Source organism: Sphingobacterium sp. JB170, from assembly GCF_900163865.1.
Taxonomy (GTDB): Bacteria; Bacteroidota; Bacteroidia; order Sphingobacteriales; family Sphingobacteriaceae; genus Sphingobacterium.
Genome location: NZ_FUKU01000043.1, coordinates 57,672 through 113,582 on the forward strand (window position 1 = coordinate 57,672; position 55,911 = coordinate 113,582).

The 55,911-nt window shown below is 40.3% G+C and carries 44 protein-coding genes and 1 pseudogene (1 of these 45 cut by a window edge); 26 read left to right on the plus strand and 19 right to left on the minus strand.

All coding sequences use genetic code 11. From position 1 onward, the window contains the following. The 4 genes from aroC to FM107_RS12840 all read right to left on the minus strand — a co-directional run. A protein-coding gene (gene aroC / locus FM107_RS12825; RefSeq protein ID WP_086948906.1) for a chorismate synthase crosses the window boundary here: on the minus strand, nt 1-355 show its start. The gene continues 740 nt to the left of window position 1, outside the view; only the first 355 of its 1,095 coding nucleotides appear in the window; it begins with the start codon at nt 353-355; its stop codon lies beyond the left edge, outside the window. Between the two features lie 77 nt (nt 356-432). Then, complete coding sequence (gene aroA, locus FM107_RS12830) at nt 433-1,680, minus strand: 3-phosphoshikimate 1-carboxyvinyltransferase (protein ID WP_086948907.1); 1,248 nt, start codon at nt 1,678-1,680, stop codon at nt 433-435. After that, nucleotides 1,680-2,786 carry a chorismate mutase gene (locus FM107_RS12835; protein WP_086948908.1) on the minus strand — a complete coding sequence of 369 codons (1,107 nt, stop codon included), beginning with the start codon at nt 2,784-2,786 and terminating at the stop codon, nt 1,680-1,682. The genes aroA and FM107_RS12835 overlap by 1 nt, the downstream gene beginning before the upstream one ends. 33 nt (nt 2,787-2,819) lie before the next feature. Continuing rightward, nucleotides 2,820-3,644, minus strand: coding sequence for a prephenate dehydratase (locus FM107_RS12840; protein ID WP_086948909.1), 825 nt, complete (start codon nt 3,642-3,644; stop codon nt 2,820-2,822). A gap of 653 nt (nt 3,645-4,297) precedes the next feature. Between FM107_RS12840 and FM107_RS12845 the strand changes: the two genes are divergently transcribed. The 3 genes from FM107_RS12845 to FM107_RS12855 are packed head-to-tail and all read left to right on the plus strand — an operon-like array spanning nt 4,298 to nt 6,620. After that, nucleotides 4,298-5,155, plus strand: a complete 858-nt coding sequence (locus FM107_RS12845) for a DMT family transporter (protein ID WP_086948952.1) — start codon at nt 4,298-4,300, stop codon at nt 5,153-5,155. Beyond that, nucleotides 5,152-5,769 carry a YigZ family protein gene (locus tag FM107_RS12850; protein WP_086948910.1) on the plus strand — a complete coding sequence of 206 codons (618 nt, stop codon included), beginning with the start codon at nt 5,152-5,154 and terminating at the stop codon, nt 5,767-5,769. The genes FM107_RS12845 and FM107_RS12850 overlap by 4 nt, the downstream gene beginning before the upstream one ends. Beyond that, nucleotides 5,766-6,620, plus strand: coding sequence for a nucleoside phosphorylase (locus FM107_RS12855; RefSeq protein ID WP_086948911.1), 855 nt, complete (start codon nt 5,766-5,768; stop codon nt 6,618-6,620). Before FM107_RS12850 ends, FM107_RS12855 begins: the two co-directional genes overlap by 4 nt. A 488-nt stretch (nt 6,621-7,108) precedes the next feature. Here FM107_RS12855 and rodA read toward each other — a convergent pair whose 3' ends face one another. The 6 genes from rodA to FM107_RS12885 form a co-directional block, all read right to left on the minus strand. Next, nucleotides 7,109-8,380, minus strand: a complete 1,272-nt coding sequence (rodA, locus tag FM107_RS12860) for a rod shape-determining protein RodA (RefSeq protein ID WP_086948912.1) — start codon at nt 8,378-8,380, stop codon at nt 7,109-7,111. Next, on the minus strand, nt 8,373-10,340 hold the full coding sequence (mrdA, locus tag FM107_RS12865) for a penicillin-binding protein 2 (RefSeq protein WP_086948913.1): 1,968 nt from the start codon (nt 10,338-10,340) through the stop codon (nt 8,373-8,375). The genes rodA and mrdA overlap by 8 nt, the downstream gene beginning before the upstream one ends. 18 nt (nt 10,341-10,358) lie before the next feature. Continuing rightward, on the minus strand, nt 10,359-10,886 hold the full coding sequence (locus FM107_RS12870; protein WP_086948914.1) for a rod shape-determining protein MreD: 528 nt from the start codon (nt 10,884-10,886) through the stop codon (nt 10,359-10,361). Then, the gene (gene mreC / locus FM107_RS12875) at nt 10,879-11,715 is read right to left on the minus strand and encodes a rod shape-determining protein MreC (protein WP_086948915.1); all 837 of its coding nucleotides are present in this window, start codon (nt 11,713-11,715) and stop codon (nt 10,879-10,881) included. Before mreC ends, FM107_RS12870 begins: the two co-directional genes overlap by 8 nt. A gap of 90 nt (nt 11,716-11,805) precedes the next feature. Then, nucleotides 11,806-12,828, minus strand: a complete 1,023-nt coding sequence (locus tag FM107_RS12880; RefSeq protein ID WP_086948916.1) for a rod shape-determining protein — start codon at nt 12,826-12,828, stop codon at nt 11,806-11,808. 150 nt (nt 12,829-12,978) lie between these two features. Then, entirely contained in the window at nt 12,979-14,637 is a 1,659-nt protein-coding gene (locus FM107_RS12885; protein WP_086948917.1) for a M1 family metallopeptidase, read from the minus strand. Nucleotides 14,638-14,992: 355 nt separating this feature from the next. On the opposite strand from FM107_RS12885, the gene FM107_RS12890 reads away from it, so the two are divergent. Together FM107_RS12890 and FM107_RS12895 are read left to right on the plus strand one after the other, a co-directional pair. After that, on the plus strand, nt 14,993-15,235 hold the full coding sequence (locus FM107_RS12890; RefSeq protein ID WP_086948918.1) for a hypothetical protein: 243 nt from the start codon (nt 14,993-14,995) through the stop codon (nt 15,233-15,235). A gap of 157 nt (nt 15,236-15,392) precedes the next feature. Further along, nucleotides 15,393-15,572, plus strand: coding sequence for a hypothetical protein (locus FM107_RS12895; protein WP_086948919.1), 180 nt, complete (start codon nt 15,393-15,395; stop codon nt 15,570-15,572). A 131-nt stretch (nt 15,573-15,703) separates the two neighbouring features. Here the strand turns inward: FM107_RS12895 and FM107_RS12900 are convergent, their stop codons facing one another. From FM107_RS12900 to FM107_RS12915, 4 genes are all read right to left on the minus strand, one after another. Next, nucleotides 15,704-17,515: a glycoside hydrolase family 15 protein gene (locus FM107_RS12900; protein WP_086948920.1), complete on the minus strand. Its 1,812-nt coding sequence runs from the start codon at nt 17,513-17,515 to the stop codon at nt 15,704-15,706. A 47-nt stretch (nt 17,516-17,562) separates the two neighbouring features. After that, a complete protein-coding gene (locus FM107_RS12905; protein WP_086948921.1) occupies nt 17,563-19,758 on the minus strand; it encodes a bifunctional alpha,alpha-trehalose-phosphate synthase (UDP-forming)/trehalose-phosphatase in 2,196 nt (731 codons plus the stop codon). Between the two features lie 409 nt (nt 19,759-20,167). Continuing rightward, nucleotides 20,168-20,359 (minus strand): cold-shock protein, encoded by a 192-nt coding sequence (locus FM107_RS12910; protein ID WP_086948922.1) that lies wholly within the window; start codon nt 20,357-20,359, stop codon nt 20,168-20,170. Nucleotides 20,360-20,413: 54 nt separating this feature from the next. Further along, nucleotides 20,414-21,550, minus strand: coding sequence for a DEAD/DEAH box helicase (locus FM107_RS12915; protein WP_086948923.1), 1,137 nt, complete (start codon nt 21,548-21,550; stop codon nt 20,414-20,416). Nucleotides 21,551-22,081: 531 nt separating this feature from the next. Here FM107_RS12915 and FM107_RS12920 point away from each other — a divergent pair. Beyond that, nucleotides 22,082-22,879, plus strand: a complete 798-nt coding sequence (locus tag FM107_RS12920; protein WP_086948924.1) for an undecaprenyl-diphosphate phosphatase — start codon at nt 22,082-22,084, stop codon at nt 22,877-22,879. Nucleotides 22,880-23,322: 443 nt separating this feature from the next. Here FM107_RS12920 and FM107_RS12925 read toward each other — a convergent pair whose 3' ends face one another. The 3 genes from FM107_RS12925 to nirB form a co-directional block, all read right to left on the minus strand. Further along, a complete protein-coding gene (locus tag FM107_RS12925) occupies nt 23,323-24,387 on the minus strand; it encodes an acyl-CoA desaturase (protein ID WP_086948925.1) in 1,065 nt (354 codons plus the stop codon). 292 nt (nt 24,388-24,679) lie between these two features. Then, complete coding sequence (gene nirD, locus FM107_RS12930; protein ID WP_086948926.1) at nt 24,680-25,051, minus strand: nitrite reductase small subunit NirD; 372 nt, start codon at nt 25,049-25,051, stop codon at nt 24,680-24,682. A 36-nt stretch (nt 25,052-25,087) separates the two neighbouring features. Continuing rightward, the gene (gene nirB / locus FM107_RS12935) at nt 25,088-27,601 is read right to left on the minus strand and encodes a nitrite reductase large subunit NirB (protein WP_086948927.1); all 2,514 of its coding nucleotides are present in this window, start codon (nt 27,599-27,601) and stop codon (nt 25,088-25,090) included. 208 nt (nt 27,602-27,809) lie between these two features. Here nirB and cobA point away from each other — a divergent pair, with 208 nt between their 5' ends. The 9 genes from cobA to FM107_RS12980 all read left to right on the plus strand — a co-directional run bounded on the left by cobA (nt 27,810) and on the right by FM107_RS12980 (nt 40,762). After that, the gene (cobA, locus tag FM107_RS12940) at nt 27,810-28,559 is read left to right on the plus strand and encodes a uroporphyrinogen-III C-methyltransferase (protein WP_086948928.1); all 750 of its coding nucleotides are present in this window, start codon (nt 27,810-27,812) and stop codon (nt 28,557-28,559) included. A gap of 17 nt (nt 28,560-28,576) precedes the next feature. Next, nucleotides 28,577-29,524, plus strand: a complete 948-nt coding sequence (locus FM107_RS12945; protein ID WP_086948929.1) for a molybdopterin-binding protein — start codon at nt 28,577-28,579, stop codon at nt 29,522-29,524. Between the two features lies 1 nt (nt 29,525). Further along, complete coding sequence (locus FM107_RS12950) at nt 29,526-30,710, plus strand: molybdopterin molybdotransferase MoeA (protein ID WP_179204479.1); 1,185 nt, start codon at nt 29,526-29,528, stop codon at nt 30,708-30,710. Nucleotides 30,711-30,739: 29 nt separating this feature from the next. Next, on the plus strand, nt 30,740-32,065 hold the full coding sequence (locus FM107_RS12955) for a NarK family nitrate/nitrite MFS transporter (RefSeq protein WP_086948931.1): 1,326 nt from the start codon (nt 30,740-30,742) through the stop codon (nt 32,063-32,065). Then, nucleotides 32,062-35,598, plus strand: coding sequence for a nitrate reductase (locus FM107_RS12960; RefSeq protein ID WP_256959523.1), 3,537 nt, complete (start codon nt 32,062-32,064; stop codon nt 35,596-35,598). Before FM107_RS12955 ends, FM107_RS12960 begins: the two co-directional genes overlap by 4 nt. Next, on the plus strand, nt 35,588-37,045 hold the full coding sequence (locus FM107_RS12965; RefSeq protein ID WP_086948932.1) for a rubredoxin: 1,458 nt from the start codon (nt 35,588-35,590) through the stop codon (nt 37,043-37,045). The genes FM107_RS12960 and FM107_RS12965 overlap by 11 nt, the downstream gene beginning before the upstream one ends. Further along, nucleotides 37,046-37,633, plus strand: coding sequence for a molybdenum cofactor guanylyltransferase (locus tag FM107_RS12970; protein ID WP_086948933.1), 588 nt, complete (start codon nt 37,046-37,048; stop codon nt 37,631-37,633). Between the two features lie 241 nt (nt 37,634-37,874). Next, nucleotides 37,875-38,792, plus strand: a complete 918-nt coding sequence (locus FM107_RS12975) for a DUF808 domain-containing protein (protein ID WP_306298659.1) — start codon at nt 37,875-37,877, stop codon at nt 38,790-38,792. Between the two features lie 116 nt (nt 38,793-38,908). Continuing rightward, entirely contained in the window at nt 38,909-40,762 is a 1,854-nt protein-coding gene (locus FM107_RS12980) for a hypothetical protein (RefSeq protein WP_143559485.1), read from the plus strand. A 70-nt stretch (nt 40,763-40,832) separates the two neighbouring features. On the opposite strand, the gene FM107_RS12985 is transcribed toward FM107_RS12980, so the two are convergent. Continuing rightward, nucleotides 40,833-41,291 carry a MaoC family dehydratase gene (locus tag FM107_RS12985; protein WP_086948936.1) on the minus strand — a complete coding sequence of 153 codons (459 nt, stop codon included), beginning with the start codon at nt 41,289-41,291 and terminating at the stop codon, nt 40,833-40,835. 301 nt (nt 41,292-41,592) lie between these two features. Here FM107_RS12985 and FM107_RS12990 point away from each other — a divergent pair, with 301 nt between their 5' ends. The 9 genes from FM107_RS12990 (at nt 41,593) to FM107_RS13035 (ending at nt 54,301) form a co-directional block, all read left to right on the plus strand. Continuing rightward, the gene (locus FM107_RS12990) at nt 41,593-42,717 is read left to right on the plus strand and encodes a peptidoglycan bridge formation glycyltransferase FemA/FemB family protein (protein WP_086948937.1); all 1,125 of its coding nucleotides are present in this window, start codon (nt 41,593-41,595) and stop codon (nt 42,715-42,717) included. Between the two features lie 1,087 nt (nt 42,718-43,804). Continuing rightward, a complete protein-coding gene (locus FM107_RS13000; RefSeq protein WP_086948939.1) occupies nt 43,805-46,447 on the plus strand; it encodes an alpha-L-rhamnosidase in 2,643 nt (880 codons plus the stop codon). 142 nt (nt 46,448-46,589) lie between these two features. Continuing rightward, nucleotides 46,590-47,123, plus strand: a complete 534-nt coding sequence (locus tag FM107_RS13005; RefSeq protein WP_086948940.1) for a gluconate 2-dehydrogenase subunit 3 family protein — start codon at nt 46,590-46,592, stop codon at nt 47,121-47,123. Nucleotides 47,124-47,166: 43 nt separating this feature from the next. Beyond that, entirely contained in the window at nt 47,167-48,885 is a 1,719-nt protein-coding gene (locus FM107_RS13010; RefSeq protein ID WP_086948941.1) for a GMC oxidoreductase, read from the plus strand. 223 nt (nt 48,886-49,108) lie between these two features. Next, nucleotides 49,109-49,981, plus strand: a complete 873-nt coding sequence (locus FM107_RS13015) for an AraC family transcriptional regulator (protein ID WP_086948942.1) — start codon at nt 49,109-49,111, stop codon at nt 49,979-49,981. 186 nt (nt 49,982-50,167) lie between these two features. Beyond that, nucleotides 50,168-51,667 (plus strand): acyl-CoA dehydrogenase family protein, encoded by a 1,500-nt coding sequence (locus FM107_RS13020; protein WP_086948943.1) that lies wholly within the window; start codon nt 50,168-50,170, stop codon nt 51,665-51,667. A 1,176-nt stretch (nt 51,668-52,843) separates the two neighbouring features. Further along, on the plus strand, nt 52,844-53,047 hold the full coding sequence (locus FM107_RS13025) for a helix-turn-helix transcriptional regulator (RefSeq protein ID WP_086948944.1): 204 nt from the start codon (nt 52,844-52,846) through the stop codon (nt 53,045-53,047). Further along, nucleotides 53,047-53,382 (plus strand): HipA N-terminal domain-containing protein, encoded by a 336-nt coding sequence (locus FM107_RS13030; RefSeq protein ID WP_086948945.1) that lies wholly within the window; start codon nt 53,047-53,049, stop codon nt 53,380-53,382. Before FM107_RS13025 ends, FM107_RS13030 begins: the two co-directional genes overlap by 1 nt. Continuing rightward, nucleotides 53,375-54,301 (plus strand): HipA domain-containing protein, encoded by a 927-nt coding sequence (locus FM107_RS13035; RefSeq protein ID WP_086948946.1) that lies wholly within the window; start codon nt 53,375-53,377, stop codon nt 54,299-54,301. The genes FM107_RS13030 and FM107_RS13035 overlap by 8 nt, the downstream gene beginning before the upstream one ends. A 150-nt stretch (nt 54,302-54,451) precedes the next feature. Here FM107_RS13035 and FM107_RS13040 read toward each other — a convergent pair. Then, nucleotides 54,452-54,792 (minus strand): annotated as a pseudogene (locus tag FM107_RS13040) (transposase); the annotation flags it as partial. A gap of 125 nt (nt 54,793-54,917) precedes the next feature. On the opposite strand from FM107_RS13040, the gene FM107_RS20025 reads away from it, so the two are divergent. Then, nucleotides 54,918-55,166, plus strand: a complete 249-nt coding sequence (locus FM107_RS20025) for a helix-turn-helix domain-containing protein (protein WP_256959526.1) — start codon at nt 54,918-54,920, stop codon at nt 55,164-55,166. A gap of 461 nt (nt 55,167-55,627) precedes the next feature. Then, the gene (locus tag FM107_RS20255; protein WP_373408001.1) at nt 55,628-55,717 is read left to right on the plus strand and encodes a type IIL restriction-modification enzyme MmeI; all 90 of its coding nucleotides are present in this window, start codon (nt 55,628-55,630) and stop codon (nt 55,715-55,717) included. Nucleotides 55,718-55,911 lie beyond the last annotated feature (194 nt).

Below are 55,911 nucleotides of genomic sequence, written 5' to 3' on the forward strand. Positions count from 1 at the left end.
CACGTATTCCATATTTTTGCTGGTAGGTATAATCAGCGTGGGAAGGGCGATATTTGTCTGCGATATGCGAGTAGTCTTTTGAACGCTGATCTTCATTTGGAATTAGAATAGCTATTGGAGTACCTGTGGTTTTACCTTCAAAAACCCCTGAAAGTATCTGTGCTTGATCACTCTCTTTGCGTTGCGTTGTGATTTTTGATTGCCCAGGTTTACGCTTATCCAATTCGGATTGGATAAAAGCTTCGTTGATCTTTATTTGCGCAGGGCAGCCGTCGATAATTACACCGATAGCTTTTCCATGAGATTCACCAAACGTACTTATTCGAAATAGGTTGCCAAACGAGTTTCCGGCCATAATTATTTTTAATATTCCGTAAATATATATGAAATCAGCAATAACAAAGAACGAATGACACTGATTTCTTGAAATTATTATTTAGTTTGAAACCCGTGGTCTTGCAAATGCTGCCAAAATTCAGGGTACGATTTCTCTACAACAAGCGGTTCGTTAATTATAACCTTGTCGAAAACGAGCGCTAAAGGGGCGAAAGCCATGGCCATCCGATGGTCTTCATAAGTGTCAATTGAAATTTGGGCTGGGTAATAAACGTCCTGTGTTTTTACGTGATACGTTTCCCCATCGGCAATAATTGTTGCGCCGAATTTTTCAATTTCATGTTTCAGGGCAGCGATACGATCTGTTTCTTTTATTTTTAACGTTTCCACACCTGTAATGGAGATATCTCGTTTGATTGCCGCGGCCAATGCAACAATTGTTTGAGCAAGATCAGGACATTCTTTGAAATCAAAAAGCTTTTGATCGCTTCCCCCGCTGACCTTGGAGATACGAAGTCCGTCTTCGTGGAAAGAACTTGCAACGCCAAAGTGTTTCATGATATTGACTATCGCAATATCACCTTGTAAGCTATGTGCCTTTAACCCCGGAAGGAGTATTGTCCCTTCCTTTGATAAGGCGACTATGGCATACCAGTATGATGCCGCGCTCCAGTCTGGTTCGACAAATATCGTTGCCGGTAGGAATTTTTGGGCTGGAATCTCAATAACGTTATCTGTCCAAGAATGCTTAATTCCGGCCTCGAGAAGCATGTTCAGCGTCATAGTCACATAAGGACGGGATGTGAGCTCTCCTTCGATGCGGAGTTGCAAGCCTTTTTTCAATGACGGGGCAATTAGTAATAGCGACGAAATATATTGGCTACTGATATTCCCTGGAATAGAAACTTTGTCGGCTGTTTGGACGAACCCGCCGTCGATTTTTATCGGCGGATAGTTTGTTTTTTTCTCATACTGGATGTTCGCTCCTAGTTCGCTCAACGCATCGACTAAAATACCAATTGGTCGTTCCTGCATTCGGTTTGTTCCTGTCAGTGTGAATTGTGCACTTCCCAACGTTAGGTATGACGTTAAAAAACGCATAGCAGTTCCCGCGGGGCCGATATTGATTGTTATCCGGTCATCGGAGTCGCTCGCGGCTTGCACCAGGGAATTTTGCATGATCACCGTATCGGCTGCATTAGAGAGGTTTTCGATCCGGACCACACCGCGGCTTAATGCTTGAATAATAAGGGCACGGTTGCTCTCCGATTTAGAACCAGTGAGTTGAACCGTTCCCTTAATTTGTGTGGTAGGATGAGAGAGAAGTCGTGTTTCTACGCTCATTATGCCTCCGCTACTGGCTTTACGTTCATTACTTCGTTTTGTTTACGAATTGATTCGTTATGTAATAGCTCAAGGTATTTTGTCGCGAACTCTTCACCAAGCGCGAGTGCTTTAGCTAGTTGAAGACGTTTTTCAACGATTTCATCCCAACGGTTTACTTGAAGAATTGTAACATTATTATCACGCTTGTATTCACCAATTTTTTCAGCGATTTTCATACGATCACCTATTTGCTTTAATATAGCATCGTCTAGTTTGTCTATTTGCTGGCGGAATTCCGATAGTCTGTCTTCAAAAGCAGGGTTATCAGATTCTGGACGACGTACTGATAGATTGTCTAATAACTCAGCTAGTGCAGCAGGAGTTACTTGTTGTTTAGCGTCGGTCCAAGCCACAGACGGATCGATATGTGATTCGATGATCAGGCCTTGCAGATCCATATCCATCGCTTTTTGTGCAATGTACGGAATCAGTTCACGGTTACCACAAATATGGCTAGGATCGTTGATGATCGGAAGTTCCGGGCAGGCTGATTTTAACTGGATCGCTAAATCCCACATTGGTTCGTTACGGAATGCTGTTTTTTCGAAAGAAGAGAACCCACGATGTATCGCGCCTAATTTTTTAATTCCCGCACCGTTAATACGTTCTAATGCCCCAATCCACAACGATAAGTCTGGGTTTACTGGGTTTTTAACTAATACAGGGACGTCAGCTCCGACAAGTGCATCCGCAATTTCTTGGACTGTAAACGGGTTAGCTGTTGAACGGGCGCCTATCCAAAGAATATCAACTCCAGCTGCCAATGCTTCCTTGACGTGTTTTGCTGTGGCAACCTCAATTGCGGTTAACAAGCCCGTTTCTTCTTTAGCGCGTTTCAACCAAGTTAGGCCAACGCTACCGATTCCTTCGAATTCACCTGGACGTGTACGTGGCTTCCAAATGCCAGCACGTAGAACATTTACCTTTCCAGTGTTTGCTAGAAGGTGAGCGGTAGATACAAGTTGTTCTTCCGTTTCGGCACTACACGGGCCTGAAATAATTAATGGCTTGTCACCTGTATCTATCCAAGATTTTAAAGGTGCGATGTCTAATGTATGTTTCATTTTTTTGTTTTTTTAGTGTTTGGGATATGATGGTTATGCTTTTTCGTTTTTAATATATTCCCCCATGATGCTAAAGTTCACCGTGTGTTTTAATACTTTGCGTATTGCTGCATCATAGTCGGACTGTTTTTTCCATTCCACGTCGACATAAAAGTCATATTCGTTGCGTCTTCCTACTACTGGCATGGATTGAATTTTACTAAGATTTACGTTTTGTTCAGCGAAACATTGTAATACGGTAGCGAGGGACCCTACCGAATTCCCGGTTTGGAATGAAAGAGATGCTTTATTGGCATTTTTTTGCTCGACCACGTCATTCTTAAGAATTAGAAAACGTGTAGCATTCTTTTTATTCGTCTCAATGCGGCTTTCTAAAACATTTAAGCCGTAGAGTTTTGCCGCAACAGAGCTAGCTATAGCCGCTGTATTGGTTAGTTTGTTGTCCGCGATGGTTTTCGCACAAGCAGCGGTATCCATTCCTTCTTTAATTGTCCAATCCGGATATTCACCTAGGAATTCATCACATTGACGAATCGCAATAGGGTGGGATTCCACAAATTTGATATCGGAAATTTTCACGCCGGGTAGCGCGATTAAATTTTGATGAATATTTAAATGTACTTCCCCAACAATATGGAAACGGAAATCACGTAACAAATTGTAGTTTGGAAGAATGCTTCCGGCAATCGAATTTTCAATAGCCATTACGACATAATCTGCTTTGCCCTGTTTTAACATGTCACACGTTTTTTTGAATGATTCACATTCAATCGTTTCAATTTCATCTCCGAAATATTTGAAAGCCGCTTCCTCATGAAAAGACGCTTTGACACCTTGTATTGCTATTCTTGTTTTCATCTTAAAATATCCTCCTAATTAAAAAGGTCCCGATTATACTTCGGGACCTTTTTACCTATTTCGTAAATACACACCGGCCCCGTTATTTATTCTTAAAATAAAAATAACTAAAGTAGAAGTATGTATCGCGTTTTGCCATGTCTCAAATTCTATGATCCAAAAGTACTCTTTATTATTAAATAACCAAAATATATTTTAATTTATTTTATAGAGTTTATTGCTGTTATATGGAGGTATTTTATCCTCTTTTTTAGGGTGTTTTTATGTGTTTTTTGTGTTGTATAAAATGAGATTGTTATTTTGGAGTAATGATGCTTTATTTGCATATTAATGGCTATTTATTGATTTTTACACTCTTTTTTTAATCATATATTGCTAATTTATATTGATTTTTTACATCATTTATTTGATTAAAATTGGTTGTAATTTTGCTTATTTATAGTGCTTTTTTTGTGTGTAAAATTGATGTATATATTATTGATTTTACTCGATGTTTTATGGCAAGTAATGTGGTTTTTTATATTAATTTACATGCATTCATCTGTTTATCAGTTAGTTGTAAAATACCGAGCATTTTTAGGTAATTATTATAAAGATTCGTAACATTGGGGCTGAAAAATAAAGTTCTACTAGATATTTATTGGTCATTGATTATGTTATATGTTCTTTTAAGCGTTATTTGTAGCGTTACTGTTTCCGTTATTATCAAGATAGCAAAAAAGAACGGGGCAAATTATTTGCATCTTATTGTTTGGAACTATCCGGTAGCTGCGCTAGCGACGGTTCTTTTTTTAAACCCCGGATCTACAAACGTGTCGCTCGCACTACTACCCTGGGGACTGTACATTGCTCTTGCAATACTTCTACCTGTAATTTTTCTTTGTATTGCTTATTCCATTCAGTATAGTGGGATTGTGAAAACAGAAATCGCACAAAGGTTGTCTTTGTTTTTACCGTTGATGGCTGCCTTTTTTATATTTCATGAAGAGATAAGCCTAGCAAAAATTATTGGAATCGGGGTGGGGGTGCTCGCAATCCTTTTAACGATCGGTTGGGGAAAAGGAAAAACGTCACTTGCGAACGGGAAGTGGGGCTATGCAATTGCTGTTTTTATTGGTATGGGGGTTATCGATATCTTATTCAAGAAAATAGCGACCTATACGAACGTGCCTTATGTCTTTTCTATGCTGGTGGTATTTATACTAGCAATGCTGGTTGCTTTTAGTTTGTTATTTTACAATATGTCAATCCGGAAGCAACATATTGATTATAAAGTAATACTATGGGGTATTCTTTTAGGAGGGTTTAATTTTGGGAATATTTTATTCTATATGAAAGCTCATGGCGCTTTATCTACGAGTCCGTCTGCGGTCTTTACCGGGATGAACATCGGCGTGATTTTGGTAGGCGCTATAGTTGGCGTATATATATTTAAGGAGCAGCTGTCTAAATACAACAAAATTGGGTTGTTGTTAGCCGTGTTATCTGTATTAATCATAGCGTTTTCGTGAGTTTGTTTGAAGACACATATGTCACCATTGAACAGCCTAGTGAAGGGCTGTTTAAAGACAAAGGAAGTAAGTTTATTGCTTATGCTTACCCTTTCAAAGGGGAGGAGTCGCTTAAAGAGATTCTTGGCAAGCTAAAGGCGCTTCATCCAAAAGCCAGACATCATTGCTGGGCTTACCGGGTTTCGCAAGATCGGAATGTGTTTCGAATAAATGACGATGGCGAACCCTCGGGTACTGCAGGGCGACCAATATTGAATGCATTATTGTCAAAGGATGTGACCGATATCATAGTGATTGTCGTTCGTTATTTTGGAGGGACATTACTGGGCGTTCCTGGATTGATTAATGCCTATAAGTCAGCGACTGTTGATGCCATCGATAATAGCTTTCTGGTGGAAAGAACTGTGAATGAAACAATTGTGATCCGATTCGATTATTTACAAATGAACAGTGTGATGCGCTTGGTTAAAGAGGAAAATTTAACTACCTTAAAGCAAGAATTTGACAATACCTGCTCGATAGAAATTGAGGTTCGAAAAATGCAAGTAAACTTCGTTATCGACAGGCTTGAAAAAATGGAAGGACTAACCTATTCTTTTGGAACGACATTATGATTGCAGACTCAGAATTAATATTAAATGCCGACGGAAGTATATATCATTTAAATTTATTGCCGGAGGATTTGGCACCGACGATAATCTTTGTAGGAGATCCCGATCGCGTGGAAATCGTATCTAAGCATTTCGATACAATTGAGATTCGAAAAGGGAAAAGAGAATTTATCACGCACACCGGGATGTTACGTAAAAAACGTATCTCGGTTATTTCAACCGGAATTGGTACGGACAATATTGATATCGTGTTTAATGAGATTGACGCATTAGCGAATATAGATTTTGCTACTCGTTCGTTGAAAAGAGACTTAACAAGTCTGGATATTATTCGAATAGGAACATCAGGTTCTATTCAGGGCGATATTAAAATGGGCACCATACTGGCGAGTGAATATGCAATCGGATTTGATGCGCTTATGCAATTTTATATTAAAAGCTACTCCCCACAGGAGCGGGAAATACAAGCAGCAATCCAACAAGAGTTTTCAAGCCTGTCGTTTAAGCCCTATGTGGGAAGCGCAAGCGAAAAATTACTTAATCAAATTGCTGGAGACCTTCCTAAAGGCATAACGATGACTGCTCCGGGTTTTTACGCACCCCAAGGGAGGTCCGTCCGTTCAGCGAATGTTTATCCTGATCTTATTCAACGTGTTAATGCATTTACGATTAATGGACGCTTAATTACCAATCTGGAAATGGAGACAGCTGGAATTTATGCACTGGCCAATATGTTTGGGCATCATGCACTTTCAATTAATGCGATTTTGGCAAGCAGAGTGAACGAAGACTTCTCGAGTAACCCCAAAAAAATCATTGATCAAACGATTCGTTACGTCCTGGATAGATTATAGAATGACCGTATCTTGAAATGCCTCTTTACCACCGCATAGTTCTGCCGGTGAATTTGTAAAATCTTTTCGGACAGGCATTAAGAAATTAAGAAAAGGCAGAATGAAATTGGCTTCCTATTTTTAGATGATTGTTGGAAATGAAAATTTGGACAACGCGTTATGGAAGTAACACGGCTCTAATTTGGAAGAGAAAATTTTCAGTATACGATGTCGCTAAAATATTTGATATAGACAAGATGTTAGAATTCGTTAAAACCGCTTCTACGTTGCACATTTAATACGGAACTAGGGAAAATGAGATGCGGAATAACGATGACTGCTGAAAGGCGGAAGAAAATCCCCTTTATATTGTAGATGGGGTCTGGAAACGTCAGTTTGAGTGACGCGTTAATGACGCAAATAAGCGTTTTCAAGCACCTTATTTCAATCCCATCGGGAAATATTATTGACCAAAATTTCACTATATATTGGACCGAGATCGATCGAGATTACCCGTTTAAACCTTTTCTACTAGAATCGAAGCGTAGTAGTATAAATAGAAGTATCGTAAAACTCCATAATGAGGATCCCCCGTAACTTATAAAAGGCAGCGGGATCCCAATTACAGGTACAATTCCAATAGTCATACCTATGTTTATAAAAAAGTGAAAGAAAAGTATTGACGCCACGCCGTAGGCGTAAATACGTGCGAATGCCGTTCGTTGCCGTTCGGCGATATTTATCAGCCGTATCAAAAGTGTCACGTATATGCTGATCAACACTAGACAGCCGACAAACCCCCATTCTTCACCGACGGTACAAAATATAAAATCCGTGCTTTGCTCAGGTACGAAGTTGTATTTTGTTTGTGTCCCCTGGAGGTAACCCTTTCCAAAAAGTTGACCTGAACCTATGGCAATTTTAGATTGGTTTAGGTTGTATCCCTGACCGCGTGGATCACTCATCTTGCCCAAGATAATATCGATTCGGTTACGTTGATGGGGTTGTAATATTTTTTCGTAAGCGAAATCTACCGATAATACATAAAGAGAACATGCGGCAAATAGGATACCTAGATTTATCAAATACTTCCGTTTTTTGCGTAAGTTATATGCGAACAGACCACAAATTAGTAATAAGATACAGATCAAAAGCCACTGATTAACCAATAGTGCCATGACAAATAGGAAGATTGCTAACCCTCCAAGCATTAATAGCCCATTTCCCACGTAGCCTTCACGATAAAACACGAATATAAGCGCGAAGAAAGCTAAAGCAGAACCCGTATCAGGTTGTAACATGACCAATGTAACTGGGAAAAGCACGATCAGCGTACTTATGAATAGTGTTTTTTTGTTGGGGTGTTTTTGCGTCTGATTACTCAGGTAAGATGCTAAAAGCAAGCAGGTTGCTAGCTTTCCAAATTCGGATGGTTGTAAGCGGAAGCTCCCAATAGCGATCCAAGCCTGATTTCCACCGACATTTCTACCGATTAGGAGTACTGCTATCAGCAGAAGTATGACGATAATATAAATTATTGGTGACGCCGAAATAAAGAATTTTGAGTCTATGATCAGGATACTGAAGCCAATGATGAGCGCCGTAAGTATATAAATAGATTGTTTTCCGTAGTTGGTCCCTAGGTTAAATAAACCAGGCTGCTCCGGATCGAATACAGCGGCGTGTATATTAAACCAACCTATTAAACATAATGAAAACCAAAGGATAACGGTGAACCAATCTATGCTGCCGAAGAAACTTTTTTCACCAATCTTATTCATATCTATTTCTTACCTGGCTATGGTGTACATAATATTCCTTTTTAGAACCCGGCATTTGTGCGCTCTTAGGCGGTGTTTTTAATGCGTCTTTTTTCTTTTCTACGCTATCTTTTTTTACGTCTTCTTTTTCCGGTTCGGGAAGGAAATGAGCATTGTAGATTCGATCTTGTACATACTTAGGCATTGTGATGGTGTCATTGATGTATTTTTCGACCATCATACTCGCTATCGGGCCAGCCCATACACCGCCGTATCCAGCATTTTCAACGAAAACGGCGATTGCGATTTTGGGATTCTCCCTTGGAGCGAAAGCGAAAAAAACCGCGTGGTGTTTACCGTGTGGATTTTGCGCGGTACCGGTTTTTCCACACATTTCAATACCGTTAATTCTTAGGCTATAGCCCGTACCACCGGGCATATTTACGACGCGACTCATCCCTTCGATCACGGGTTCGTAATATTTCGCATCCACTCCAGCGCTCATTTTTTCCGTGAACTCCTCTTTAATGATTTTTTTCTCGCCAATACCTTTCACCAGATGAGGGCGATAATAAAATCCACGGTTGGCAACAATCGCCATAACATTGGCCATTTGTAATGGTGTGATACCTAATTCTCCTTGACCAATTGACAGGGAAATATTATAGCTTGAACTCCATTTATCGCTACCAAAACGTTTCGTGTAAAAATCGGATGTTGGAACAAGTCCGGCACGTTCACCGGGTAAATCAATACCTAGCTTTACACCCAGACCGAATTTATGTAATCCTTCGCGCCATAGATCATACGCCTTTGGTCCAGACATTCCGCGGGAATCAATCATTTTAGCATATGTATGCCCATAATAGGTGTTACAGGAACGCTGGATCGACCGCACTAAATCAGTTGGTCCACATACGTGTGTGCAGCGCATGATCGCTCGTCCGCCTCTTCCGTAACGATAGCCACCAGGGCAGTTGAAAATGGTGTGTTCGTCAATGAGACCAGCCTGTTGCGCTGTCAGGGCGGATACCACTTTAAATACCGACCCCGGAGGGTATGATGCTTGAATAGGGCGAATAAACAAAGGACGGTTCTCGTCGTTTAAAAGTTTCATGTAATTATTCCCGCGCTCGCGGCCGACCATTAAATTTGGGTCATACGATGGTGCGCTTACAAAAGAAAGTATTTCTCCTGTAGAGGGTTCTATGGCTACGACCGATCCTGCTTTCCCGTTCATAAGTTTTTCGGCCAACACCTGCAAATCTTGATCAATGGTCGAAATTAACCCTTCACCCGAGACCGCTAAGGTGTCGTATTTACCTTCCATAAATATACCCTTAGGTCTATTTAACGCATCCACCATTTGGTTTTTCACCCCGCGCTGCCCACGTAGTAAGTCTTCGTATGAACGTTCTATTCCAGCGCCACCGATATAATCGCCGGGTCGATAAAATCCGCCAGAGCGCTCGATGTCTTTGTCATTAACCTCTTGTATGAAGCCTGAAAGTTGTGGCGCAATGCTATCGGGATAGCTACGAACCGTACGGTTTTGAACATAGAATCCGCGGAACTTATAAAGGTGTTCTTGAAGGCGGGCGTAAATACTGGCTGATAATTGTTTTTCGAAAATTGATGCACGGTATGGTGAATGTGTGCGTGCCTTATTCATTCTTGTTTCAAACCCGCTTTTGTCGATATCAATTATTTGACAAAGTAGTGCAGTGTCAATCTCTTTAGCCTCTCTGGGGGTAACCAAAAGGTCATAGACCGGTTCATTTTGAACAAGTACATTTCCATCCCTATCGTAAATCACCCCACGTGCAGGATATACGACTACTTTTCGCAGTACATTATTGTTCGCAGATAGGAGGTAGGAGTCATCGATAATCTGAATATAGAATAGCCGAATTACAATAATAGCTGCTATTGCTATAAAAATCCCTTGAATTACAAATTTGCGCGCGAAAAAACTATTCATTACCCAACCTATCCCTATTTAAAAACTACTTATCCGTGATTTCCTTCTGTATGTCAGTAAACTGATCAAGAGCAGTATACATACGGTAAATATACTACTTAAAATTGTGCTTGCTAAGGTGTGGAGAAAATTAGAAAAAGAAAATGTTTCTATCATATAAAGGAACAGGTGGTGAATCAAGCTTCCGAAAAATATATAGGAGAGAAACCATTTTGTTCCCATTTCCCCAATTGAGGGCGTATTGAACGAATCTTTGATCTCCACATCGAGCGTTATCTTGTGGAAGAATATTCGGAATAATGCCAGTGCAGTACATGCCGCTGCATGTACGCCGACAGAGTCATAAAACGCATCCACTGTTAACCCTGTTAAAAATGCTAAAATAAATAACATGAGGTTTGATAGCGCTATTGGTAACAAGAAGACGAATAGTATGTATGGGAATCCTGCAACAAAATTATAATATCCAATATTCTTAAAAAGGGCAATCTGTAGTAGCAGAAGTACAATAAAACGGACGATATTTGAAATAAAAACCTTACTCATGATCTTCAGTTGTTACTTCTACGTTTGATTTCTCTTCAAGCATTAAGTCTCGCACGATGTAGACATGGCTGAGGTTCGCAAAGTCAGTTGAAAGTTTAATCTTTAGGTCGAGGAAGCTCTCGCCGGATGTGAGCCCCGTTTCTTCAATTTTGCCTACTTGAATACCGGATGGAAATAATGAATAGCCCGAGGTAAAAACTTTTTCGCCTTTTTTGACTTGAACATGGTTCGGAACGTCGCGTACAGTGCCAAATCGGGGGTCAATATTGTTGCCCCATACCAGCGATCCGAATACTTCTGAACTATCCAAAGTTACTGAAATGCGCGTATCGGGGTGTAATAACGATTGTACAACGCTGAAATGCGGAGAGGTTTGAAGGACTATCCCAACCACACCATTTGATGTGATAACTCCCATGCCTTTTTCGATACTATCCAAAGAACCTTTATCAAGTGTTAAGTAATTGCTTTTTTGATGGATACTATTATTTGCGACGCCTGCAACTGTAAATTCATAACGACCTTGTTGGATTGAATCAGCCAAGAATACCGAGTCTACCGTCGAGTCAGCGTGTAGGATATTTTGGATCTGTTGACGGAGAAGTACATTTTCATCGGCCAGTTTTCTATTTGTTTCATCTAGAGCAAGGTAACTTTTCCAAGAATTCACATTTTGATAGAAACTCCCAACCACCACGTTCGAAGAGTTGACGAATGAAGCACGTTGGAAAGTATTATTGCGAACTACAAGGACGATCGAGATCGCAAAAAAAAGAATGAACCAGAATATAGCATTATATCTTACAAGAAATAGCCAAAGGTTTCTCATTCGTATTCGTTTACTGCTGCTAACAAATACGCGATATAGAGTACTAGTAAGCCTTTCTATATCGCGTATATGTAATTAAGTGTCAATTCTTTATTGCATCAAAAATTTGAAGCGTCCAATGTTTTTTAATGCGATTCCAGTACCCCTCACGACTGCGCGAAGTGGATCTTCGGCAACATGGACGGGTAGCTTTGTTTTTGCTTGTATGCGTCGATCTAGCCCACGGAGTAGCGCGCCTCCTCCCGTAAGGTAGATCCCTGTTTGGTATATATCGGCCGAAAGTTCTGGCGGAGTAATCTCTAAAGCTTTTAATATTGCTTCTTCAATTTTTGATATCGATTTGTCTAAACAGTGTGCAATTTCGGTATAAGAGACCGTAATTTGCTTCGGTATCCCCGTCATCAGGTCTCGCCCTTGCACTGCAAAATCCGCTGGCGGATCTGAAAGTTCAGGTAAAGCTGCCCCAACTTCAATTTTTATCTTTTCTGCGGTACGTTCACCGATCATTATATTGTGTTGACGCCGAATATATTGTACGATGTCCGAATCAAAATTATCACCCGCAACACGGATAGATTGATCACAAACTATACCTGAAAGGGCAATTACCGCTATTTCCGTGGTACCTCCCCCGATATCGATGATCATATTTCCTACTGGCTCTTCCACGTCGATACCAATACCTACCGCTGCAGCCATCGGCTCGTGAATTAGGTAGACTTCTTTTGCTCCGGCAATTTCCGCTGAATCGCGTACTGCACGTTTTTCAACTTCCGTGATGCCAGATGGGATACATACCACCATGCGTAAGGAAGGGAAGAACCAAGATTTACCATTATTTACAAGTTTAACCATTCCACGAATAAGATGCTCGGCTGCCGTGAAATCAGCAATAACACCGTCACGTAATGGTCGCACAGTTTTTATATTGTCGTGTGTTTTACCTTCCATTTGCATGGCTTGTCGTCCGATCGCAATTACCTTATTGGTGGTACGATCAAACGCAACAATAGAAGGCTCATCCACTACTACTTTGTCATTATGTATGATTAGGGTGTTAGCAGTCCCCAAATCGATTGCAACCTCTTGCGTAAACCAGTTAAATAACCCCATTGAGTTTGTGTTGTCTTGATTTCAAAATTTAATGCAAACCTAATTAAAAAAAATGGTTTTACCCGCTTGTTCTATAGGAAAAAATGATACCCATCGTAAATCATTAAATGAATGAATTTAGCATTATTGGCTAACGTGAAACCGAGGGCTTTATTGTTTTAGTACACCGATATAATAATTAAAAGTGTCGATTTCTAGACTTTCTAAATCCTCGAGTTTCAATTCTACAGGTGTAAAAGCCGAGCTGATCTCAAAACGTTGTAAAGTACCGCCTTTTACCCCCATGTGTATGGGCATTTTAAATTGATTGACTTCGCTTATCCATCGAGCCATCAACTGGTTGTTGTTGTCTAATTTTACCTCTAAAGTGGGAATAGATTTATACTGCACGTATTGTTGGAATACTTTCGTTAAATCAAATCCACTTTTTTTATTGACATAGTTTACAATATCTGCATAATTAACCGTTTGGTGGTAAAATGTTTTATTTAATCCTCTGAGTATGCTTCGCCATTTTTCATCATTCTGTATGATGGTGCGTATCGTATTCATTAAGACGCCGCCTTTGATGTACATATCACCGGACCCCTCTTTATTCACGCCGTATGGTCCTTGAATAGGAGAATCATTTAGTATACCTTTTCTATTACCATGCACGTACGCCTGACTGGCTTGCTTTCCGAAATGGTAGTCGATAAAAAGGGCTTCCGAATAATTAGTGAAGCTTTCATGTATCCACATGTCTGCTAAATCTTTCGAGGTAATGTTATTTCCAAACCACTCATGACCGGACTCATGGACGACAATAAAGTCCCATTTTAATCCCCAACCGGTGTCGGAATTATCACGTCCTAGGTATCCGTTTTGATATTTATTGCCATAAGCAACAGCACTTTGATGCTCCATACCTAAATGTGCTGTTTCGACGAGTTTATATCCATCACGATAAAAAGGGTATGGTCCGAACCAATGTTCAAAGGCTTGCAGAGTTTGAGTTGCATTTTTTTTCAAGTGCCGAAGTTTATCCTTATTTTCATTTAAAACGAAATAATCAAAAGTAAGTGGGCCATCTTCACCTTGATAAATTTCCTCCGTGTGATAGTAATCCCCAATATTAAGCGCGACGTTATAATTGTTGATTGGGTTGGATACTTTCCAGTGATATTTGGTGTAATCACTTCCGTCTTTCTCTGTTTTTATAAGTCGCCCGTTGGAGACGTTCATTACACCATTTGGAACGGATACAGAAATGAGCATGCTATCGACTTCGTCCGATTGGTGGTCTTTATTTGGCCACCACACACTAGCGCCTAAACCTTGACAAGCGGTGGCAACCCATGGTTTTCCTTGGCTATCTTTTTTCCAGTCAAAACCACCGTCCCACGGTGCGCGGGTGGCAGCAATGGGGGGTCCGGAATAGTACACTTGGAACGAATCCACTTTTCCCTTTTCAATAATGGTTGGAAATTCGACGAAAACTGCATTGTAGTCTCGGGTAAATAGAATCTCCTTCCCCTGATACATTACTCGGTCCACGGAAAGGTTTTCGAAAAGGTCAAATTGTAATTTTTGAAAATCTTCCGTTGCCGTAAACTTAAAAAGGTTGCTCCCGGAAATGGACTTATGCTCGATGTCTACTTTCACATCCAAATGATAATAATGAATATCGTAACACGTGCGAAGAGGGGTAAGGGTACCGCGAAGTGAATCAGCCTTGCTAAATAAATTGCGTGCTTTCAGCAGCTGCGCCTGCGCATGAAAAGTAAATGCATATAAAAGTAACACGAGGAGTCCTGTTGTTTTTTTCATCAGCTTTTTAGAATCTTTTAAGTCAACTTCAAATATAAATACCGAATTTAAGAAAACATCAGTACATGTAAAAAAATGATCTAATATGAGCAGAATTGGTTAAAATGTGAGCGAATCCAACTGTATTACGAATGGAAATCCGCAGGCGTCGGTATCGTTTTTTGTTAAGTTTTAAAGTATATCTGTTTAAGTTTCTTTTAATAAGATGCATATATGTTGTTTTGGCTCATGTACTTCCGTTTTTTAGTGAGTGCATGAAAACAAAGTAAACATTTTGCGTATTTGAAGTGTTCTTATTACAAGTTTTAAAATTTAAATGAATAGAGTAGTTAGATGCACTTAAAATAGAAAAGATATGAAAGTATTGAGCAGTTTTTTTTTCCTAGCTTTAGTAGTAGCGTTAGCTTCTTGCAGTAACGCAGGTGACCAGACCGATAATACAGAAAACCCGGGACCGGTAAGCGAAATGGATCAATCGAGATATAATTTGAATCAGTCTGATAAATCGTTGTATGGTACTACGGATACGCTAAACGAAGATTCCCTGTCACGAGATTCGCTGGATCGTCAGGATTCATTGCCTGAAACTTCCGAATAATTCTTATTATACAACGAGGTTGAATCTAGTTTATGTCGAGCTACAAACAATTGTATCGTTAAACTGTTCTTTGCATAAGAGAAACGTGTACCGACAGCCAAGACTTAAACGCGTCAACTGGGCATTTTGATCGCAATTTAATTAAAATTTGAACGTTATGGAAGAGCAAAATGATAAATTTAGTGAGGATTTAAACCGGGATAGTACCCCGCGTACTGAAGTTCCTCAGACGGCAAAAGATCAATTAAATGATGAACCGGCAGCTAAAACGATTCCATGGACAATGATTATTGCTATTGCGGTTTTGTTGTTGATTTATTTTCTATTTATTCGATAAGCGGAAAATAGTGTGCGCTATTAATCCGTAAAGTTAAGAATCAGTACTGCATAAGCCGAAAATTGTAATATATTTCGGCTTACGCTTATAAGTAAGGAGCCCTGAATCCGTCCTCCGTCACTCGAGGTTTATTACTCGTACAAGCTTTCAAAAAATGCCGGACTATCTATTTTCATGGCAATTCGATAGGCTGCATTTACCAAACCTACATGGCTATATGCCTGCGGAAAATTTCCCCATTGACTGCCATCATGGTCGTTCACATCCTCACTAAAGAGCATCAAATGGTTTCCGTAGGAGAGTAATTTTTTAAACACGTCCTGCGCTTCATCTAGACGGCCGACACATGCTAAAGCCTCAACGTACCAAAAGGCGCAAACTAAAAATGTTGCTTTTGGTTTTCCGAAATCGTCGCTGTGAAGATACCGGTAAAAGAGTCCGTTTTCCCCTTTTAATTCTTTCTCGAGTTCTATTAAATGTTTTTTTGCCTTTTCACTTGCAGGATCGAGATAATTCATCATGATTAACTGCAAGGTTGAGGCATCTAAATTATTTCCCTCTGCCGCATTTGTGTATGCTTCGCGTCTGGGGTCATAGCAATCTTCAATATAATTTGCAGCCTTCTGGCGAAGTGTATCCGCTCGTTCATGTAGGTCTGGAAAATCGTATTGTTTGGCAATTTTCAGCGCGGCAGTTGCGCCGGCCCATTGAAATAGATTTGAGTAACAATGACGATTCTCGAAATTTCTGAATTCCCAGATACCTGCATCAAATTCATCGATAGTGGACTCGATTTTATTGAGTATAAATGTTGTCCATTGTTTGGTGAATGTATGGTTTTGATGTCTAAAACGGTGGTCTGTGAATAGTGGAAGTAAAGCGATCATGGCCTGACCATATACATCGTTTTGAATGTGTTCAAAAGCTTGATTTCCAACTCTTATGGGTTGGTTGTTCAAATATCCTTTTAAATGGTCGAGCGTTCGCTCGGTAAGGTCGTGTTGCCCCATGATTCCATAAAGTGGTTGCAATCGACCACGGTCGGTTTGCGTAATATTTGCAATATAGGCGGCATATTTCTCCATTTCTTCAAAATGACCAATGTGGCTAAGAGCGGTAAGTACATAATAACTGTCGCGCAGCCAACAATAGCGATAATCCCAGTTTCGGCCGGAACCCGGAAATTCGGGTAAGCTTGTTGTGCTTGCTGCGATTATTGCTCCCGTATCTTCATATTGATGAAGTTTTAGCGTCAGTGCCGAGCGTATGACCTGCTTTTGGTAAAACGTCGGTATGGAAGCGTGTTTCACCCATAATTGCCAGTAATGCTTGGTGCGCTTTAGGAAATCTTCAGAAGTTCTTTCAATAGGAGCCTCGAAGGGACTTCCGTAGGTAAGAATCAAGTAAATAGGTTTGCTAATCACATAGGGGGTGTCGTCGAAGATATGGCTAATAGGCATGTTCGTCGATAAGCGCATCTTTACGTCAGCATTTTCGTATTGAATATGGTTACTGCCTCGATGCTTTGTAAACTTCCCTTTTCCATAGTTGAAAACTGGTTCGCAGACAACACGCAGGCGAGGGTGCCCAGAAAGGGGTTCGATCTTACGGATTAAAGTCAGCGGTTTAAAATAACGCTCGTACTGTTCAAATCGGGGAGCGAAATCTGTTACTTTATACTGTCCGTCCTCACTATCTACGACTGTGCAGAGTATATTCGTGTTCTCCGTATAATGTTGATTACTCGCTACGATTCCCGATTCGGGTTTGACTGAGAATTCCCCCCCAGCTTGCTCATCAAGCATTCCTCCAAAGACAAATGTATCCTCGAACGTCGGCCAACATAACCAGCTTATGTTCGTCGATTTTTCAACATGGGCGATATAAGAACAATTGCCAATTATACCGCTGTCGTAGGTGTGCCTTTTTTGGTCGTGCTTCATATTATAATGTTTTTAATTATGTGATAAATAGTAAGGTTTATCCGCTTTTACTCATGACTGTTGGATGTAAAATGTGCGATCAGCGCGATAGCTTCTTTTTGGTTTTCGACGTAAAACTGTGCATCTGATTTTTTGTTTCCCACTTTAACTGTGACGGCATATTCAGGAAGTGCACAAAACATATCTTCATCCGTTGCATCATCACCGATCGCAAAAATAAAATCTGGTTTGAAAGGATTTACGATTTCCTTTGCTGCGCTGCCTTTGTTTAATGCGCTATTTTTTACTTCAACAACTTTATCGCCAAATAGTATTTGGAGGTTATACTGTTTGGTCAGGTACTGTAAATTATCATAAAGTTCTTGTGCCCGTTGTAGCCCCAACCCAGTTTGCGCTTTTCGATAATGCCAAGCGAGTGAAAAGGATTTCTCTTCTACACTTGCACCCGTGGTGCGATTGGCATATTTATCCATAATCCTTTTGACGGGAATTTTCCACGTGTTCGACAGATTATCTTTGGATGTCCAATTAAAATCCGGGAAATTCGTCCATGCACCATGTTCTGCTACTAAGAAGTAACCTTTATTTTCAAACCAGTTTTGCAGGGCCAATTGTCGACGGCCACTTATTATTACGATTTGATTGGCCGGGTCATCCTGGATGCTATTTAATAAATTATATAACGATTCCGTTGGCGTTGCTTTAGCTGCATCTTTTTCAAAACCAACTAGGGTACCGTCGTAGTCAAAAAAGAAAAGGCGACGCTTTGACTCCTTATATCGCGCTATAATTGCATCCCTTACAACGGGGCGAATCCGGCGATTCATTTCTTGTTTTTGCTGAATTTTTGATTCACGTAACCGTTTGAAAAATATCTTAACCCAGTGATGAATATTAAATTTTTTGACAATTTCAATACTCTCATCCATCCGGGTACGCTTTTCCTCCTCAGACATTTCAATGGCCTGTTTTAATCCGTCACGGATTTGTTCAATCGAATTCGGATTTACTTGTATTGCTTCCTGTAGATCTTTTGACGCGCCGGCCAATTCGCTTAATACCAATACCCCATTTGTTTCCACTTTACTAGCTACATATTCTTTACATACTAAATTCATACCGTCGCGCAGCGAGGTGACTAGGCAGATCTGAGCAGAAACGTACAGTGCCGATAGTTCTTCTACTGGGAATGAGTTATAAAAATATGCGATTGGAATCCATTCATTACTTCCGTAGACGGCGTTTATATGTCCTACCGTACGGTCGATCTCATCGCGTAATAGCTTGTATTGGGAGACGGTGTCCCGTGAGGGGACGACTAGCATATACAGAATCACTTGTTCTCGGAATTGAGGATAGGTCTTTAACAAACTCTCATAGGCTTTTAAGCGTTCAATTATCCCTTTGCTATAGTCAAGGCGATCAATCGATAAGATGATGATTTTGTCTTTGTAATAATCTCGAATTTCTTTTGCCCTTGCACGTATCTGTGGCGAGTGGGCTAATGTGTCAAATTTTGTAAAGTCAATCCCCATTGGGTAGGCCTCGACCGATACGCTACGACTATTAATATCTATGGAATTATTGGTTACGACTTGTCCGAGTATATGCTTACAGGAATTTAGAAAGTGTTGCGTGTCGTTATAGGTATGAAATGAGATCAGATCCGCACCGAGTAGACCTTCAAGCAGTTCGTCTCGCCATGGGATGCCTCGGAGTACTTCATCGGGCGGAAAGGGGATATGTTGAAAATAACCGATGGCGATTTGTTCGTGATTTTTTCGAACTAATTTGGGGAGAAGCATCAGTTGATAGTCATGAATCCAAATTTCATCACGTTCGTCAATATGCTGTTGGTCTAATATTTCCGCAAATTTTTGATTGACCTGTTGGTAGCACTTCCAGTAGTCGATATCGTATACCGCGTAGGATAGGCGGTAGTGAAATACGGGCCAAAGGACTTCGTTAGCGAATCCTTCGTAATAACCTTGAATTTCCTCTTCGGTAAGAAAAATGGGAATTAGATTTTCCTCGGTGAGTTTCTCGCGAATCATGATTTCTTCTTCCTGCGATTCTGGCGTAAACCCGGGCCAACCGATCCAAATATTGTTTTTTTGCTTGTATATCGAGCCTAGCCCGGTCGCTAATCCGCCTTCACTGGGTAAAAAATGCAATTCGTTATTACGTCTTTCGATTCTAATGGGTAGTCTATTCGAGATAATTATAGTTTTTTTTTCACGCATAATTGCTAAATGATACAAGTTAAGGGCGTCAAAGTATTTGAAACCTTTGACAAAACAGGTATTTGTTTAACAGATGGGGCAGCGAAAAGTTTCAAAAAAACTGAAATAGACGAGGTTTTTCGATTCAGGACTTAATAATATTTATGGAAACCGTATTTTTTTGGTTAAAGGGTGTCTAAAAGGTGCGTATAATTTGTGAAAAGAAATGTATTGCCACAAATCACAGGTTGGATTGCAGTTTTGCTCTCTTTTTTATAGGGTTGAGAAGAATAATTGTTGTATTTGTTTGGAATTTCGGTTCCGAGTTGAAAAAAAATAATACCGTGGGGACGGGAGGGGATTATTGCAGGTCAGAATGGTAATTAATCCAAGAAGTGGATAGTTTACCCACTTCTTGGATAAGAATTGACTAAATAACTTTTACTTTGACAGCGTTAAGTCCTTTTTTGCCATTCTCTACTTCAAAAGATACGTTATCGTTCTCATAGATTTCGTCGATTAAACCTGATGTGTGAACAAAAATATCCTGACCTCCGTCTGCTGGAGTGATGAATCCGAATCCTTTTGTAGGGTTGAAAAATTTAACTTTTCCTTCTTGCATGGTATTGTAAATTAAAAATAAAAAAAATTGTTATTATACTATAATATCTGTACGTTAAGCGCTGTTTCTCGTTTGAGTTAGACGCGCAACTTTAATTTTATTGCCAATAAGTTTTTGAATGCTGTCAAGGCTTTTCCGTTCTTCGCTACTACACAAAGATACGGCGAATCCTGTTTTGCCAGCACGTCCAGTACGACCTATTCGATGAACATATGTTTCAGAGACCTCAGGTAGTTCATAGTTGATTACATGAGGAAGTTCTTCAATATCAATACCACGTGCAGCAATATCTGTTGCAACTAGGATTTGAATTTCTCCATTCCGGAAATCGGCTAATGCCTTTTGTCTCGCATTTTGTGATTTGTTACCGTGGATAGCTGCTGCAAAAAATCCGTGTTTCTTCAAAACTTTGACTAATCTATCAGCGCCATATTTTGTTCGCGTGAAAACTAATGATTGTTCAGTACGACGCCCTCTAAGAATTTTTACTAAGAATGCTGGTTTGTCGGTTTTTTCCACCATGTAGACCGATTGTTCGATCAAAACGGCAGTGGAGGATACCGGATTCACATTAACCTCTTGGGGTTGTCTTAAAATAGAGGTCGCAAATTTCCTAATGGAAGCAGGCATCGTTGCCGAGAAAAATAATGTTTGTCTTTTTGTTGGAAGAAAAGCAAGTATTTTCTTTATGTCGTTAATAAAGCCCATGTCAAGCATGGTATCAGCCTCGTCAAGCACTAAAATTTCAATTTCTTTTAACGAAATTTGATTTTGTCTAGCTAGATCCAACAATCTCCCTGGGGTTGCGATAATGACATCAACACCTTTTTTCAAAGTTGCTATTTGGTTTACTGCAGATACACCGCCAAATATTAATGCTTGGCGTACTTTCAGGTGTTTGCTAAATGATGTGAAATTCTCGCTTATTTGCCCAGCTAGCTCACGCGTTGGTGTTAATACTAAAACGCGTGGTGACCTCCCGCCGGCGGTATTATTTGCCGTAATTCTTTGCAAAGCAGGAATTGCAAATGCTGCTGTTTTTCCGGTTCCCGTTTGTGCGCAACCAATAAGATCACTCCCGGCTAAAATGACGGGAATTGCTTGTTGTTGTATTGGGGAAGGGGTATTGTATCCTATTTCCTGAACGGCCTGTAGGATAGGTTTTATAATTTTTAAATCTTCAAATGTCATGTGGATTGTTAAAAGTGTCGCATCTAGTCTGTGAAAAGTGCAGATGCGTAAGCAGGGGTAGAGATAGGTATATCAATACTGCTTTTTTGAAAAAAGTGTTGAAGTTCTGCAAGGTTTATATTGCCGTTGCTAATGCCCAAGTGTATGACGTTATTCATTTATTTTACTAAACGGGCCACTGTAAAAGCGTATAAAGAATGAAAATATATGTAACATTTTCATTCAGAAGCCGCAGAGGCAGAGCCTTGTTCCCAGCAAAGGTACTTAATTTATTTGTAATCAATCTATTTATTTTAAAGTTTTCAAGAAAAAGCTGTCATAAGAGAACAAAAAGAAGCTTCAAAAATCTATATTTCTTTGGTGCACAGAACCTTTAAATTCCTGTTTATGAGTTTTGTGTATTTTGCTTCGGGGCTTATTTTATTACCTGATAGCTGCATTGACACCAATGATATTTCTAACTACTAAGTTTCCGTTGGAGACGAGATTCGAATTTAAACCAATTTATTAAACCCTGACAAGAAGTAAATAATGGATATTATAGACGCCATCATCCTCGGTATTATACAGGGACTTACTGAATTTTTGCCAGTATCTTCAAGTGGTCATTTAGAATTAGGGAAGGCCATTCTAGGCGACCAATCAGTTCCTGAAGAAAGCCTTCTTTTTACGATTGTTTTACACTTTGCAACCGCATTAAGTACTATTGTTGTTTTTAGGAAAGATATCGTAAGCATTGTAAAAGGTGTATTAAAATTTGAATGGAACGACGATTTACAATTTATCTCAAAAATTGCCTTTTCAATGTGTCCTGCTGTAATGGTTGGAATATTTTTTGAAAAGCAATTAGAATCTCTTTTTAGCGGTAATATCATGTTGGTAGGTTGCATGCTTATAATTACAGCGATTCTATTATTTTTTGCGGATAAGGCCAAAGATACTGATAAGAAGGTGTCATTTACAAATGCCTTTATTATAGGTGTTTCTCAGGCAATTGCTATGCTGCCAGGTATATCACGTTCTGGAGCCACCATATCTACATCTGTATTACTTGGCAACGATAAGACGAAAGCAGCTCGCTTTTCATTTCTGATGGTAGTCCCTTTAATTTTAGGGAAAATAGCTAAAGATATTTTAAGTGGCGAACTTACTTATAATAGCGAAAACTTCATACCTCTTAGTATTGGCTTTATAGCCGCATTTATAGCAGGATTATTTGCTTGTACTTGGATGATTGCTCTGGTAAAAAAGAGTAGACTCTCATATTTTGCAATCTACTGTATTATTATTGGCTTAGTTGCAATTATTTATTCTTTAGTAAATGTTTAAAATAATTACTTCTGATTATCAATGTTTAAGTTTTAACTGTTAGAGAATTCACTAAATTTCACTTCGTTCCAAGTTGTTAATATTTCGATGGAATACCGAGGTGACGGACTAATACCCTTTATCAAACTCGAACGGAAAATTCTTTTTCGTGAAAGCGATAAAATCAAGATGCTGTGGATAATGTCTCGTCCTAGAAAAACTTTACAGATTTAACCATTAGTCCTAGAAAGATCTTACAGGTATTTACGGTAATCCTGCACATAGCTGTAACTTTTCCGTTTTTCTTTGGGGCGTTCTTTTTAAGGTTTGCGGACGAGCTTGAATAGAAATATAACTTTGTGTTATAAAGTTTCGTGAGCCGCTTAACTGTATTCAGCGGCTCACGAAACTTCGGTATTTTAGCTTGTGGTTGTTAAATTAATTAATTTAAAATGGAAAGTCGCTTAGTGCTTACCCATTAGTTGAATCACTTGAACATGCGATTGAAATGCGTGTCCAAATGATTTGAATTCGATATACGGGATATTAAATTCCATGCAAGTTTGCTTCACGATTTTATTAAGTGCCGGATAATGTACATGACTTATTTTTGGGAATAGGTGGTGTTCAACTTGAAAGTTTAATCCACCTAATAGCCACGTAAGCGCTTTGTTTGAGGTTGCAAAATTTGCTGTTGAACTGAGTTGATGAATCATCCACTCGTTCTCGACGTGCCTGGATTCGTCGGCGGTAAATTCTGTCTCTGTAACCACGTGAGCGAGTTGGAAAACGGTCGCTAAAGACAGACCGCATACAATGCCTGCGATTAGTAGCCCCACAAATACGGATAGCCAGCCAAGGAAATATACAGGTATTACAATAAAAATGATAAGGTGGAGTATTTTACTGGTCCAGAAAATTACTTTCTCCCGCATCGGGAGAAGGAACTGTTCGGAGGTTTTTCCAAGTTTTTGTCTGAAAAATTTCTCATAATCTTGGTAGAAGATCCAAGCTAAGTAGGATATACCGTAGAGTAGGAGGAAATAATACCGTTGAAAACGGTGGTAATCTTTGCGTTGTTGACTTTCATGTAAACGCATGAACTTAACTTCGATGTCGAAATCTTCTCCTTCGATATTAGTAAAGGTGTGGTGTGCGATATTATGCTTTAATTTCCAGAAGTAAATGTTTCCGCCCAGTAAGTTGAGACTGTAAGAAAGTATCGTATTTGTTTTTTTGTCTGCAGAAAAGGTATTGTGGCCTGCGTCATGCATGACATTGAATCCAATTGCAGAAAGGTTAACTCCTAGAATTAGGCATAATAACACCGAGATTATCCAGTGTGGTTGGATAAATACAAGCGTAACATAGGTGATTGCTAGTATGCCGAATAAGATACCTGCTTTGAGCGCGATTGTTCGGTCGCCGGTTTTCTTTTTATCTTTTTGCTTGAAATAACTGTTTATTTTTCCCTTGAGTGCTTTGGAGAATAATGTGTTTACATTATTGAATTTTATTGTTGATTTCATGTTGTCTTGCACCCTTGCGTAACTTCGAAAAGTTTAAATTGTCTCATCGAACCGCGCATGATACCTATATAGTATTAATATCAAATATATGTAAATGCGATTGGATTCAAATGAGGGTAGTATTAATTTAATACTATTTAACGTTCTAACAACTCCACTTGAAGCTTTTTGTGAGTGGTCCTCAATCATCCGTATGATTGGTTATAATGTGGAAGTGTTTAAAGGCCAAAGCAAAGAGAATATAAAGCATCGGAGGGTTTGTTTTCTCCGACACTCTGTGGCTACTCGTTTGTTACTGGTCTATGAGTGTCGGGTGAGGTTCGGTAACTGCGATATATACGTTTCCATTTTCGATTTTGACGGGGTATGTTGCAATGCTACATTCGTCGCCTGTTAAGCATTCTCCGGTGTCTAGTGCAAATGTTTTTTTATGGAAAGGGCACGCGACTTTAGGGGTATCTCCTAATGATCCCAACATACCGCGACTTAAGATCATTTGTTTTTTGTGTGGGCATTCGTTTTGAGTGGCAAACCATTCGTTTCGACGCGTAAAATAGAATAGTGCAATTTGTTGTTCGTTTAATTTTAGGCAAATTCCACCGTTTTCGATAGCGTCTTCTACCCGACATGCCGATAGCCACTGTTTTTGAGTTTCTTGTTTCATGATGTTGGTCATTTGATAAAAAAGGAATTTTTTTATTTAAACGTTCGTAATCGAATTCCAGTCGGCCGCTACTTTTTGCCCTCGAACTGTGCGAAATTGTACATTGTGATCTTTTTCCTGTGGTGCATTTGCAAAATGTACAAAGCGTTTTCTTAGCTGCGGGTCATTAACAGCGGTTTTCCATTCACATTGGTAATTGTTAACCAGGTGTTGCATTTCGGTTTCCCACTCCAAAGCCATGTTTAAACTATCCGTAACAATGACATTTCGTAGGTAATCTATCCCTCCTTCCATTTTATTTAGCCAGCTTGCAGTACGCATGAGTGGGTCTGCTGTTTTGATGTAAAACATAAGAAACCGATCGATGTATTTGATGCACGTCTCGCTATCGATGTCGCTAGCAAGCAATAGTGCATGCTGGGGTTTGCTGCCGCCATTTCCACAGACATATAGGTTCCAGCCCTTTTCAGTCGCAATTATTCCAAAATCTTTACTTTTTGCTTCGGCGCATTCCCGAATACATCCGCTCACGGCCGATTTTATTTTGTGCGGTGAACGTACGCCTTTATAACGCTCCTCAATTTGAATTGCGAATGAGACGCTATCGTGAAGGCCAAACCGGCACCAGGTGCTTCCTACACAGCTCTTAACGGTGCGTAAAGATTTACCGTAGGCGTGTCCGCTTTCGAAGCCGGCAGCAATTAACTCCTCCCATATATGTGGGAGGTCGCCCAGATGGGCGCCAAACAGATCGATGCGTTGTCCGCCAGTAATTTTTGTATAAAGACCGTATTTTTTTGCCACATAGCCAATCGTTATCAGCTTGTCAGGTTGTATCTCGCCGCCTGGAATACGAGGAACAATCGAGTAGGTGCCTCCTTTTTGTATGTTTGCTAAATAGCGATCATTACTGTCTTGAGTGACATCATTGCCTTGTTGTAAGATCATTTCATTCCATAGGCTAGCCAGAACGGAAGATACAATGGGTTTGCACACCTCACAGCCGTCACCAGTACCTAAATTGTCGATCGTATCGTCGAACGTTTTTAGTTTGTGAATTTTGATGAGGTCGTATAGTTCTTGTCTGCTAAGTTCGAAGTGCTCACAGATTGTGTTTCTAATGTATTTTCCCTGTTTTTTCAGCGTGTTGTTTACAAGGTCATTCACCATTGGTGTGCATCCGCCGCAACCCGATCCTGCTTTTGTGCATTTTTTTATGTCCTCGGAGTTTTCACAACCTTGTTGCATTACGGCGTCTATTATATTCGATTTGGTAATTCCTTCGCAGCTGCAAATAAGCGCATCATCGGGGAGTGCATCTAATCCAGTTGTGTCCGAATTGCGATCGGAAATTGGACCATAAAGTAATTCCTCAGGGTGATCGGGGAGTGGGATTTTATTGGTTGTCGTTTGCAAGAGCATGTTGTAGTCCGATGCGTCGCCGACTAAAACTCCTCCAAGTAGATTTTGACCACATGTACTGATGTTTAGTCGTTTGTAGACACCTCTGTTTTTATCTTCAATAATTAGCGTGTGGGCATGCGGCTCTTCGATAAAGGGGTCACCAAAGCTTGCCACATCAACCCCCATTAGTTTTAGCTTGGTGCTCATGTCGAATCCAGAAAATTCCTTTGTATTGTTGAGTATGTGCGATGCTGCAACCTCTGCCATTTCATAACCGGGAGCAATTAACCCGTAAATCATCTCGTTGTGTATAGCGCATTCGCCAACGGCATAGATGTAGGGGTCGGAGGTTTGCATTTTGTTATTTACCAGAATACCACCTCGTGGGCCAGTCGCTAATCCGAGTTTCTTGGCGAGTTCGTCGCGCGGGCGTATGCCGGCTGATATAATAAGGATATCTGTTTCAATGTTACTACCGTCGGCAAATTCGATCCCCGTAATGTTTTTATCGCCCAGAATCTGTGTTGTCGATTTTTGGAGTAGGCAGTCCACACCGAGTTGTTTTAATTTTCCCTGCAATAACCAGCTTGCGCGTTCATCGATCTGTCGAGGCATTAATCGCGGAGCGAATTCGATGACGGATGACTCTCGAATCCCAAGATCTAATAATGCCTTTGCGGCCTCGAGTCCTAATAATCCGCCGCCCATCACCGTGCCTTTTTTCGCGCTTTTTGCATAGAGTTTTATCTGGTTCAAATCTTCAATCGTGCGGTATAAAAACACGCCTTGTTTGTCTGTTCCGGGAATATCGGGCACAAATGCCGCTGATCCCGTTGCAAATACCAAGTAATCGTATTCTAGGTGTATGCCTTGTTGCGATGTGACTGTTTTTTTTGTCGAGTTGATCTGGGTGATCGGGTCGTTTAAGTGTAATTTGACACTATTTAGTGTGTACCAGTCGGTTTGCGTTAGGTAAAGGTCCTTCAGCGTTTTGTTTTTGAAGTAATCTGTTAAATGAACACGGTCGTAAGCGCGAAAAGACTCTTCACTAAAGATGGTTATTTCTATGTTAGGATCTTTTTGTTTGATTTTTTCACAAAATTTATTACCCACCATTCCATTTCCTATGATTATTATCTTTTTCATCTTTAATTATAGTTGTTTTTGTGGGTTATTAATTATTTATTTAGCTAATTTATGTATTATTTTTATATATTCAATAATTAACTATATTTTAATTGATATTTTTACATAAAATTATTTTTTTATTGCATTATGTAGTGTTATTGGTTTGTTTTTTTAATAAATTTGGTTTTATGTTTATCAATATATTGATTTTTATTAAAAATATAGTATGAATACATTGTTTTTGGTGGGATCTGGTCCGGGTGACCCGGGTTTGTTAACGATAAAGGCCTATGAAACGATAAAATTTGCTCAAGTTATCTTATTTGACAACTTAGTTGATGAGCGGATAATCGAATTGGCACCTGATAATTGTATAAAACGATTCGTCGGTAAAATTCCATATGCGAAACAGGTGACTCAAGATGAAATCCATGCCTTAATTTCATTTTACTGTAACCGATATCGACGCGTAGTAAGATTAAAGGGTGGTGACCCGTATATGTTTGGTCGGGGCTTCGAAGAATGGTTGTATGCAAAACGGCGATCCATAGATGTTCAATACATCCCGGGAATCAGCGCTATGCAAGGTGCAGGGTTAAATAGCATTCCCTTAACGCATCGGGGCGTGAGCAATGGCGTGTGGGCATTGACGGCAACAAAAGAAGATGGTGCGTTCGCCTGCGATTTGAGTTTGGCTGCACAAAGTACATCGACAGTTGTAATTTATATGGGAATGCAGAAACTCGCGCAGATTGCGCGTGTCTATGTGATGCTGGGAAAAGCCGACCGGCCAGCGGCCATCGTACAACAAGTTTCCTGTAAGGATCAAAACCAGGTTCTTTGCTGTGTTGCGGACTTAGTAATGGCAAGCGAAAATAGCGGCTTATCTAATCCAGCGATTATTATAATTGGCGAGGTTGTCGATCTACAGAATACGCTTCGAGCGGCTAACGAAACAACACGTATAGTAATTTGATCTTGAATAAAAAATAGATGCTTGATATTAGTAATAATACGCTTAGGCGAAGACGAAGTTCTGCTGTCTCGGTCGTTTATTGTACCCAGGATTGTGTCAATCAACTAAAGATTGACCTGGAACATGCCCAATTATTGTTTTCCCAAGCAAAACTGGCGGGATACCAAGCGGCGAAGTTGACCGCGCAGATATTCGCCAGCAGACACGTATTGCCGATAGATGCCTTAGCGATCACCTTTAGCTACGTCCAGCCTTCAACTGATCAACTATTCTTTACGAACTACCCTAACTATGAGGCAGGAATTTTAGTTTGTGCGGATGGCAGTTCGCTTGTACGAGCCCCGATTGATATGGAATGCTTGTCGGCTGCGACTGCAGCCAGTTTACAACTCTACGAACAATTGTTTTACACCGCCGGAGAAATAGAAATAGGTTCTATGAAGCTATTACCTAGCGAAGATGAGTCGTCTAGCAATATGGGGCCGCTCGATAAGCTCCGATGCGCAGTATTAGTCTGTTCGGACAGCATTGCATCGAAAAGTCGCGAGAATAAAAGTGGCGATTTAGTGATTCAGATACTCGAAGAACATCATGTAACGTTGGTTGATCATCGGGTGTTACCTTGTGCTCTTGAACGTATTCAAAAACAGGTTCAATCTTGGGCCGCGCAGGATGTCGATTTTATCTTTACCTGCGGTGCTACCGGTTTAGGAGTTAAAGATTTAATTTATGAAGCTATCAATCCGCTTCTGCACAAGAAAGTAGAGGGGGTTACGCATGCCATGTATGCCCACGGTACACTTCATAGCTCACGAGCTATGTTCAGTCGGACCGTAGCAGGAACAATAGGGCAGTCGTTTATAGTGACTTTGCCTGGAAGTAGCAAAGGGGTGCAAGAATCCTTGAAAGCTATCTTGCCTGATTTATTTTATGCAAAAAAAATGCTCTCAGCAAAAAACTCATAACATGAACACTATTCAACAAACGCATGCTATCATTCGTGCGCAAGCACATCCTTTTACTGCGGTCGATTGCGACATTGATCATCTGGATCGACACGTGCTGGATGAGGATATATTTGCTGATCGGGATTACCCTCCGTTTGATCGAGTGGCTATGGATGGGATTGCATTACGGTATACAGATTGGCAATCAGGGACGCGCCGATTTCGAATAAAAAGCGAGGTGTTTGCCGGCGATCGTGCTACGGGTGAGATCGGTGCTGGCGAATGTTTTGTAATAATGACCGGCGCTGCTTGCCCTGTATCTGCCGACACGGTAATTCGAAAGGAAGATCTAGTATATCACGGGGAAATGGTAGAAGTGACCTCCGCAGCATTAAAGCCGTATCAAAATATTGCCAAAAAAGCAGAGGACTGTTCCAAAGGAGAGCGTATCCTCCCCCGCGGACGGCTGTGCGGCCCTTCCGTAGTAGCTCTACTTGCGGCTTTAGGTAAGCCATCGGTACGGGTTTCCAAAATGCCAAGTACAGCAATCGTTACAACCGGTTCGGAGATTGTAGGGGTAGAAAATAAGGTTCGCCGCTTTCAAATACGTAATAGCAATGGTCATCTTCTGGTATCGATGTTAAAAAAGTGGAATATTACGCCGGAATATAAAATTCATGTTAAAGATTCTAAAAAAGCATTGTTCTCCGCTCTTGAAGAGGCACTAAAGTCAGAGTTAGTATTGATAAATGGAGGGATCTCTGCGGGCGATGCGGATTATGTTCTCGAGATGTTGCAAGCCCTTGATGTGGAGATACTAGTTTCGCGCGTTGCTATAAAGCCGGGTAAACCCTTCACGCTTGGCCGAAGTAAAAATGGAACCCTAGTTTTTGCCTTACCCGGCAATCCATTATCCTGTATGGTTACGTTTATATTATTTGTCGAAAACTATTTACAAGCGTGCAGCGGTATCCTTCCCGAGCGTTGTAACCTCGCTTCGGTAAATTTCCACAGGAAAAACAATAGCGGTTTTGACGAATTTTTCCCGGTACGCGACAACCCAAACGGGATCGGGTTAGAACTTATGCAATACAACGGGTCCGGCGATATTACCGCCGGACTTGAGGCGTCCGGTTTTGGCTGGCACCCAAGAGAATTAAGTGATCTACATCCTGGACAACAGATTTCATACATACCATATTAGTCAAATATTTATTCAACTAACTCGCTACTATGCACAGTCAACAACCATTAGATAAGCTTCGGATATTTTCATTCAAGGGTATACAGATGCGTACATTCCATTTGACATGGATCACCTTTTTTTTCTGCTTTTTTGGATGGTTTGGTACCGCGCCGTTAATGCCGCTCATTCGTGAGCAATTAAATCTATCCAAAAGCGAAATCGGAAATATTATTATCGCCTCGGTTTCGGCGACAATATTCGCCCGACTTATCGTCGGTAAGTTGTGCGATATGTGGGGCCCACGTCTAACCTACACCGGACTGTTGATTTTAGGATCGATTCCCGTTATGTTTATTGGTCTGAGTAACAGTTATGAATCTTTATTACTATTTAGGTTTTTTATCGGCATCGTCGGTGCCTCGTTCGTGATTACACAGTTCCATACATCGTTGATGTTCGCCCCTAACATTATAGGAACCGCCAATGCAATTACTGGAGGGTGGGGGAATCTCGGTGGCGGTGTGACAAACCTTGTTATGCCTTTGATTGCGATGGGTTTTGCTGCTTTAGGGTTAGTAAGTAAAGAAGACTCGTGGCGCGCAGCCATGATTGTCCCTGGTATTATGCTCTTGGTTATGGCTTTTTTTTATTACCGCTACACCAAAGATACGCCTGCGGGTAATTTTAAAGAGATAGCGGCACGTGAACACGGGGAACCAAAACAGAAAGGTACTTTCCTCAACGCCCTAAGAGATTATAGGGTATGGGCGCTGGCATTTGCATATGCAGCGTGTTTTGGAATCGAATTAACGGTTGATAACGTTGCTGCAACATTCTTCGTCGATCGCTTCGGAACGAGTTTCTTGCTAGCAGGAGTGATGGCGAGCATATTTGGAGGGATGAATCTCTTTGCCCGTGCAATCGGGGGGATAGTGAGTGATAAAGTTGGACAATATTATGGTATAAAAGGAAAAGGTATCGTTCTCGGTATCTTATTAATCTTGGAAGGTATTGCGATCGTTTTTTTTGCATTAGCAAACACTTTATTACTAGCAATCATTGCGATGATTATTTTTGCTTTATTTCTAAAAATGGCGAACGGATGCACTTATGGTATCGTTCCTTTTATAAATCGGACAAATATTGGAAGTGTAAGTGGAATAGTAGGAGCCGGTGGAAATATTGGCGCGATGCTCGTCGGCTTTTTGTTTAAATCAGAAAGCCTTAGCTATGCCGACGCATTTTGGTATATCGGTATTGGTGTCGTTTTAATTGGATTTGTCGTTGTCTGCATAAAATTTCAAACGAATCCAAAGGCTGTGCGGACGAGAAATAGTATGAGAAAGGTTTATAGTAAACCCCTAGTAAGATGAGTAGAATGAACTCCAATAAATCAATAGGAAGTACCTGTTGCTACTGCGGTGTGGGCTGTGGCGTGCAAATTAGTCGTGAAGACGACCTCACCGTTCGTGTTATCGGCGACGTAAATCACCCGGTAAACAAAGGGAAATTATGTAGCAAAGGATTGAATCTGCAATATACTGTGAACGACCGAAGTGACCGGTTACTATATCCCGTCGTACGTTATAATAAACATTTACCGAGGCAGCGTGTGACGTGGGATGAGGCATTGGCACGCACTGCAGCCGTATTCAAGACCATTATCGAACAGTATGGGCCAGACTCAGTTGGTTTCTACGCATCAGGACAATGTTTAACAGAAGAGTATTATGTCGTCAACAAGCTTATCAAGGGATTTATCGGAAGCAATAACATTGATACAAATTCCCGGTTATGCATGAGTAGTGCGGTCAGTGCTATGAAAATGAGCTTGGGGGAAGATTCGGTCCCTATATGTTACGATGATATTGAGCATTCCGACTGTTTACTCGTTGAAGGCGCTAATCCTGCATGGTGTCACCCAATATTGTGGCGTCGCGTGGAAGCACACAAAGAAAAGAACCCGGAGGTGAAAATCATCGTCGTCGACCCACGGTCTACAGATAGCTGCTCCATTGCGGATTTGCACTTGCAGATTAATCCAGGTACGGATATGATTTTAAATTACGCTATTGGACGCATCTTAATTGAAAAGGGAAATATTGACGTAGGTTTTATTGCCAATCATACGCAGGGGTTTGCGGATTATGAAAAGGTTGTTTCGGAAAGAACGCTTTCTCAATCAGCGGCGATATGTGGCCTAAGCGAACAAGATATTCTGCTTGCAGCGACCTACATTGGAGAATCTACGGGTTTTTTAAGCATGTGGACGATGGGGTTGAATCAGAGTGCCAATGGTGTTGATAAAAACTTAAGTCTTATCGATTTAAATCTAATTACGGGGAAAATTGGAAAACCGGGTTCGGGACCGTTTTCCTTAACGGGGCAGCCGAACGCGATGGGAGGAAGAGAGGTTGGTGGCTTGGCGAATTTACTGCCCGCACACCGTGATCTGGCCAACGCGCAACACCGCGGCGAAGTAGAGGAATTTTGGGGCTGTACAAAAATCGCTGAAAAACCAGGGCTCACCGCTACAGAAATGTTTGAAGCGCTGCACCAAGGACGCTTAAAAGCTATTTGGATAATGTGTACTAACCCCCTTACCAGCCTTCCGAATGCGCGCTTTGTGGATGAGGCATTGCGCAAAGCAAAATTTGTTGTTGTCCAAGAGATCACAGATAAAGCCCAAACATTGGAATATGCAGATGTCATTTTACCAGCTGCCGCATGGGCGGAAAAAGAAGGGACGATGACTAACTCAGAACGTCGGATCAGTCATATACGTAAATTGATTGAGCCACCAGGGGAAGCGTTGCCTGACGCTGAAATCATCTGCCGGTTCGCTCAAAAAATGGGATATCCGGGATTCGATTACAAAACTCCTCAGGACATATTTAAAGAGCATACGCGCTTGACAAAAAAGACAAATATAAATATTGAGGGTCTCGATTATTCGGAGATTGATAGACAAGGTACAGTTCAATGGCCTTACTCGAAACGATCGAAATCGAGTACGAAGCGCCTATTTACCGATGGCGTGTTCTATACTAGCAATATGCGGGCTGTTATTCATAGTTCGCGAGCAAATTTGCGCAGCGAGTTGGTGAGTGTAGATTATCCATTAATCCTGACTACTGGGCGTATTCGTGATCAGTGGCACACCATGTCCAAGACAGGGAAAGTAAATAAACTAAATCAACATATTAAAGAGTCTTTTCTCGAAATCAACGCACAGGATGCGACATCGTTGTCGATTCATGAAGGTCAGCTCGTCGACGTGAGCTCTTTGCGAGGCGACGTTCGCGTAAAAGCAAAACTTAGCCTTTCTATTAAGCCAGGGGTTGTTTTTCTTCCAATGCATTGGGGTAAGGTGCGTGACTCCGATTTGCTACGTGCTAACAATTTAACAAACGATTTGTTAGACCCGGTTTCAAAACAACCGGATTTTAAATATTGTGCCGTACGTGTTCAGCCCTATAAGAAGGCTAAAGAACGTATTGTAATCGTCGGCGCTGGGGCTGGCGCCTTTGGTTTCGTGAAGTCGTATCGTGCGTTGAATACGGTCGACGAGATTATTGTTTTTAGCAATGAAAATTTGCCATTTTATAATCGTGTAATGTTGCCTCATTATGTAAGCGGTGAAATGCAGTGGGAGCAGCTTATAAAGATGCAAGACGAGCAGGAGGCGGAGTTTAATATTCAACATATTCGTGGTGTAAGCGTGACCGCGATAGACCGGCAAGGAAAGCAGGTGTTAGACTCGCGCGGTATTCGAACACCATATGACGTGCTGATATTAGCAACAGGAAGTAGACCGGCTGTGCCTAAAAATGTTCCAAAATTACCGGGGATTTTTACGATGCGAAAACGCGAGGATGCCGATAGTCTGAAGAAATATTTGCCTAAAGGGGGACATTTAGTGATTATTGGAGGGGGCTTGCTCGGTCTGGAAATGGCTGCTTCACTTGGTGAAATTGGATTTAAAATAAGTATCGTTCAACGCGTCTCGCGATTTCTCAACCGACAATTAGATCCTTTAGGGAGTCAGTTGTTACATCAAGAAATGGTTGATCAGGGGTGCAACGTGTATTACAACGATGAGGTGCAGCTGTATTATGGCAGAAGTAAACTTCGTAAAGTAGAGTTAAAAAGTGGGCAACAGATTCAATGTGACGCTGTGCTTTTAGCGGCTGGGACCACGCCGAATATCGAGCTGGCAAAAGATGCTGGTTTAGCATGTAAGCGTGGCGTATTGGTTGATCATTACCTACGCACAAATGACCCTAATATCTATGCGATCGGCGAAATTGCGGAATTTCAAGGAATGCTCTATGGAATTACGGCAGCAGCAGAAGAACAGGCTGAGGTTGTAGCTCGTTTTCATAACGGGGATGTGTCGCGCTCTTATGAAGGTAGTTTATTTATGAATATTTTGAAGATTCAAAAATTCGACCTATGTAGTATTGGTGTCACCGAATGCCCCAATGAACACTATCAAGAGATTGTATTTATCGATAAAGCAAAACGGTATTATAAAAAATGTATCGTTTATCAAGATCGTTTAGTAGGCACGATTCTAATCGGCGATAAAAGTGAATTTATAGAATTTAAAAATCTAATCCAGGGTAAGATTGAGTTGAGTGAGAAGCGGATACAACTTTTACGCGGTGGTATGCAAAAGGATCCCGTTGTTGGACGACTGGTTTGTTCGTGCGGTCAAGTAGGAATCGGTAATCTGGAAAAAGCTATTGAGAGTGGATGTAAAGATATGAACGATTTATGTGAATCCACCGGTGCTAGTCAAGGGTGTGGATCATGTCGTCCAGAGGTTCAATCATTACTCGATAAAATGCTTGCGTTAGAGAAAGTTAGTGGTAAAAAAAAGGAGGTTGCGCATGCTGGTTAAGGAAAATAAAGAATTACGCTGGGTATCCATAAATTTTATCGGCGGAGTTGTTGCTGTCGGTGAACTGTTGACGTTAGTCGAGAGTTTGGATGATATCGGTATTCATGCGGTACGGTTTGGGACACGTCAGCAGATGCTTTTCCAGGTAACCAAAGAAGAACTATCGGACCTAGAATATGTTTTTTTAAATCTTGAACTCCCTATTGAAGTAGGCATAGATTTTTCTCCAAATATAGTAAGCTCGTATGTCGGGGAAGGTATTTTTAACAAGGCTATCTGGCTTCGTGAGGGGGTATACAAGGATATTCTCGAAGGCTTTGATTTTACGCCAGATTTAAAAGTAAATATCGTTGACGGTACCCAGTCTTTCGTGCCTTTTTTTACCGGAAATTTAAATTTTGTATGCTCTGAAATCAGTAATTATTGGTATCTGTATATTCGATTCCCTAAAACCAATAATTTTTACTGCTGGAATTCTTTAGTCTATTCGGGAGATATTGCGCCACTCAGTGCATTTTTGGATAAAAAGAACTCGGGGTTCCCCCACCTTACTGGCGCTGAGCTTGAAACAGCTGCTGTTAGTACAGGTCAATTTTTGTTTCAGTCAGTAGACGTCCCCTTTCAGGGTGCATCCTTTAAGCTGCCTTATTACGAAGGGTTTAACACCTATCACGATAAGTTATGGCTTGGTATTTACCGACGAAATGAGGATTTTTCTATGGCGTTACTAAAAGATATTTGCATGATATGCCAGGAAACTCGTATTGCGCAGCTGTACACAACGCCATGGAAATCGTTAATCATCAAAGATATTTGTACCAAAGATCGTCCTTTGTGGGATAGTTTGCTGGATAAACACCGAATTAATCTACGCCACGCATTAAACGAGCTAAATTGGCAATTGGGGGACTTATGTAATGAAAGTCTCAAATTGAAGCAAATGCTCGTGCAGTATTTAAATCAACTGGACGTTCGTACCTATAAATTGTGTTTTGGAATTAAAATTAAATCGCAAACTGGCGTCTGGGGCTCGGTCATTATTTCGCGCTCGGATCAAAATGAATCCGGTCACCTTTACAAGGTAGAGCACACGGTAGATTTTGATCCCAATTCAAAGAAACTGCTTTCATTCCGAGAGAAAATTCCTTTGGAACACTTGGGGTCGGTACTGCTGGATATATGCGAATATTTTTACTTAAATCAACAAAAAGAGCTTGCCGAGAAAAGTTTACCGCGGGAAACGCGTGAAAAGCAAGTTAGTGATAAAGTTATCCATCAATGTTCACGTTGTTTAACGGTATATGATGCAGCATGGGGAGATCCCCAGCAAGGTGTCGAAAAAGGTGTACCGTTCGATAGACTATCTAACACTTACCGCTGCTCTTTGTGTGGCGCTCAAAAATCAGAATTTTCTCGTGTTTCCACGGACGAACTTTATGCTGGTTAAATGGAGAATCAACCAACAAACCTAATGGGATTGGTATTGTGTGGGGGGGGGAGCTCGCGCATGGGAAGCGATAAAGGCCTGTTGCGCACAGTTGGCGATTCCGCTTGGGTCGTTCGTCAATGTCGCCTGCTTGCCAGTTGCACGGTTTCCATGTATGTGTCCCTGCGTTCCGAACAAATCATATCCTACCGACGGGTTGTTGAAAATGTAACCTTTATCCCAGATTCGGTAAACGTCAAGGGACCATTAAACGGTTTATTGAGCGCCCACCATAACAACAAATCTGAGGATTTTCTGGCGCTCGCTTGTGACATGATTTCGATAAATAGCAATGCGCTTATTAATCTTATTTCTACGTACCAGACGTTTCCAGATGCAGACGTGTATTTATACACAAAGGATGATCAGATGGAACCGATGTGCGCGATTTATACAGCCAAAGGTTTGCGTAAGATAGATTTGATGTATATGGAAAATAGATTGAGAACGTTCTCGATCAGAAGCATCGTAGAGGAGTTAGATTGTAAACGAATCCAGTTGCAGACCGAATTTAATTTTAAAAATTATAATTCTCCAACAGATCTTTAGCAGAATTAAAGATCTTAATTTTTGAGAAATTAGGCCGTTCAATGCTCAAAAAACTTAGCAAAGCCAAACAAACGTTACAAAGATCCAACAAGTAGCTAACCCAAACATTCTTTGAAATGGATAAAACATTTCGGATACTCTTGTTTTGAGATATTGTTGGACAAACATGAGGTCAATTAAAAAAAAAAGTTAATTTTACGTACGCGACTTCCGAAAAGCAATTGTAAAATCACCTTTTGACGTGAAGCGCTTTTGTGAAATAGAAAATGATAATAACTCAATTTATATGGCCTCAGGTTTCTTTGCGATTTTAGATGATATAGCAGCATTAATGGATGATGTGGCAGTTGCGAGTAAAATTGCAACGCAGAAAACTGCTGGCATATTAGGGGACGATTTAGCAGTGAATGCCGAGAAGGCAACTGGTTTTTTAGCCAGTCGTGAAATACCTGTCCTTTGGGCTATTACCAAAGGTTCATTGCTCAATAAATTAATTATTGTACCCGTCGCCTTGTTGCTCAATGCATTTGTGCCTGTAGCCGTTAAATATATACTGATTCTAGGTGGCTTATACCTAGCATATGAAGGGGTAGAGAAAATTGTCGAGTTTCTTTTTCATCGGCAAAAGAAAGGAAAAGAAGTAATTCAAGAACACAACGCTTCCGATGCCGACTTGGAGAAGACAAAAATTAATGCGGCAATTACTACAGACTTTATTCTTTCTATAGAAATAGTAATCATAGCACTCGGTACTGTCCTAGATCGCGAGTTAACTCTACAAATATTAACGGTTTCGGTTGTCGCTTTACTCGCAACTGTCGGTGTATATGGTATCGTTGCCATAATCGTGCGCATGGACGATGTAGGGCATAAACTGGTGTTGGTTTCGGGGGATAAGCATTTTTTAAATGTATTGGGACAATCATTGATTAAAGCCTTACCGTTAATCATTAAAGGGTTAAGCATCGTTGGTACGATTGCGTTAATCTTAGTCGCTGGGGGGATTTTTTCCCACAATGTGGATTATTTTCACCATTTGTTTCCAAGCTGGCCCTCGATTCTTAAAGAAATTCTTCTAGGCATCGTCGCTGGTTGCATTGTTCTCGGAATAATTAGCCTCATAAAACCATTTTTACCGAATAAGAAAAAAGCATATTAAGAAGCTAAGCTTACCTGATTGGGAGGACAAAGTAACTGATAAATAAACGGGCGGCTCGTAAGTGAGTGCGCTATATTTTTTTAACTATTCTGGTTATAAATTGATAGGTATTAAAGATGAGATTGAGTCATATTTTTACTCCGTATGTATGCTTCGTAGCGTTAGGGTTTCTGTCTTCAAGTGTGGTCGGTTGTAAGATACAGAAAGATCGTGTGTATCAGACTGAATTGGAAAGCATTAAAAATCGCGCGCAGCTGCAGTTACGAGCCGATGCGGCGGAGTTTAATAATTACAAAGACCGTCCCGAATCTGACGGACCCTTCCACGCGGGGAATAATCAACGATTCCTAACCGATAATGTACCGCTATTTATTAGTTCGGATGTCGACTTTACGCGCGTATACAATTACCGATGGTGGATGATCAGTAAACACCTAAAACAATATCGAGATCCTCATGATGGCGTTGAGTATTGGGTTGTAACAGAGTTTTTCGGCGATCGACCATGGGCTACCTTGAGTGGCGCTATCACTTGCCCTGCAGGACATCAGTTTTATGATGTACGATGGTTGCGTGATGCGAAGTACATAAAATCATATGCTGATTATTATATGCGTGGATCCGCATCGTATCTATCCCAACGAGAAAATGGAAATTTTTTGACCTATAAAGAACGTCCCGAAAGTCATCACTTTTCAAGTTGGATGATTGATGGGGTCGAAGCCTTTCTAAAAATACACCCTGATCCGAAGTGGCAGCGCGGGATATTACCTTCATTAGAAAACCATCAGCAGATGTGGGATAGCCTTTTTACAGTTCAGAACCCGCAATCGAAAACTGCAGGAATGTATAAAATACTTGATTTGTACGACGGGATGGAATTTAGTCTCTCTGCGGTGTTGGGACTCATTGAAAGTAAAGGCGCTTATTCGCTCTATACAGATGAAAACTGGCGGAATTATTATTTAGGCTGGGCAACCACAAACACGACGGCAGCCTCGAAGTATGCGGAACAATATCCCAAAGCATTTCGGAAGGGATATCCGGATTTTTATTTATCTCGACCTTCCATTAATTCTTACGCTTACGGTAACCTTGCGTCATTATCAACCTTATATTCCTTGCAGCATGACGAGGCCTCCTTGCAAAAGGCAAAACTGTATCATCAGCGTGCCGCGCGGGTACAGCAAAGTATACTATCAATATTGTGGAATGAACAAGATCAATTTTTTTATACCACTACAGCCGGAGACAATCAGTATGGGGTGAGTGATTTTCAAGCGCACGTGCGGGAGTCAGTAGGGTACACGCCGTGGTATTTTAATCTTATACCTTTCTCGGACCAAGCGAGATATGAAAAGGCTTGGGATATGTTTTCCTCGAAGCAGGGTTTTGCAAACCAAGCGGGTATGACAACAGCAGAACGCCAACATCCGTATTACAACGAACAGGCATACGCATGGAATGGTAGAGGCTGGCCATTTCAAAATTCCATCGTTTACAAGAGTTATGCGAACTACTTACGCAATTATAAAGATACCATACTTCATGAAGATCGTGAATTGTTATATAATAATATCGAGCAATTGGTGCATTTACATGGTAAAAACGAACTGAACATTGGAGAATGGTATATCCCAAGTGACGGGACATCTTTTGGTGGTGAAAAAGACTATTTTCATTCGACCTTTCCTGATATAATTATTGAAGATCTCATCGGATTTAAAGCAATGCATGAAGACAAATTTGTGTTGGAATCGCTTTTACCTACCGATAAATGGACGTATTTTTACATTGGAAATATTAATTACCATGGACACGAGGTAGATATTATATGGAAAAGAGATTGGGATTTAATTCAGGCGGGTGATCAATCAAATCTTTGTGTGTTTGTTGATGGACGTTTAGTGAAGCGAAATCAAAATTTAAACGCGAAAATTACGATAGAAATTGGTCAAAATAAAAATTAATGACCAACGCGCATTGAGCGGTTTTAAATTACTATTGAATGCAATGCACGTTGGTAATTTATGTTTGCCGTTAATTAAAATGATATAGAAAAACTACGTCGCCCACATAGGCTGGTTTTTTTTGGTCATTGATGAGTAAGGTAGCTTGGATAACCGCCTTTACAACGCCACGCAAATCGGTGATTGATTTAATTTTTGCTTGAAGTTGTACTTGATTATTTACAAGTACCGGTTGACCGAAGCGTAAATTTTCGATACCATAATTAATCTCCATTTTCACGTTCCGTACTTCAGCAATTTGTTTCCATAAATATGGGATCAAGGATAATGTAAGATAGCCATGTGCAATAGTAGAGTTGAACGGGCCATCCTTCTCTGCTTTTTTCGTGTCAACATGGATCCACTGATGATCGAGCGTTGCATCCGCAAATTTGTTTATCTGTGCTTGGTCAATCGTATGCCATTCAGAAACCCCTAAAATTTTGCCCTCGTGCGATTTGTATTCCTCAAAGTTGTTGATTATTACCATTTTTTCTGCTATGATTATCTATTGATTTGATGAAACTTCAAGAGGTCACATCGACCGTTCCCCTTTTTTTGTTAAATGTATTAAAAACTATCTATACAATTCAAATGAATCAGGGAATTTTGTTTGCCAGAATTAGAAACATTGGTCGGCGTAAATTCGGAAGCGGGACGTTATTTTAACTTTATATTGACAATGCTATTCGGCGTTGGATAACTTTTTGGTTACTTTTGCCGCTTTGGCGCGAGGACAGGCCTCCGTACACGAATTATTTAATAATTAGGAGTAATTTTAGAATATCCGAATGATTGCTGAAATTCAAGATAAAGATTCAACAAATATATTTAAGACGTCGATTATACAGCAAACGTCGTATTGGTCAGAAGTAAAAAAACTACAGGGAATCACCACGAAAGCGTTTGACTTTCGGGCCAAAAATGAGGATCTGTTTGTGGGTATTAAGGACGAATCTTACTTTATTGGCGATCTTCTTGTTCTCATCCAAAAAGTCGATGAGCACTCGACCATAGCATATGTGCCCTACGGCCCAGAGGTGGAGCCCTCGGAAGAGAATCAAGGTTGTTTTTTAGAACAGTTGTCTGAAGGGTTGCGTACCTATTTACCAAGCAAATGTATCATGATTCGATACGATTTGTCTTGGGAATCGCTTTGGGCAAAAGACGACAATTGCTACGACCTTCATGGCAACTGGATCGGCGCGCCGGATCGTAAAATGCAGGAATTGCGATTTAATTTCGCTACTGATAAATGGAATCTGAAAAAGGCTAATACCGATGTTCTACCATCGAATACTGTTTTTATGGATTTAAACAAAGAGTCAGACACGTTGCTTGGAACGATGAAGCCAAAAACAAGGTATAATATTAAGCTTGCCAAACGCAAAGGGGTGGAAATTAGCTCGTTAGGCATTGAAAGCCTAGATATTTGGTACGAGTTATATCGCCAAACGGCGCAAAGAAATAACTTTTTCTTACACGATATAAATTATTTTAAGGTGATCTTGTCTGCGCGTGCGAACGACTCACTCTCCCCGGCAAAAGTATATCTGTTAGTTGCCCATGTTGATAATCGTCCATTGGCCGCCATGTTTTTAGTGATAACGGGTGTTCGTGGTACTTATTTATACGGGGCATCGGCGACTGAAAATCGAAATTATATGGCCACCTATGCCTTGCAGTGGCGGGCCATGCAATTAGCAAAAGAACTCGGTTGTTCGGAATACGATTTTTTTGGTGTTTCACCTGTTGCGGATCAGTCGCACCCAATGTTTGGGTTATACCGTTTTAAAACAGGCTTTGGTGGAAAGCTATATCGAAGGATGGGCTGTTGGGACTACCCCCTTGATAAAGTGAAATACCGGTATTATAGCTCCATGGAATTTAAAAATCAGGCGTACCACCTGGGTTAGTTATGGATGTTGTCTTTATATAATTGTTGAATAAGCCGGCATTGATATCGGGTGACTAAAGGCACCTGATATAGTTTATTAATGATGTTAAACAATATTGACCGGAATGTTTATCGACGCCTAGCGTGTTAATATTGGTTACGGACCGCGCCAATTAGCGTAGAGGCAGATGAGTCGGGGCGTGGCAAGATTGAAATCCCCGTTCAGATGGTCGCCGAAGACCGTTAGTAATTCCGTGTATTTATGGCAATTACTCGTTTCATTTTTAGAATATTATCTGAACAATAGTCTTTTATTATTACGGAGACAATGTACCGCGGCCATTTATTGTTTACGAAACTTGGATCGACCCTAATAAGACTATTCTATTTCACGGACGGACCGGTAGAGGAAGATCTTTTTTTAATTATACCGTCCAAAACTCAGAAATACAGACCCGGTTTGAAGATTACAAATCTTTAGTTGAGTTTTTAGCAGTTCGAAATCATGCTATTGCGGCGGTCTTTGTCTCCATGTTTACCAAGCTTTTAATTGAGCCGAATATCCAGCTTATTGAAAATCCGAATGTGCTTATTCAACCGAGGTCTATAGATATTTTATTAGGCAATATAATCGGTGCTATCGGCGGCTGGATACGTTATCACCAACGGATCCATTTCTTTACTAAAAAGCAAATGAAAAAAACCAAAATTGTATTAACCCACTATAAACATTAACATATCTTGTGAAACACTGACTCTACTGCTCACTGGTAACTCGCCGAGTATGTTGTGCGCAGCAGTTCATCGTTTGGTAATTCACTAAGGACCTAACAAGAATGTTGTGTTTTTTTCTTTACCCTACTTACACTTTAATTTTGGTTTCAAGGTCGCGCAAGTGAACTCGGTTACTAAGGGGAATATAGGTAGATGTACCTGCTATTTCGTTTAAGTATATGTGATTTTTTAAAACAATAGTCGCAGGTGGGTGTATGTTAATCGCACTTTTTCTCTACCTTTAGTTTCCAAAGGCGAATCAAACTTTTTTAAAGGTCGGGAGGATATGCCTGAGTGACTAAACCTATACTAGTATATCGGAAAGAAAAACTATGCGACAATATATATATCTACTAATTCTAATGGGATGTTCAGGATTGCTAACAGCCCAAAACAATGCAATAGTTTACAAAATCGATGCTTTGCGATGCGAACATTTGGATCGCCCCCTTGGTATTGACGAACCTAATCCTCGCCTTTCTTGGCAAATAAAATCGGATCGTGCAGGTATTAAACAGAAGGCTTATCAGCTTATTGTTGGAACCGACTCAATGCAAGTAGCGAGTGGGCATGGCGATAACTGGGAATCCGAGAAAATTAGCGGATCAAAAATGCTCGTAAAATATTCCGGCAGCCCGCTCGTCGGACATACAAAATATTTTTGGCGCGTTACCGCGTGGGATAATAACGATGCAATTTCTAGTTCAAGCGTGGAAAGTTTTGAAACGGGAATGATGGATAAAGGCTGGAAAGGAAGTTGGATTAGTGACGCACATGATATCAATTACCTACCTGCCCCTTATTTTCGAAAAGAAATACGCCTTGCAAAAAAGGTAAAAGTAGCGCGTGCTTATATCGCCGCGGCAGGGTTATACGAATTGTCCCTTAATGGTGCCAAGGTCGGCAATCACCAACTTGATCCGATGTATACACGATTCGATCGACGTACCCTATATGTTACCCATGACGTTACAAACATGCTGAATGAAGGCGAGAATGCGATTGGTGTTATTCTCGGCAATGGTTGGTATAATCATCAACCACTTGCAGTTTGGGATTTTCACAATGCGCCTTGGCGAAACCGCCCTACTTTCTGTATTGATCTAGAAGTCGAGTATGTGGATGGCACGAAAGAGACGTTCGTATCTGAACGTGATTGGAAGACTTCTTCGGGTGGAATTGTGTATAATAACATCTATACAGGAGAACATTTTGACGCAAATCAACAACAAAGCGGGTGGGATATAGCTGGTTTCGATGATTCGTCATGGGATGAGGTACGGTATCGTAGCGTTCCGTCGGCCAACATTGTATCGCAACAATTGGTACCCATTCGGCTAAATAAAGCGTATAAGCCGATTGCGGTCACAAAAATTGATTCCAAAACATGGCTTTTTGATTTTGGACAAAATATGGCTGGTATTACAAAACTGAATGTCGCGGGCGAGAAAGGTATTACACTGACAATTAAGCATGGTGAACGTTTGGACACTGCGGGTAGGTTAGATCTTTCTAATATAGATGTTTATTATCGTGGCGACAAGCAAAAGGAGCCTTTTCAAACGGATGTCGTGATTTTAAGTGATCGTGAGGATGTTGAATTTATGCCCAAGTTTAATTACAAAGGCTTTCGCTACGTGGAAATAACATCAAGTGATGATATTGAACTAAGCGAGGAGAATCTGACCGCATTTTTTATGCACAGTGATGTTCGTTCTATTGGCTCGGTTAATACTTCATCGTCGCTAGTGAATTCATTGTGGAAAGTAACGAACAACGCCTATTTATCGAATCTATATGGTTACCCAACGGACTGTCCGCAAAGGGAGAAAAATGGCTGGACAGGAGATGGGCATTTAGCAATTGAATCGGCTCTCTATAATTTTGATGGAATTACTGTCTACGAAAAATGGTTAGCCGATCATCGCGACGAGCAGCAACCCAATGGCGTATTACCAGATATTATTCCTACCGGAGGTTGGGGGTATGGTACAGCTAATGGTTTAGACTGGACCAGTACGATTGCAATCATTCCGTGGGAGGTCTATCAGTTTTACGGCGATAGTCGCTTGTTAGAAAAGTGCTACGATAACATAAAGCGGTATGTGGATTACGTTGATCGTATTAGTCCCTCAGGGCTTACGAAATTCGGTCGGGGAGATTGGGTGCCGGTGAAAACTACCTCAAATTTAGAGCTTACCTCCTCCGTATACTTTTATGCCGATGCCAATATTTTGGCCTCTGCAGCAAAACTCTTTGGGCGTGATGCCGATTTTGAAAAATATAATGCTTTAAGAAATAAGATACGTGATGCGATAAACGCTAAGTTTTTAGATAAGGATCGTGGAATCTATGCAGAGGGAAGCCAAACGGAGCTTAGTGTTCCATTATATTGGGATGTCGTTCCTGACGAGATGAAAGAAAAGGTCGCTTCAAATCTTAACCAGAGCGTCGAAAAAAGTGATTTTCATCTTGATGTGGGGGTTTTAGGGGCGAAAGCGCTGCTAAACGCGTTAACCGAGAATGGCTATGAACAGTCGGCGTATAAAGTAGCTGTTCAGGACAGTTATCCCTCTTGGGGTTGGTGGGTGGTAAACGGTGCGACTACGTTACTGGAAAACTGGGATCTTCAGGCAAAACGTGATATTTCAGATAACCACATGATGTTCGGTGAAATAGGAGGGTGGTTTTTTAAATCCATCGGTGGTATATTGCCTGATCCACAACGACCCGGCTTTGAACATATCCTATTAAAGCCGATATTTCCGGATGAGCTAAGTGAATCGGAAGTTAAATTTGAATCGCCTTATGGGGAAATAATTACGAGTTGGAAAAAGAAAAACGGCAATGTGAATTTAATCGTTCACATTCCGGCAAATTCCTCGGCGACATTTTATCCGCCCCAAAATGTCGAACGGATAGCGACTGCTGAATTAAATTCAGGCAGGCATGAGTTTAACTTGAAACTTCGTTAATTTGTAGTGTAGTTTCCTGAGTTGTAAATATTCGCGGTTAATGTTGTGCTCTTTTTAAATTGACAACGAAGATAAATTGAGGAAGGTTTTTTTAGTTTGATCTATTTAGTGCAGGGATTTTAGTAATTTTAGATTTGCAATTATGAATGGAAATAGGATAAATCGAAGAGCAGCACTTCGTACAATGTTATATATTGCCGCAGGGACTATGGTGCTTCCAGCGTGTTTTCGTGAATCGGGTTCGAAAACAATTGGGTTGGTGAATATGACCATCAATGAAGAGCAAGAATTATTGCTTGCCGAGGTAGTCGAAACCTTAATACCTTCGTCTCAAACGCCGGGTGCTAAAGAACTTCTTTTGCACCTATTTGTACTTAAAATGGTGGACGACTGTCATAGCCCGGAGGACCAGCGCAACTTCACGGAAGGGCTCGAAGGGTTTGCTGCTATGGAAGATCCGGCCACAGGAACAAAATTTATAAACCTTTCACCAGCGGATCGACTTCGTTTTTTGAAGCAGATTGGCGACCAGGATAACGATAAAATAACGATGTTTTATTCGATGACCAAACGGCGCTGCATACAGGGTTATATGAATTCGAAGAATGTTATGACCGACCTAAAAAAATATGAACTTATTCCCGGACGGTATATTGCCGATTTCAAAATAGGGTAGTTTTGGTTTAAAAACAAAGAATTAAAATAACTGTAGAGGAGACATGAGTAATATTAATTTCAAAAATATAAAAGATCGTCAATTCGATGCTATCGTCATTGGGTCGGGAGCTAGTGGTGGATGGGCAGCAAAAGAGTTTGCAGAAAAAGGGCTGAAAACGCTTGTTTTAGAGCGAGGACGAAATGTTGAACATGTAAAAGATTACCCGACGACAAATATGTACCCGTATGAATTTGATCATAGACTTGAAACAACATATACCGATAAACAGATCAACCCAATCGCTAATAGTTGCTACGCATATAAAGAGGATTCCCAACATTTTTTTGTTAAGGACCATGAACACCCGTATATTCAAGAAAAAGAGTTTGATTGGATACGTGGTTATCAAGTGGGTGGGAAGTCGCTACTGTGGGCGCGACAAACCCAGCGGTGGAGTGAGTATGATTTCCAAGGGCCCGAGCGTGACGGGTTCGCTGTCGATTGGCCGATCCGATATGATGATATCGCCCCGTGGTATAGCTATGTAGAACGATTTGTCGGGATTTCTGGCAATAGGGATGGTTTGGACACGCTTCCCGATGGTGAGTTTTTACCTGCATTCCCTTTAAATCCGGTAGAAGATCATTTTAGAAAGTCTATTCAAACGAAATTTAAAAACCGTTATATTATCAGTGCACGATGTGCCCATCTTTCAAAACCCGAGCCTATTCATATCGAGCAGGGACGGGTCCAATGTCAGAACCGTACACTTTGCCAACGCGGATGCCCATTCGGGGGATATTTTAGCAGCAATGCCTCGACAATACCGTGGGCATTAAAGACAGGTAATCTAACGTTACGTCCCCATTCAGTTGTGCATTCGATTATATATGATGATAAGGCGGGCAAGGCGATAGGTGTAAAGGTTATCGATACAGAGTCCCTTGAAGAACTTGATTTTTTTGCTAATGTTATTTTCGTAAATGCCGCGACACTAAATACAAATTTAATCCTATTGAACTCCAAGTCGAATCGGTTTCCTAATGGGCTTGGAAATGACAATGATTTACTGGGCAAGTACGTTGCTTTTCATAATTATACAGCGCGGATCACTGCAGAGTATGACGGCCTGCTAGACTATCGAACTGACGGTCGAAATCCGGCAGGTGGTGGCTATATTCCCAATTTTCGTAACGTCCGTAAACAAGAAACTGACTTTTTACGTGGATGGGCCGCAGGGTTTGGTGCCAACCGCGGGAACGTTCAAGATCGGAGTGGTGTGGGTGCTGAACTGAAGACGTCTTTGCTAGATAATAGTAAATGGGGAAATTGGAATGTACATTCGCACATGATGGCGGAAACCATTCCGAAGGAAGGTAATACTGTTTGGCTCGACGCGCAGAAAACGGACAAGTGGGGAGTGCCCCTGTTACATATTTCGATCGACTATGCTTCGGATGACTGGGCGCGGCGTGACGACTATTATGAACAGATGACGGCGATGTACGAAGCAGCAGGATTTACAAATATTAAAACATCCAACGATCCGCGCCGCCCGGGAAACGATATTCACGAAATGGGGGGAGTGCGTATGGGGCACGATGTTAAAACATCTCTTTTAAATCGATGGAATCAACTCCATCAGTGTCAAAATGTTTATGTTACCGACGGCGCTTGTATGACCTCGACCGGAACACAAAATCCAACATTAACTTATATGGCTCTCACAGCCAGGGCTGTGGATCATGCCGTTAAATCGTTGAAGACAGGCACAATTTAATGATATTTATCGTCTGCAATTGCTAAAATGTTGTTGTAAGGCTCAATACGGATAACTGCTGGAATCGCCATCGTATTCTAGGATGGTAGCAGTTTTGAATCATATAAATTGAGAAGAACAGGATTAAGTAGTCTTTTAGTCATTTCTACTGGCCGCTTAACCTTTCTTTTTTTGTATTTTTAGCGTAGATATGATAAATAATACTGGTAAGGAGTAAGAGGAAATGGACAAAAATAAAATTAATGCAGATGAATTTGTCGCCAAATTTATGGATGTAAGTCCTCAAAATATCACACATATTCAAACGCCAATTAAGATTTTTCCATTAAAAGATATTGCCCCTTATTTGAAGACCCCCATTCCCCCGTTTTTCTTCGGTTACAACCTTTTAATCCATCTTACGGAGGGATATTTTACACACCAGATTGAATCAACAACGTTTATGGTCGAGGCGCCTGCGGTGTTAATTTCCAATTACGGTCATATTTCTGCTATCCATTCGGTTGATAAATCGGCTCAAGGCTATTGTGTATTGGTTAAAGAACAAGCAATGACTTCCCTGTTTAGGGAGGAGGAAATTTTGAATATCTTTACCATTTCACCATTAGTCAACCTGGAAGATGCGGACAATCGGGACCTGGACCGATTACTGGACATGCTGTATCGAGAAATTGTTAATGAATCGCCGTATCAACAGTACTATGAAAGTATCTTCAAGACTGTGATTTTAAAGATAATTAAGCTATCCGACGCGAATCGTATTTTACCACGTCGTCAGACAATTGCTATGGCCTTTAAACAATTGGTTCATTTACATTTTAATAAGCATAAGCTCGTGAACTATTATGCCGATCGATTGTCTGTGTCAGTGAATTATCTCAATCGATGTGTTTCGTCCGTATTTAAAAAACCGTCCAAGGAAATTATATTAGAGATTGCAATTATTCATAGTCAGCTTCTGTTGTTAGAAACAGATAAAAGTATTGCTTCGATCGCCTACGAGCTGGAGTTTAGTGATCCTTCATATTTCGCACGTCTTTTTAAGAAAATTGCAGGTATATCACCTTCTGAATATCGGAAGATATCCCAAAAGTAGAAAATTGACAATGCACGATTTGTCCTATTTTTTGTTCAATTCATCTTAGAAGATTTTTACTTAACTCGTTAACTTTACAAAAGTGACGGTTTGACGTTGTACTGATTCAAGCCAGAAAATAAGTTGGATTCCTGATATTGGCAGTCTCCCACTTTTTTAAAGCGAAAAATACGAAAAAAGATAATTATGAGCGAAGTAATAGAGCAACTTGATTTTAATAGTTATATAGCGGGTTTTAGGAAGCATTTGTACCATATATTTCGGGAGAAATACGATTATAACAAAATCAGCTTGAATCGTGATTTCCCAGCGGACTTTTTGAAAGAGATTATGGATCATAAGCCTTTGGCGGTATCTATTCCTACGATTCATGGGGGGCGTGGTGTTTCTGTAAAAGAATGTTTAGGCGTACTTTCGGCAGCCTCTTACGAGTCGTTGGCATTGTCGTTAACATTTGGAATAAATATAGCTTTGTTTTTAGAGCCATTGGCGAAGTATGGTGATTTTGATGTTCAACATCGTGTTTTTCGGGAGTTCATCGAAAATAATGCGATGGGTGGACTGATGATTACAGAGAAAGCCTACGGCAGCGATGCTTTAAATATGAAAACTTCGTATCAACCAGTAGATGGAGGGTATAAGATCAAAGGTGAGAAGCATTGGCAAGGCTTAAGCGGCGTTGCAAACTTTTGGTTAGTTACTGCCCGGAAAAGTAATGCGAATGGTGATTTGATCCGCGATATCGACTTTTTTGTTACCGATGACAGTAATCCTAGTCAGCATATATCAGTTTTGGAGCGTTACAATAATCTCGGATTATATGCAATACCTTATGGAGTTAATACAATCGATGTGGTAGTTCCTGAAGAGCAAAAATTGACGCCAGAAAGTACTGGAATAAAATTAATGTTGGATATGCTACACCGAAGCCGGCTTCAATTCCCCGGAATGGGGCTTGGATTTATTAAGCGGCTTCTAGATGAATCGATGGAGCACTGCCAAAAGCGTATGGTAGGTGGGGTTTCCTTAAATAATAACGACTCCGTAAAATTTCAGTTGGCGCGCATACAGGCGGCATATACCATTTGTTCGGGGATGTGTAGCTTTAGCGTTGGTAACAGTGGTGTTGAGCATGATCTTGCCACATTGAGTATCGAAGCAAATTCGGTGAAGGCTTTAGTAACCGATCTTATGCATGAATCTGCACAAATTAGTTTGCAACTTTCCGGAGCGAATGGTTATCGTTTAGATCATATTGCTGGACGATCGGTCATTGATAGCCGGCCTTTTCAGGTTTTCGAAGGCTCAAATGAAATGCTTTACGCTCAGATTGCCGAAGGAGTTCTTAAGCTCATGAGAAAATCCAAAGAATCGAATTTATTAGCGTTTTTGAAAGCATATAAACGTACTAATCTGAGTGCATCGTATTTTCGTACTCAAATTGATTTCCAACTTGATGGACCACTATCTCAGCGCGATGCGGTTACACTTGGACGAATGATCGCACGCGTGATTTGTTTCCAATTTGTCTTGGAGATGAACGGATATAATGAGCAATTAGTCGAAATTACACGTCAACATATCGTGATGGATTTAATAATGTATAATGGGCAGCTGAATGCTGGCAACAATGCGAATCCAACGTTCGATTACCAAGAGAATTCAGACTGGATGGATTTTGTTTGATAGTCCAAAAAGATTGATTTGCTGTTGTTAAGTGAAACGTAACATGTGGTATAAATGTCAGGTAGCTTATTTTATCTACAACTTTGTGGAGGCAGATGCCGATAGCGATTCGAATTTCTTGTAAAATCGAAATTGGTATATAACCACATGTTACGTAAGCTGAGCTAGCACTTATTTTTAATATTCGTAAATTTTCGAATATTATGGTTAACAATTGTTACGTTTAATCATGTTTTCCTAATGCTCACATATAACCGAACAATAGAAAGAAAAACCCACAAATATCTATTTTTTAGTGTATCGTGTGTTTTGTTTGTGGAGCCTATATCGATAGTATGTGTTTGGACATCAACGTAATGTTGATGGTTTTTAAATCTTTCGTATTGTGGCATACGCAAACGGAAAGGATGGAAACGGTAGAGAACTGGATCATATGGGGATTAAATCGTAATCAATCAAAAAAATCTTAAATGATGTGTATAAATCTCATGAACATTTTCATCCAATAAGTGATGAGAAGACATTTATTTGGAAGCACATGGATATTTCAAATTTCTTAATTGATTGAAACTGCGAGCCTCTATTTTATGAGGATTGAAAAATACGAAGACAAATATGATGGGGTTATGCTAGAGCTGACACCCAAAATGATCAAGTCGTCTCTCGGCGGAAGCGAAGCCACTCCGGAATTCTGTCTGGCATTAAGCCATTCCTACTAAAAAGCGAAGTCTTTATCATATACAAGTTGTGGAACATTTTGTGAGCATGAATCTTGTCTAATGTGGACTACATATTCCGAGAAGTGGGGAAGAGTTGTTATTAAAAGTTCTTTTCGAAAATTACGTGATTCAATAATCGACAAGCGAAATGTATACATTCACCCTATTCAATATTATTTTCCAAATATTAAGCTTGGAAATATTCACTGACCATTATTCAGTAAGCTTCCGCCTTTTATTAGTGATGAAAAGGATATTCGATTGTTTTATGTAATCTAGGAGGCACTAAAGCCAGGTCCAAATCCTTTTTGAACCTATCGAGTCAAATCCTTTTGTCAATGTTTTTCAAGGACATCTATACCCAAAAAGGTATAATATCTTGTTTTTAATTTTATTTATACCCGAAATAGTATAATTATTAAATTATATCTATATTTATATCAGAAAAGGTATAATTATGGATTCGTTACGACAGTTTGTTAAGCAAAAAAGGAAAGAACTCAAGCTTACTCAAGAGGATTTAGCATTAAATGCTGGGGTAGGATTACGCTTTGTACGTGATTTGGAACAAGGAAAGAAAACGCTTCGTTTGGATAAAGTGAATGATGTTTTAGCTTTATTTGGTAAGGAGGTTGGTGTAACAGATAAAAGTAGAGACTAATGGCACGTCAAGCGAAAATATATTATCAAAATGAATTGGCAGGTTATTTGGCTGAAGCAGATGGGGGATTTACATATCGTTATACAGAAGAATACCTAAATTCTACAGATCCAAAACCAATTAGCTTGACGATTCCACTTTCAAGTCAAACTTATCATAGTAAAGTGTTATTTCCATTTTTTGATGGTCTTATACCAGAAGGGTGGCTTTTAGAAATAGGAGAGAAACATTGGAAATTGAATCCTAGGGACCGTTTTGAGTTGCTTACTAATTTATGTAGAGATACTATAGGTGCAGTTTCTGTATATCCGATGGAGGCGGTGGAAAATGGCTAATTGTTTGTTTTGCTATAAACTCGTAGAAGAAGGAGATTACCATCCTAATTGTTCAAAAAAGTTTTTTGGAACATCTACTATCCCTATACTTGAGCTAGACCAAGAAAAATTAAATAAGCTGGCTCAAATTACGGTAAATGAAAGGTTGGCTTTGACAGGCGTTCAGCCTAAAATATCTTTAAGTTTAAACGGAGAAAAGGGCAATAGAAGATTAACGTTGGTCGGGTTATGGGGGGATTATATCTTGAAACCTCAGTCATCAGATTATCCTTTTATGCCTGAAGTGGAAGATTTGACTATGCATTTAGCTAAACTATTTAAATTTGAAACCGCGGAGCATACTTTAATTAAGACATCTACTGGTGAATTAGCTTATTTAACGAAACGATTTGATCGTAATAATGGAAAAAAGATTCATGTTGAAGACTTATGTCAACTATCAGAGCTTCTTACTGAACAAAAATATAATGGTTCTTATGAACGTGTAGGCAAAGTTATAAAGCAGTTCGCTACTAACTCTGGAATAGATGTCATAAAGTACTTTAGATTGGTATTATTCAGTTTTTTGACAGGAAATAACGATATGCATCTTAAAAACTTTTCTTTGATGCATACGGAGAGAGGAATATTGTTATCTCCAGCATATGATTTATTAAATGTAAATCTAATCTACCCAAAGGACAAAGAAGATCTTGCTTTAACTTTAGGGGGAAGAAAGCGTAAAGTTAAAAAGTCTGATTATGATCAATTTGCTATGAGTTTAGGCTTGTCTGATTTAGTTCGAGATAATATCTATAAAGACTTTTCAAAGCAAACGGATAAGGTTATTGATTTTATCACTAGAAGCTTTTTATCTGAAGAATATAAAGAGTGGTATAGTGAAATCTATAAGCAGAAATTGAATCAAATTGGTTTTTAGAAGGATTTATATCCTTCTAAATAAATATATATATGCATATAGTATTTACAGTAAATTGTTAATAAATGAGGCAGAGGGGGATCTGCTGGCGCCGTGGACTGTCATTCCTGCGTAGGTTTTTATAATACCAAACCGAGGTGCTCAGCAAGATACTTCGCATTCCCGGCGAAGGGAAATCCGATAATCCGAAACAAGGCTTGTAACCATTTTTCTGCGTTGAGAGGGCTTCAATACTTTTTTTAACACATCCTGCAACATCTGTTTGTCCAGGCTCAAATTCGCAACCAGATTTTTAACTGCGCATTCTCCCCTTCCAATTGGCGCAACCTGCGCAATTCCGCCACCCCTAAACCACCATACTTTTTCTTTCAGTTGTAGAAAGTAGCTTCACTGATCCCTATTTTTCTACAGACTTCCTCTACACGCGTGCCGGTCTCCGCCTGTTTGATCGCAGAGGCGATCTGCGCTTCGGTAAACTTTGATTTTTTCATGGATCTTCCTCCTGTTTAAAGTGAGCAATTCATGGTCGAATTCTCTACTTTTAAATGCTCCAGTTTTTTGGGGAGAGGTCAATATTTTGTATCTTGAACGCTGAATATTTATTAGCTTTGAATTTATGAGTACAACCAACGCGACAAACCATATAGGTAGAAAAATCAGCCGCATCCGTGAACTGCGGGGCATGAAGCAAGAGGCTTTAGCTATCGAATTGGGAGTAAGTCAGCAGACTGTATCCAATATTGAGAAAAGTGCTGCTATCGAGGCAGAGATATTGGCCCAGGTGGCCGGAATCTTGGGTGTTACTCCAGAAGCGATTGAGAACTTCGACGAAGAAGCTGTGTTTAATATTATTAATAATACCTAAAATAATACAAGTAGTGATAACTCGACATTAATTGCCAGTTCGGTTAATTATCAACCAACTTTTAATACTGCTGATAAAATCGTAGAATTATACGAACGTCTATTGGAAGCTGAAAAATCTAAAGCGGAGTATTTGGAAATGCTGATGAAGGGTAAGTAAAAGTCGTATTATAAGCAAACTATAATGTACTATTCTATGTGTTTTTGGTAAAACTGGCATGAACACGAATTTCAGCAATTGCGAACTAGATATAATCTATCAGATTTTAACATTAAAATGAAACAATTATCAATAATTATTATGTCGATAGCTTTATTTACTTCCGGCAATATCTGTCTTAATTACAACTCTTGAATGTCGATTGTAAATCTGAACAATGCCAATGACAGACACTGTCAGAACATTCAATATGATTGATAAAGATTTTGGAGTAGAATCTCTCTTGCATAATTTTGGGGGGAATGTACAATCCCGAAACTATGCCGGTTGGATTGGCGGAAGCACACGATACTTTGGATCTGGCTATTGAACGAATCTATCGATTGGCATAGTTTCATTCGGAAGAGGATCCTATCAATCTAATAAAGAGCTATTAAGAATGATAAAAGATGAATATACAGGACATAATCCAAATACCGAATTGTCTATACATGTTGGTTCTGTTGTTTCTGTGGCAGGTGTCGTTTCTAAGTATCCGCCCTATGAACTACATATTTGATTTGTCGATGATTTGTTTATAGTTTTG

Bases quoted from the DNA above. Each gene is read 5' to 3' on its own strand.
- FM107_RS12925 (WP_086948925.1), bottom strand. From the start codon at position 24,387: ATGAAATCAACAATAAAATTCAATAATGTAAACACATTATTCTCCAAA.
- FM107_RS12895 (WP_086948919.1), top strand. From the start codon at position 15,393: ATGGAAGAGCAAAATGATAAATTTAGTGAGGATTTAAACCGGGATAGT.
- nirB (WP_086948927.1), bottom strand. From the start codon at position 27,601: ATGAAAAAGATAATAATCATAGGAAATGGAATGGTGGGTAATAAATTT.
- FM107_RS13020 (WP_086948943.1), top strand. From the start codon at position 50,168: ATGAGCGAAGTAATAGAGCAACTTGATTTTAATAGTTATATAGCGGGT.
- FM107_RS12920 (WP_086948924.1), top strand. From the start codon at position 22,082: ATGGATATTATAGACGCCATCATCCTCGGTATTATACAGGGACTTACT.
- FM107_RS20255 (WP_373408001.1), top strand. From the start codon at position 55,628: ATGTACAATCCCGAAACTATGCCGGTTGGATTGGCGGAAGCACACGAT.
- FM107_RS12885 (WP_086948917.1), bottom strand. From the start codon at position 14,637: ATGAAAAAAACAACAGGACTCCTCGTGTTACTTTTATATGCATTTACT.
- FM107_RS12890 (WP_086948918.1), top strand. From the start codon at position 14,993: ATGAAAGTATTGAGCAGTTTTTTTTTCCTAGCTTTAGTAGTAGCGTTA.
- FM107_RS12845 (WP_086948952.1), top strand. From the start codon at position 4,298: ATGTTATATGTTCTTTTAAGCGTTATTTGTAGCGTTACTGTTTCCGTT.
- FM107_RS12900 (WP_086948920.1), bottom strand. From the start codon at position 17,515: ATGAAGCACGACCAAAAAAGGCACACCTACGACAGCGGTATAATTGGC.
- FM107_RS12945 (WP_086948929.1), top strand. From the start codon at position 28,577: ATGCTTGATATTAGTAATAATACGCTTAGGCGAAGACGAAGTTCTGCT.
- FM107_RS13035 (WP_086948946.1), top strand. From the start codon at position 53,375: ATGGCTAATTGTTTGTTTTGCTATAAACTCGTAGAAGAAGGAGATTAC.
- FM107_RS13030 (WP_086948945.1), top strand. From the start codon at position 53,047: ATGGCACGTCAAGCGAAAATATATTATCAAAATGAATTGGCAGGTTAT.
- mreC (WP_086948915.1), bottom strand. From the start codon at position 11,715: ATGAGAAACCTTTGGCTATTTCTTGTAAGATATAATGCTATATTCTGG.
- FM107_RS12970 (WP_086948933.1), top strand. From the start codon at position 37,046: ATGGAGAATCAACCAACAAACCTAATGGGATTGGTATTGTGTGGGGGG.
- FM107_RS13010 (WP_086948941.1), top strand. From the start codon at position 47,167: ATGAGTAATATTAATTTCAAAAATATAAAAGATCGTCAATTCGATGCT.
- cobA (WP_086948928.1), top strand. From the start codon at position 27,810: ATGAATACATTGTTTTTGGTGGGATCTGGTCCGGGTGACCCGGGTTTG.
- FM107_RS12910 (WP_086948922.1), bottom strand. From the start codon at position 20,359: ATGCAAGAAGGAAAAGTTAAATTTTTCAACCCTACAAAAGGATTCGGA.
- FM107_RS12880 (WP_086948916.1), bottom strand. From the start codon at position 12,828: ATGGGGTTATTTAACTGGTTTACGCAAGAGGTTGCAATCGATTTGGGG.
- FM107_RS12955 (WP_086948931.1), top strand. From the start codon at position 30,740: ATGCACAGTCAACAACCATTAGATAAGCTTCGGATATTTTCATTCAAG.
- FM107_RS12855 (WP_086948911.1), top strand. From the start codon at position 5,766: ATGATTGCAGACTCAGAATTAATATTAAATGCCGACGGAAGTATATAT.
- FM107_RS12835 (WP_086948908.1), bottom strand. From the start codon at position 2,786: ATGAAACATACATTAGACATCGCACCTTTAAAATCTTGGATAGATACA.
- FM107_RS12870 (WP_086948914.1), bottom strand. From the start codon at position 10,886: ATGAGTAAGGTTTTTATTTCAAATATCGTCCGTTTTATTGTACTTCTG.
- rodA (WP_086948912.1), bottom strand. From the start codon at position 8,380: ATGAATAAGATTGGTGAAAAAAGTTTCTTCGGCAGCATAGATTGGTTC.
- FM107_RS12950 (WP_179204479.1), top strand. From the start codon at position 29,526: ATGAACACTATTCAACAAACGCATGCTATCATTCGTGCGCAAGCACAT.
- FM107_RS12905 (WP_086948921.1), bottom strand. From the start codon at position 19,758: ATGCGTGAAAAAAAAACTATAATTATCTCGAATAGACTACCCATTAGA.
- FM107_RS13025 (WP_086948944.1), top strand. From the start codon at position 52,844: ATGGATTCGTTACGACAGTTTGTTAAGCAAAAAAGGAAAGAACTCAAG.
- FM107_RS12960 (WP_256959523.1), top strand. From the start codon at position 32,062: ATGAGTAGAATGAACTCCAATAAATCAATAGGAAGTACCTGTTGCTAC.
- FM107_RS12965 (WP_086948932.1), top strand. From the start codon at position 35,588: ATGCTGGTTAAGGAAAATAAAGAATTACGCTGGGTATCCATAAATTTT.
- FM107_RS20025 (WP_256959526.1), top strand. From the start codon at position 54,918: ATGAGTACAACCAACGCGACAAACCATATAGGTAGAAAAATCAGCCGC.
- nirD (WP_086948926.1), bottom strand. From the start codon at position 25,051: ATGAAACAAGAAACTCAAAAACAGTGGCTATCGGCATGTCGGGTAGAA.
- FM107_RS12990 (WP_086948937.1), top strand. From the start codon at position 41,593: ATGATTGCTGAAATTCAAGATAAAGATTCAACAAATATATTTAAGACG.
- FM107_RS12840 (WP_086948909.1), bottom strand. From the start codon at position 3,644: ATGAAAACAAGAATAGCAATACAAGGTGTCAAAGCGTCTTTTCATGAG.
- FM107_RS12985 (WP_086948936.1), bottom strand. From the start codon at position 41,291: ATGGTAATAATCAACAACTTTGAGGAATACAAATCGCACGAGGGCAAA.
- FM107_RS12980 (WP_143559485.1), top strand. From the start codon at position 38,909: ATGAGATTGAGTCATATTTTTACTCCGTATGTATGCTTCGTAGCGTTA.
- FM107_RS13000 (WP_086948939.1), top strand. From the start codon at position 43,805: ATGCGACAATATATATATCTACTAATTCTAATGGGATGTTCAGGATTG.
- aroA (WP_086948907.1), bottom strand. From the start codon at position 1,680: ATGAGCGTAGAAACACGACTTCTCTCTCATCCTACCACACAAATTAAG.
- mrdA (WP_086948913.1), bottom strand. From the start codon at position 10,340: ATGAATAGTTTTTTCGCGCGCAAATTTGTAATTCAAGGGATTTTTATA.
- FM107_RS13015 (WP_086948942.1), top strand. From the start codon at position 49,109: ATGGACAAAAATAAAATTAATGCAGATGAATTTGTCGCCAAATTTATG.
- FM107_RS12915 (WP_086948923.1), bottom strand. From the start codon at position 21,550: ATGACATTTGAAGATTTAAAAATTATAAAACCTATCCTACAGGCCGTT.
- FM107_RS13005 (WP_086948940.1), top strand. From the start codon at position 46,590: ATGAATGGAAATAGGATAAATCGAAGAGCAGCACTTCGTACAATGTTA.